General features: G+C 57.0%; 45 protein-coding genes (1 of these 45 running past the window's edge). 30 read left to right on the top strand and 15 right to left on the bottom strand.

What is annotated here, in order from left to right; translation table 11 throughout:
* Together QJ48_RS06025 and QJ48_RS06020 are read right to left on the bottom strand one after the other, a co-directional pair.
* Window positions 1–393, bottom strand: partial view of a helix-turn-helix domain-containing protein gene (locus QJ48_RS06025; RefSeq protein ID WP_054972740.1) — the 5' portion only. The gene continues 9 nt to the left of window position 1, outside the view; the window shows 393 of its 402 coding nt (coding positions 1–393); its start codon is at window positions 391–393; its stop codon lies beyond the left edge, outside the window.
* Between the two features lie 166 nt (window positions 394–559).
* Window positions 560–1,162 carry a TetR/AcrR family transcriptional regulator gene (locus tag QJ48_RS06020; protein ID WP_054972739.1) on the bottom strand — a complete coding sequence of 201 codons (603 nt, stop codon included), beginning with the start codon at window positions 1,160–1,162 and terminating at the stop codon, window positions 560–562.
* 162 nt (window positions 1,163–1,324) lie between these two features.
* Here QJ48_RS06020 and QJ48_RS06015 point away from each other — a divergent pair, with 162 nt between their 5' ends.
* A complete protein-coding gene (locus QJ48_RS06015; protein WP_054972738.1) occupies window positions 1,325–2,011 on the top strand; it encodes a DUF2306 domain-containing protein in 687 nt (228 codons plus the stop codon).
* 251 nt (window positions 2,012–2,262) lie between these two features.
* Here QJ48_RS06015 and QJ48_RS06010 read toward each other — a convergent pair whose 3' ends face one another.
* The gene (locus tag QJ48_RS06010) at window positions 2,263–4,869 is read right to left on the bottom strand and encodes a LuxR C-terminal-related transcriptional regulator (protein ID WP_054972737.1); all 2,607 of its coding nucleotides are present in this window, start codon (window positions 4,867–4,869) and stop codon (window positions 2,263–2,265) included.
* A gap of 78 nt (window positions 4,870–4,947) precedes the next feature.
* Complete coding sequence (locus QJ48_RS06005; protein WP_054972736.1) at window positions 4,948–7,209, bottom strand: helix-turn-helix domain-containing protein; 2,262 nt, start codon at window positions 7,207–7,209, stop codon at window positions 4,948–4,950.
* Window positions 7,210–7,458: 249 nt separating this feature from the next.
* Here QJ48_RS06005 and QJ48_RS05995 point away from each other — a divergent pair, with 249 nt between their 5' ends.
* The gene (locus QJ48_RS05995; RefSeq protein WP_054972734.1) at window positions 7,459–12,894 is read left to right on the top strand and encodes an S-layer homology domain-containing protein; all 5,436 of its coding nucleotides are present in this window, start codon (window positions 7,459–7,461) and stop codon (window positions 12,892–12,894) included.
* 132 nt (window positions 12,895–13,026) lie between these two features.
* Here QJ48_RS05995 and QJ48_RS05990 read toward each other — a convergent pair whose 3' ends face one another.
* Entirely contained in the window at window positions 13,027–13,515 is a 489-nt protein-coding gene (locus QJ48_RS05990) for a DUF6022 family protein (RefSeq protein ID WP_054972781.1), read from the bottom strand.
* A gap of 157 nt (window positions 13,516–13,672) precedes the next feature.
* Here QJ48_RS05990 and QJ48_RS05985 point away from each other — a divergent pair, with 157 nt between their 5' ends.
* On the top strand, window positions 13,673–14,374 hold the full coding sequence (locus QJ48_RS05985) for a MerR family DNA-binding transcriptional regulator (RefSeq protein ID WP_054972780.1): 702 nt from the start codon (window positions 13,673–13,675) through the stop codon (window positions 14,372–14,374).
* A gap of 73 nt (window positions 14,375–14,447) precedes the next feature.
* On the opposite strand, the gene QJ48_RS05980 is transcribed toward QJ48_RS05985, so the two are convergent.
* A complete protein-coding gene (locus tag QJ48_RS05980) occupies window positions 14,448–14,885 on the bottom strand; it encodes a DUF6843 domain-containing protein (protein ID WP_054972733.1) in 438 nt (145 codons plus the stop codon).
* A complete protein-coding gene (locus QJ48_RS05975; RefSeq protein ID WP_054972732.1) occupies window positions 14,879–15,784 on the bottom strand; it encodes a LysR family transcriptional regulator in 906 nt (301 codons plus the stop codon). The genes QJ48_RS05980 and QJ48_RS05975 overlap by 7 nt, the downstream gene beginning before the upstream one ends.
* Before the next feature lie 234 nt (window positions 15,785–16,018).
* Here QJ48_RS05975 and QJ48_RS05970 point away from each other — a divergent pair, with 234 nt between their 5' ends.
* Genes QJ48_RS05970 through QJ48_RS05950 form a run of 5 tightly spaced genes read left to right on the top strand, consistent with a single transcriptional unit; the run spans window position 16,019 to window position 20,851 of the window.
* A complete protein-coding gene (locus QJ48_RS05970; protein WP_054972731.1) occupies window positions 16,019–17,398 on the top strand; it encodes a GntP family permease in 1,380 nt (459 codons plus the stop codon).
* Window positions 17,399–17,424: 26 nt separating this feature from the next.
* Window positions 17,425–18,210: a 3-hydroxybutyrate dehydrogenase gene (locus QJ48_RS05965; protein ID WP_054972730.1), complete on the top strand. Its 786-nt coding sequence runs from the start codon at window positions 17,425–17,427 to the stop codon at window positions 18,208–18,210.
* A 35-nt stretch (window positions 18,211–18,245) separates the two neighbouring features.
* Window positions 18,246–18,947, top strand: a complete 702-nt coding sequence (locus tag QJ48_RS05960) for a CoA transferase subunit A (RefSeq protein ID WP_054972729.1) — start codon at window positions 18,246–18,248, stop codon at window positions 18,945–18,947.
* A gap of 16 nt (window positions 18,948–18,963) precedes the next feature.
* Window positions 18,964–19,623, top strand: coding sequence for a 3-oxoacid CoA-transferase subunit B (locus QJ48_RS05955; RefSeq protein WP_054972728.1), 660 nt, complete (start codon window positions 18,964–18,966; stop codon window positions 19,621–19,623).
* A 40-nt stretch (window positions 19,624–19,663) separates the two neighbouring features.
* The gene (locus QJ48_RS05950) at window positions 19,664–20,851 is read left to right on the top strand and encodes an acetyl-CoA C-acetyltransferase (RefSeq protein ID WP_054972727.1); all 1,188 of its coding nucleotides are present in this window, start codon (window positions 19,664–19,666) and stop codon (window positions 20,849–20,851) included.
* Window positions 20,852–20,942: 91 nt separating this feature from the next.
* Here QJ48_RS05950 and QJ48_RS05945 read toward each other — a convergent pair whose 3' ends face one another.
* From QJ48_RS05945 to QJ48_RS05930, 4 genes are all read right to left on the bottom strand, one after another.
* Window positions 20,943–22,367 (bottom strand): sugar porter family MFS transporter, encoded by a 1,425-nt coding sequence (locus tag QJ48_RS05945; RefSeq protein ID WP_157261534.1) that lies wholly within the window; start codon window positions 22,365–22,367, stop codon window positions 20,943–20,945.
* Between the two features lie 220 nt (window positions 22,368–22,587).
* On the bottom strand, window positions 22,588–23,934 hold the full coding sequence (locus tag QJ48_RS05940) for a response regulator (protein ID WP_054972725.1): 1,347 nt from the start codon (window positions 23,932–23,934) through the stop codon (window positions 22,588–22,590).
* Window positions 23,909–25,363 carry a sensor histidine kinase gene (locus tag QJ48_RS05935; protein WP_054972724.1) on the bottom strand — a complete coding sequence of 485 codons (1,455 nt, stop codon included), beginning with the start codon at window positions 25,361–25,363 and terminating at the stop codon, window positions 23,909–23,911. Before QJ48_RS05935 ends, QJ48_RS05940 begins: the two co-directional genes overlap by 26 nt.
* Window positions 25,360–26,346 carry a substrate-binding domain-containing protein gene (locus tag QJ48_RS05930; RefSeq protein ID WP_054972723.1) on the bottom strand — a complete coding sequence of 329 codons (987 nt, stop codon included), beginning with the start codon at window positions 26,344–26,346 and terminating at the stop codon, window positions 25,360–25,362. Before QJ48_RS05930 ends, QJ48_RS05935 begins: the two co-directional genes overlap by 4 nt.
* A gap of 286 nt (window positions 26,347–26,632) precedes the next feature.
* Here QJ48_RS05930 and QJ48_RS38550 point away from each other — a divergent pair, with 286 nt between their 5' ends.
* The 14 genes from QJ48_RS38550 to QJ48_RS05865 all read left to right on the top strand — a co-directional run bounded on the left by QJ48_RS38550 (window position 26,633) and on the right by QJ48_RS05865 (window position 43,578).
* On the top strand, window positions 26,633–26,719 hold the full coding sequence (locus QJ48_RS38550) for a putative holin-like toxin (protein WP_220388992.1): 87 nt from the start codon (window positions 26,633–26,635) through the stop codon (window positions 26,717–26,719).
* 221 nt (window positions 26,720–26,940) lie between these two features.
* Window positions 26,941–28,173, top strand: a complete 1,233-nt coding sequence (locus tag QJ48_RS05925) for a serine hydrolase domain-containing protein (RefSeq protein ID WP_054972722.1) — start codon at window positions 26,941–26,943, stop codon at window positions 28,171–28,173.
* A 1-nt stretch (window position 28,174) separates the two neighbouring features.
* Window positions 28,175–28,795 carry a TetR/AcrR family transcriptional regulator gene (locus QJ48_RS05920; protein ID WP_054972721.1) on the top strand — a complete coding sequence of 207 codons (621 nt, stop codon included), beginning with the start codon at window positions 28,175–28,177 and terminating at the stop codon, window positions 28,793–28,795.
* The gene (locus tag QJ48_RS05915; protein WP_054972720.1) at window positions 28,792–29,655 is read left to right on the top strand and encodes an alpha/beta fold hydrolase; all 864 of its coding nucleotides are present in this window, start codon (window positions 28,792–28,794) and stop codon (window positions 29,653–29,655) included. Before QJ48_RS05920 ends, QJ48_RS05915 begins: the two co-directional genes overlap by 4 nt.
* A 70-nt stretch (window positions 29,656–29,725) precedes the next feature.
* Window positions 29,726–31,246, top strand: coding sequence for a hypothetical protein (locus QJ48_RS05910; protein WP_054972719.1), 1,521 nt, complete (start codon window positions 29,726–29,728; stop codon window positions 31,244–31,246).
* 262 nt (window positions 31,247–31,508) lie between these two features.
* Window positions 31,509–33,554, top strand: coding sequence for a methyl-accepting chemotaxis protein (locus tag QJ48_RS05905; protein WP_054972718.1), 2,046 nt, complete (start codon window positions 31,509–31,511; stop codon window positions 33,552–33,554).
* A 345-nt stretch (window positions 33,555–33,899) separates the two neighbouring features.
* Window positions 33,900–35,303, top strand: coding sequence for a sugar ABC transporter substrate-binding protein (locus QJ48_RS05900; RefSeq protein WP_054972717.1), 1,404 nt, complete (start codon window positions 33,900–33,902; stop codon window positions 35,301–35,303).
* Window positions 35,304–35,402: 99 nt separating this feature from the next.
* On the top strand, window positions 35,403–36,311 hold the full coding sequence (locus QJ48_RS05895) for a carbohydrate ABC transporter permease (protein WP_162238442.1): 909 nt from the start codon (window positions 35,403–35,405) through the stop codon (window positions 36,309–36,311).
* A complete protein-coding gene (locus QJ48_RS05890; RefSeq protein WP_054972715.1) occupies window positions 36,308–37,123 on the top strand; it encodes a carbohydrate ABC transporter permease in 816 nt (271 codons plus the stop codon). The genes QJ48_RS05895 and QJ48_RS05890 overlap by 4 nt, the downstream gene beginning before the upstream one ends.
* A 54-nt stretch (window positions 37,124–37,177) precedes the next feature.
* On the top strand, window positions 37,178–38,230 hold the full coding sequence (locus QJ48_RS05885) for an NAD(P)-dependent alcohol dehydrogenase (RefSeq protein ID WP_054972714.1): 1,053 nt from the start codon (window positions 37,178–37,180) through the stop codon (window positions 38,228–38,230).
* Window positions 38,231–38,260: 30 nt separating this feature from the next.
* Window positions 38,261–39,268 carry a zinc-dependent alcohol dehydrogenase family protein gene (locus QJ48_RS05880; RefSeq protein WP_054972713.1) on the top strand — a complete coding sequence of 336 codons (1,008 nt, stop codon included), beginning with the start codon at window positions 38,261–38,263 and terminating at the stop codon, window positions 39,266–39,268.
* A 41-nt stretch (window positions 39,269–39,309) separates the two neighbouring features.
* A complete protein-coding gene (locus tag QJ48_RS05875) occupies window positions 39,310–41,436 on the top strand; it encodes a BglG family transcription antiterminator (protein ID WP_054972712.1) in 2,127 nt (708 codons plus the stop codon).
* On the top strand, window positions 41,433–43,307 hold the full coding sequence (locus QJ48_RS05870; RefSeq protein WP_054972711.1) for a PTS sugar transporter subunit IIA: 1,875 nt from the start codon (window positions 41,433–41,435) through the stop codon (window positions 43,305–43,307). The genes QJ48_RS05875 and QJ48_RS05870 overlap by 4 nt, the downstream gene beginning before the upstream one ends.
* Window positions 43,308–43,320: 13 nt before the next feature.
* Window positions 43,321–43,578 (top strand): HPr family phosphocarrier protein, encoded by a 258-nt coding sequence (locus tag QJ48_RS05865; protein ID WP_054972710.1) that lies wholly within the window; start codon window positions 43,321–43,323, stop codon window positions 43,576–43,578.
* A gap of 677 nt (window positions 43,579–44,255) precedes the next feature.
* Here QJ48_RS05865 and QJ48_RS05860 read toward each other — a convergent pair.
* Entirely contained in the window at window positions 44,256–44,705 is a 450-nt protein-coding gene (locus QJ48_RS05860; RefSeq protein WP_054972709.1) for a DUF441 domain-containing protein, read from the bottom strand.
* A gap of 145 nt (window positions 44,706–44,850) precedes the next feature.
* Here QJ48_RS05860 and QJ48_RS05855 point away from each other — a divergent pair, with 145 nt between their 5' ends.
* The 6 genes from QJ48_RS05855 (at window position 44,851) to QJ48_RS05830 (ending at window position 51,813) form a co-directional block, all read left to right on the top strand.
* Window positions 44,851–45,765, top strand: a complete 915-nt coding sequence (locus QJ48_RS05855; RefSeq protein WP_054972708.1) for a helix-turn-helix transcriptional regulator — start codon at window positions 44,851–44,853, stop codon at window positions 45,763–45,765.
* Between the two features lie 370 nt (window positions 45,766–46,135).
* Window positions 46,136–47,899: an ABC transporter substrate-binding protein gene (locus QJ48_RS05850; RefSeq protein ID WP_054972707.1), complete on the top strand. Its 1,764-nt coding sequence runs from the start codon at window positions 46,136–46,138 to the stop codon at window positions 47,897–47,899.
* 57 nt (window positions 47,900–47,956) lie between these two features.
* Window positions 47,957–48,913 (top strand): ABC transporter permease, encoded by a 957-nt coding sequence (locus QJ48_RS05845; RefSeq protein WP_054972706.1) that lies wholly within the window; start codon window positions 47,957–47,959, stop codon window positions 48,911–48,913.
* A 12-nt stretch (window positions 48,914–48,925) separates the two neighbouring features.
* The gene (gene opp4C, locus QJ48_RS05840) at window positions 48,926–49,867 is read left to right on the top strand and encodes an oligopeptide ABC transporter permease (RefSeq protein ID WP_237762824.1); all 942 of its coding nucleotides are present in this window, start codon (window positions 48,926–48,928) and stop codon (window positions 49,865–49,867) included.
* Between the two features lie 6 nt (window positions 49,868–49,873).
* Window positions 49,874–50,851 (top strand): ABC transporter ATP-binding protein, encoded by a 978-nt coding sequence (locus QJ48_RS05835; protein WP_054972705.1) that lies wholly within the window; start codon window positions 49,874–49,876, stop codon window positions 50,849–50,851.
* Window positions 50,848–51,813, top strand: coding sequence for an ABC transporter ATP-binding protein (locus tag QJ48_RS05830; RefSeq protein WP_054972704.1), 966 nt, complete (start codon window positions 50,848–50,850; stop codon window positions 51,811–51,813). Before QJ48_RS05835 ends, QJ48_RS05830 begins: the two co-directional genes overlap by 4 nt.
* 586 nt (window positions 51,814–52,399) lie before the next feature.
* Here QJ48_RS05830 and QJ48_RS05825 read toward each other — a convergent pair.
* The gene (locus QJ48_RS05825; protein WP_054972703.1) at window positions 52,400–53,332 is read right to left on the bottom strand and encodes a DMT family transporter; all 933 of its coding nucleotides are present in this window, start codon (window positions 53,330–53,332) and stop codon (window positions 52,400–52,402) included.
* A 249-nt stretch (window positions 53,333–53,581) separates the two neighbouring features.
* Here QJ48_RS05825 and QJ48_RS05820 point away from each other — a divergent pair, with 249 nt between their 5' ends.
* Complete coding sequence (locus tag QJ48_RS05820; protein WP_054972702.1) at window positions 53,582–54,949, top strand: MATE family efflux transporter; 1,368 nt, start codon at window positions 53,582–53,584, stop codon at window positions 54,947–54,949.
* A gap of 41 nt (window positions 54,950–54,990) precedes the next feature.
* Entirely contained in the window at window positions 54,991–56,334 is a 1,344-nt protein-coding gene (locus tag QJ48_RS05815) for an APC family permease (RefSeq protein WP_054972701.1), read from the top strand.
* 1 nt (window position 56,335) lies between these two features.
* On the opposite strand, the gene QJ48_RS05810 is transcribed toward QJ48_RS05815, so the two are convergent.
* Both QJ48_RS05810 and lhgO read right to left on the bottom strand, forming a co-directional pair.
* Window positions 56,336–57,034 carry a FadR/GntR family transcriptional regulator gene (locus QJ48_RS05810; protein WP_054972700.1) on the bottom strand — a complete coding sequence of 233 codons (699 nt, stop codon included), beginning with the start codon at window positions 57,032–57,034 and terminating at the stop codon, window positions 56,336–56,338.
* An 18-nt stretch (window positions 57,035–57,052) separates the two neighbouring features.
* The coding region (gene lhgO, locus QJ48_RS05805) for an L-2-hydroxyglutarate oxidase (protein WP_157261533.1) at window positions 57,053–57,671 on the bottom strand (619 nt) is incomplete at its 5' end.

Genomic DNA, 57,671 nt, shown 5'->3' with positions numbered 1-57,671 from the left:
GGGAACGATCCCTCCCTTATTTTTTGTAGCTGCTTGCGCTGCGGCCGACTGTTGCTCGCTTTGTGTCCAACTGCTGTGCATGTAGCCCCAATCGCACATGCTTTTGAGCACGGCTTGCAGCGTTTTTCCGTGCTCCGATAACGAATATTCAACCCGGGGCGGAATTTCGTTGTAGACGACTCTCGTGATTAGTCCGTCCCGTTCCAGCTCCCGCAGTTGATTGGTCAGCATGCCTTGCGTGACATGGGGGAGATGGCGCCGTAATTCCCCGAACCGTTTCGTCCCTTCTTCCAACAGGATGAACAAAATCAGCGGCTTCCACTTTCCCCCGATCGCCTGCAGCGTGGTGACAACTCCGTGCGTCGACACGGAATGTTGCGGCGGCTCCTGCATTGTCCTCACTCCTTTGATAACGTACGTGTTAAGCTCCTTTAATTATGGCGAGATACAACGATTTTATGAAGTACTATTTTTGTTCGTACTTAGTACGAAAAATGTACTAAAGGTAGCGCCGAATGCAACGATGAGGATAACCGCCCGAGCCGTTTGATGATGCGCCTTATTTTTCCGAAGCGTGCTTATAGGTGTCCAGCATTTGCTCAATATGTTTCATCGCATATCCGACATGCTTGTTGTCCCGGGTCAACCGGCTTGCCATAATGGCGCCTTCGATCGAGGAGAAGACGAAGGAAGCTACCGATTCGGTATCCATATCGGCTCGGAATTCCCCGTCGGCTATACCCTGCTGCAAAATGCTTTGCAGAAACGAAAGCATTTCGTTGTAAGCCGTCAACGCGTGTTCGCGCATGCTGGGGTACGAATGATCGCTTTCTATGGCGGTATTTAAAAAGGGGCAGCCCCCTTGAATCGGAGGATGATGAACCGCGTCGCGGTATACGCCGCACATCGCCAATATTTTCTCCGTAGCGGTCTCGGAGCCTTGGATCGCTGCCGAGAAATGCTCCCACAGCACCTTCCCCGCATATTCGAACGCGGCAAAAGCAATTTCGTCTTTATTGGAGAAGTTGCGGTAAATGCCTCCTTTGGTCAAGCCGGTCGCTTCCATAATATCCTGTATCGTTGATCCGGAGTATCCCTTTAGATTAAACAGCTCCGCGGATTTTTTAATGATGTGGGCCTTCGTTTGTTCGCCTTTACGCATGGACAGATTCCTTTCTCGCCTTATCGTTGTGCGGAATGTAAGGACTCTTTTGCTTGTACATATATTGTAACATTTTACGGGTGAGCTATAGTACTTGGTAATATATAATAAAAAAAGAAACCGGACGGTCCGGTCTCTAGTGATGGAAAGGGGACAGTTCGCATGAGAAGGCTGCAAAGCAGAAGCAAATTGCTGTACCTGCTGATGATCGTCGTTGCCGTCGTCTATATGCTTTACGTGACGTACGTTAATTTCATTCATGACCCGCAGGCGGCTGAATTTCTGAGTCATAAAACCGGCTTGAAACGCCCCGTCGTTCTCCCGGTCTGGTTAAATGTGATGTATGTTCATATTGTTTTTGCCTGCATGGCCATGATCGCGGGGGCCATTAACTTTTCGACGAAAATATTGAGCAAGCATCGGAAGCTGCACCGGGTAAACGGCTACTTGTACCTGCTGTCCGTTGCGGTTGTGGTCCTCACTTCCGGTTATATGGCCCCTTACTCCACGGGAGGAAAAATCAACAGCATCGCGTTTAATGTGATGAATCTTATTTTTATGGGATTGACCGTCGCAGCGCTTGTGCAAATCAAACGAAAGCAGGTCGACAGCCACCGGAAATGGATGGTTCGCAGCTACGCTTTTTGCTTCACGAATCTATTCATCCATATGTTCACGTTTGTTCTTCATAACGGGCTCGGCGTCGAATATGCGCTCAGCTATACGCTGGGAGTTTACGGCGCGCTGGTGCTGAACTTCGTACTGGCCGAGTTCGTCATCCGCTGTATTTATACCAAAGCTGCGGCCATCGTGCCGCCGGGAAACAAGAAAGATAAGGTTATTGCTTGACGTTTGGCTATTTTGCCGGAAAACAAGACAAAGCACCATCCGACGGACGGTGCCTTGAGCTTGTAGAGAAAGTGGATTTTTACAAAAATAGAGATATAAACGGAGGTGGGGTATCTACTGGAGGAGCGATAGCGTTCGCCTTTGTCTGCGGGAAATACCCGCTGTTAAGCAAAGTTTCCCGCTGACAACAGCGACCGGAAGTAGATACCCCACCCATTCGTACACCTCTATTGGCCCATTTGACCACTTTCTCAACACTCTGAATCCTGCCGATCGAAAAGCCCCAGCTCCTGCGCCCGCAGCAGCGCTTGGGTGCGGGAGGAGACGCCCAGCTTCCCGTATATGCGGGACAGGTATACCTTCACCGTGCCTTCGCTTAATGCATGCTCCAGGGCAATCTGCTTGTTCGAGGCTCCTTGCCGAATGCCGTTCAGCATCCTCCATTCGCTTGGTGTCAGCGCCTCTACGAGCCCGGCGAAAGAGGGAACGGCAGGCGGATCGTCCGGCTGCGGAAACCATCCGAGCAGCTTGCCCGCATAGTCGGTCAAGCGCGTTTCCGGCTCTGACGCGCTTCGCTGCGCGACGTACTGCTGAAGCAGCCGCGCCATCGTCGGGCCTTCGTCGACAAAGCTGCGGATGTACGTGTAAGGCTCGGCGACGCTGAGCGCTTCGTGCAGAAAATCAAGCGCCTGACCCGACTGGCCGCGCTTCTGCTCCATCAACGCCTGCTGGATCGGAATCTCGATCATGCTGATCAAGCAGCCTTCCCTGCGGCCTTGCGGTTTCAGCTGTTCCAACAGACGAAGAGCTTCGTCTTCCTTGCTCATGGCTCCCAGCAGGCGGGTGGCGCTCAAAACCTCCATTTCCCGATTGTAGGTCGGCTTGCGGTCTAGCGGCAGCTGCAGCAGGGCGATCTGCCGGGCAGCCTCATCGATTTGGCCCTGCAATAAATGAATTCGCGCCCGGAACGCCCGGAGCGGGCGAACCCAATGGTATGCGGCATGTCGGGATGCGAAGTCGATCGCTTCATCCATCGTTTCTCCGGCGAGCGACAGACGGCCCTCGGCGATATCGATGCGGGCCTGCGTAATGCGGTTCGGCACGAACAAGCCGGGAATCTTTTTCGCCCGGGACACTTTCTCTACCTGCTCCGACAACTGACGGCTTTCCTCCAGGCAGTTCCACTCATACATCGACTCGGCCACCGTCTGCACGACATATTGATTGATCAGCGAATCTTTCCAGCCGCGGGCTTCGAGCATTTGCGTGAAACGTCTGCCGATCTTCCCCGCTTCGTCGGATAGGGCGCCTTTCAAACCGAAGGCGGTGCGGCGGACAAGAGGCTCCGATTCGTTGTAATTGAAATTGTAGAAGACCGGGTCTTCCGGCAGCAGCTCGTTCATCCGTTCGGCGAACGCATGCCACTGCTCGTATCTGCCGCTGGAAAACGACAGATTCGCTTTGACGAAAAACAATCCGCTGCGCACGTGGTCCCGGATTTCGGGAGCATATTCCCCGTTGGCGAGCCGAATCTCGACGTTTCGCATCTCGTCCTCGGCGCGTTCGAATTGTCCGGTCACGACCAGCAGAAAAGCATACAGCAAGTGCAGCTGAGGGGGCCAAGCCATACCGGCAGGGAAGCAGGCGAACCAGCTCAGCAAGGTGGCGAACTCTCCCCGCAGCAGCACCGTCAAAATGTGCTTGTCGAGGAGGGCCGAGGCGAGTGCGTAATCTTCAGCGGCAATCGCATGGTCGATCGCATCGTCGAGCATACCCCGCTCGGCAAAGCCAAGGCTCGCCAACCGGTTTAACCGGGTCCATTGCTCCGGGTGCTCGTGCCTCAGACGAGCGCGCAGAAATTCCGAGAAGACATGGTGATACCGGAACCATGTAAGACGGTCGTCCAGCGCAACGATGAACAGATTGCGGCTGCGGAGCTGCCCGAGAAGAAGACGGCTGTCGCCGCGAAGCGTCACCGTATCGCAGATGGAAGCGTCCATACGCTGCAGAACGGACGTTTGCAGCACGAACTCATACAGCTCTTCCGGCAGCCGGGAGAGCACCTCGTGAAACAAATAATCGGCAATGTTAAGATCGGTGCCAGAGAAGGCATGCACCAGCCGCTCGTAATCCGGGCGTTCCTGGAGCGAGAGGGAGACGAGCTGCAGGCCGGCGGCCCAGCCTTCCGTCACCCCGAGCACCTTGGTGATGTGGTCGGCAGACAAAGGAAGGTTCACGACTTCCCGGTAAAAAATCTCCGCCTCCTCGCTGGTAAACAGCATATGGGGCGCCGGAATATCCGTTCGCTCATCCCTGACCAGCCACTTGGCCGTCGAAAAGGGAAGCTCCGTCCGGCTCGCGATCAGCAAATGCACGTTATCCGGCAAAATATCGATCATATAGCTGACGCTTTCATGAATGCTTTTGTCGTACAGGCAGTGGTAGTCGTCCAGAATCAAGGCCGCAGGCCTGCCCAGCGAATGCAGTTCGTTCATCATGACATCGATCATGGTATCGATGGAGCCCTGCGGAAGCGTGTGCAGCACAGGCGCCATCAGCTCGGCGAAACCGGGGGCAACGGCGGCATCCACAGCGTGAACGACATAACGCCAGAAGCGGGCCAGATCGTTGTCCCTCTCGTCCAGCGATACCCAAGCGGCCGCTTGTTCGTTATGACGAACCCATTGGCAGAGAAGGGTCGTCTTGCCAAACCCCGGAGGGGCGCAGACGGTCGTAAGTCTTCCCTTCATGCCTTTGGAAATTTTGTGCAGAAGACGATCCCGCGCTACAAGCGTTTCGCGGGTAAGGGGCGGTGAAATTTTGCTTTTTAGCACGACGGGCTCTGAGTAGCGAATCATAATTCCTCCGCAGAACGGTTAAGTTGGTCTCTTATCCCATTATACTTGATTCGCTATGTTTAGTTCTATCTCCCTATCTCACGAAGTGCGCGCCATCGTTTGCGTTCTCCGGTATTCGCCGGGCGATTGTCCGGTGCGGTTTTTGAACATCCGGTTAAACGAGGAAATATTGCGGTAGCCGACCTGCTCGGCGATTTCCTGAATGTTCATGCCGGTTTCGAGCAGCAGCTCCCGCGCCTTCCGGACGCGGATGTCATGCAGATGGTCGGTAAAATTGACCCCGGTTTTCTCCTTAATATATGTGGAAACGTAGGCCGGCGTCAGGTTCAGCGATCCCGCCAGCGCCTCCAGCGAGAGGTCCTCCGCATAATGCCCTTGAAGCACGCCGAGCACGTGCTCGACGATCGGATCGGAAGCTTCCTTTTTCTCCTTGATGAATACGGTAACGGCGTTCAGGAACGCTTGCAGCGTGTCGCGATATTCCTTCAGCGTACAGCATTCCCCGAGCTGCTGGATCATCGGCTTCAGCCGCCAGGAGGTGCTTGCCTCCACTTTGTAATGCTCCACGATTTTTTGCGCCTGCGCCGAGACAGAGGAGGCGAATAACCGGAAACGCCGGACGCTCGCCTCGTCCCGGTCCAGCTCGTCCAGCCATTGTCCGACGAGCCGGACGGCTTCGGCTGCATTGGCCGCCTGCAGTGCGGCATTCAGCTCCTGCTCCTGCGTCAGCGTCAGCGCATAGACGGACGGATCGGTGCGGCACTCCAGCACGATCTGCATTTCCTCAAGCAGTCTCGCTTGCCGGGCCATCTCCTGCACCTGCTTGTAGGCGTGCCCGAGCTGGGCGGAATGCCCGAACCACGAGCTGACGGCCGCCGTGACAAGGCAATGGCGCCGGTCGCGGTCGAGCATCGGCTTCAGCTCCTCCAGCATCGCCACCAAGCGGTCCCGTTCGTTGCCCGGCACGACGGACAGGAATTGATGCGCCTCCATCCGGAACGTGTAGGAACCGGGGAAACGCTCGTCCGTCACCAGCTTGAGATGCTCGCCGATCGATTGGGCCGCGAGCTCCCGGTTGACCGGCATATCGACGAAAGCGGCGGAGCGGAAGCGAAGCTCGTAGAGCACGATGGTGAACGTCTCCGCATGATGCGGAATGCTGTGCCAGTCGCTCAGCTCGTGATTGATATTTTTCAATTTGGCGATATAGTCGTAGCCATTCAACACGGATTGCTGCTGCCGCAGCTCACCGAGGATCTCGTCTTTCTCCTTGAGCAGCGTCTGGATTTTATGGCCGATCAGATCGAATTCGTGGATTTGGCTATCTAGCGCCGTTTCGCCGGGATTCGAGATGGACGAGAGCAGCTCCCGGACCGGCTTATGGATTCGTTTGCTGAACAGGACCGACAGCACGAGACTGACGATGACCGCCGCCGCCATCACAAGCAGCATAAGCTTGTTCAGCCGGTTCGCCTCTTCCGCGAAGCTTAGGCCCGGAACGCTCAGGATGTACTGCAAGCCGTCCGCATCTTGTTGGCTGAAGTAGTAGTTCCCGTCCAGCACCGTATAATCCGGCCCGCCGCCGGCAGCCGGCAGCGCGGACAGCAGCCCGTCCGGCAGTACCGGTCCGCCGGTATCCGCCCGGTACAGGACGCGCCCGTCCGGTTCCAGAATGGTCAGGTTGAGGTTGGTCCGCTCTCCGGCAATCGCTTGCCGCAGCCGCTCAGCGTCGATCATGGCCACGACCAGGTAGCTCGCTGTCGGCGGTTTGATGGAATACGGAATGAGCGTTTTTTTCTCCGGATGCTCCGCCGGGTTAAAGAACGAAGCTGCCGGATGAATGACATAGTTCGGCTCGCGTTCGAACTGCGCTTTCCAATATGTGGAAGAATACGTTTCGCTCGTGAAGATGTCGGGGAACAGCCTTTCCTCTTCGGTGGCGCCCTTCTTGTCCACCAGCAGCGGAACCGGCTTGAACAGCAGCATCATATTGTCCAAATACAGCTCCGGCTCCCGTACCGTCACTTGAATGTCTTCCACAATCGCGCCGGTCTTGAACGAATCCTTCTGCGTCTTCGAGATGATGAGGCGGTTCAGCCGGGTCACGTCCTTGTCCGTATACTGCTTGTACAGGGCGTTCTTCACCCGTTCGAATTGGGAGTGGTACCGGTCCGCCGCATGGCGCAGCGTCAAACGGTTCTGCTCGATCCGTTCGCCGTGAAGGCGGTTTTTGACGAGCGAGAAGATGGCGACATCGACCAGTGCGAAAATGACGATCAGGATCATAAAGCTCGTTAATATTTTGCGGAATAAAGATTGGCGAACAAGCAAAGCAATCATGCGAACAGGCTCCTTTATCGTCTGGATGCTTCCTTATATTGTAGCGCAATACCGGCTTCCAAAGGTATGGGCACTTTTTTGGATCCTGCGCTTTTTTAATGATTTGGCGCTTCACAAAAGCTTAACGGGCGGATGCCAAGCGGTGCAAAGGATCGAAGAAGATGTGTATAGGCAGCTCGGACGCTCCCGGGTATAGTTCGATTTGGAAGATCGGAATCACCTACAAGACCAGACGGGAGTGTGCAAAGCGTGTTTAACAGGAAGTGGAAATCATGGGTTTCGGCGCTGACGGTGGGCGGTCTGCTGCTTGGACTGATGCCTCCGGGCGGATGGGGAACGCCGGCAGCGGAGGCGGCCGGTACGCCGGATTATGGCAAAGTGCCGAAGCTGCTTATTACGGAGCTTGTCCCCGACAGCTCGAATGTGGCGGGAAAAGCCGTCGATGCGTACGAGTTTATCGAGGTATACAACAATTCGAAGCAAACGGTGAACTTCAAGGACTACACGCTGGCCTACCTGGCCGGATCGAGCGAGACGGTATGGTCGGCGGTCTATAACAACGATATGCCGATTGCGCCTCAGCAGACGATCGTGCTGTGGGTCATGAACGCCGACAATACGAATGAACCGACGGCGGCATTCAATGCGAATTACGGCACGTCGCTGCAGGAAAACGTCAATGTGTTCCGCATCAATGGCGGCGGGGGCATGTCGAACAGTGCGCCCCGGAGCCTGCTCGTGAAGGATAAGAGCGGTAGCGTCCTCTCTTCGGCTTCGTACGAGAACGACGCCCAGACCGTCAAAGATATGGGCATCGTGTATCAATATCCGACGGACGGCAGCGTCAACATGACAATGAGCAGCGCGGGAACGACGGCGGCGTCGCCGGGCCGGGTAGAGGCTTTCCAGGTACCGGCGCTGACGCCGGACGACGTGCCGTCAGGCTCCGACCTGCAAATTAGCCATACGCCTCCTGCGGAAGCGTCGAATGCGGACGATTTGCCGATTTCGGCCGTATTTACAGGGAATCAGCAGACGGTAACCGCTGCGGTCTATTATAAAACCGGGTCGCAGTCGGCGTTCACTTCGCTGCCGATGGCTCCGGCTCCGGGCGGCGGCTATACGGCGAAAATTCCGCGGGAATCGCTGGCCGAATCCGTGCTGCAGTATTTTATTCAGGCGAAGGACGGGAGCCGGACGGTTACTTCGGAGACGTATACGGTAACGGTGAAGCTGCCCGACTTCGATGATTCGAAGCTGCCGCCGATCCTCGTGACCGAATTGCTGCCGAACAGCACGAACGTCGGAGGAGCGGACGGCTATGAATTTATCGAGATTTACAACAATACGGACCAGCCGATTAACTTTAAGGACTACAAGCTGTTCTACCGGTATACCGACTCGGGGCCGGACAGCGACGTGATCTGGCCGACGGACCGTGAGGACCTGATTCTTCAGCCGAAGAAGCCGTTCGTGTTCTGGGTCATCAACAGCCAAAATACGGCCAAAACCGTAGCGGATTTTAACGCGGCCTTCCAGACGAACCTCGTGGAAAATACGGACATCGTCAAAGTATACAGCGACGGGATGGCCAATGGCTCCAAGCGGGGCGCAGCCATCGGAACCAATACGCACGTCGACGTATCCGTCGCATATTATGACGGCTCGCTGCCGAACGAAACGAAAGAAAATTACGGCATCGTCTACAAGTACCCGATGGACGGTACGGGCACGATGATCAAGGCGAGCGCAGGATTGAAGCCGGCCAGTCCGGGAAGCTTGGAGCCGGGACAAGCGCCCGCGCAGTCGCTGATCGTAACCCCGGATACGTCGGTACCGACGGTGGCGAACCTGACCCAAGCGTCGCAAGTGGAGCAGTGGAGCAACCTGCCGCTTGTCGCCGATGCCAAGGACGACCGTCAGGTGCTGACGACGACGCTGTATTTCCGCTCCGACAAGCAGGCGGAGTATACGAAACGGTACCTGTATCAGGACTACAACGATAAAAAGTATCATTATACGGTGTATTCGCCCGACCTGATCGGCAAAACGTACATCGAATATTATTTCAAGGTGTCCGACGGGACGAACGAGACAACCTCTCCCGTATACCGGACGAACGTAACCGGCGGCATGAATCAGGCCGGGCTCCGGCTGAACGTGAAGGACGGGGAGCTCGTGTCCGGCAATCGGATCGTCAAGGCGGCAGCGGGGCAGTCCGGCCCGGATGCGGTGAAGCTGGCCATTGACGGTCAGGACCTGTCTTCCCAGACGTATGCTGCGATGGAGAGCGATGCTTATTTTGCTTTCGATGCGGCTTCGGTCGATTATTATTTCAAAAATGCCGTGACCGTCGGCCAAGAAATCATCTATACGTTCCAAGACCCGATCCCGACGTACCAGACCCTTTCGGTGCCGATCGGCGCAGACCGCTTGCGGGTAGGCAGCAACGTATTTTCGATCCGGGCGGGCTCGAAGTCTTCTCCGTTCGACGAGCGTCCGGAGGAGAACAAGGACGATTTCAACGTGAAAAACGTGCGGCTCGTGCTCGCAGACGGCACAGCGCTGTATGACCCGCAATATGCGAACAAGGAAAAAGAAATCAAGATGGGCGACAGCGACGGCCGTTTCGAGGCGCTCGATTTCCAATTCAATCTGGACGCCAATCAATTGAAGGCCAAAGCGTACGCTTGGGATACGAAGCAGCTGAGCGACGGCGTCCATCAAGTGACGGCCACCAGCGCGGTGTACGGTACGGTGACGGCCAACGTGACGGTTGACAACACCGCTCCGGTCATCGAGCCTTCGGTCGAAAGCGGCAAGGTGTACCGGGGAGCGATTACGCTCGATGCGAAGGTGACGGATGCGTTGACGGGCCTGAAAGCCGTCGAGGCGGTTTTGAACGGAAAGCCGGTTACGCTGCCGTATGCGACGACCTCTTCGCAGCTTGGCAAGGGGACGCATACGCTCGTGATCCGGGCGGCGGACAACGTGGGCAACAAGGCGGAGAGCACGGTCAGCTTCGAGGTACCGGAGGAGGATCCGCATAAGCCGACGGTTGTGGCGCCTGTCGACGGGCAGACCGGTGTCGATCCGAACGCCGTGCTGAAGGTGAAGGTCGCGGACCCGAACAACGACGCGATGAACGTGGCGTTCTATCGCGGGTTCCACTATGGCGGCAGCCATCGGGCCGGTTTGACCGCCAAGCGGGGCGCGGCGGATATCGAGCCGCCGAAGCAGCTGGAGCTGGCGGGGGAGAAGGCGTTCACCGAGGAAGACTACCGGAAGATCGGCGCTGTGGACGGCGACTATCTGATCGACGACTCGGTCGGTCAATTCCCGTACCATCGTTTCGAAGCGAAGCTGGACCCGTCCGTTCAAGTGACGGACCGCGTGAAGGTGGAGTGGCAGGGTAAATCGCTCGAAGGCCGCAAGGTCAGCTTGTACGGCTGGAGCCCGAAAGCGCAGCAGTGGACGATGCTCGACAGCAAGGTGGCGGGGGCGGAAGATTTTACATTGACCGCTACCGTAACCGCCGGGGAGTACAATACGAACGGCACGCTCCAATTGATCGTGCAGGACGAGCTTCCGGTATCGCAGCAGCCGTACGATTTTTCGTTCTTGTGGATGTCCGACACGCAGTATTACTCGGAAAGCTATCCGGAAATTTACCGGCGCAACGTGAAGTGGATTGCCGATAATCAGGACGCGATGAAAATCAAATACGTCGTCCATACCGGCGATATTGTGGATGAAGCGGACAAAGAGTACCAGTGGATCGAAGCGGACCAGAATATGAAGGTGTTGGAGGATGCGAAAGTTCCTTACGGCGTGCTTGCGGGCAATCATGACGTGTCCCATCAGCTGTCGGACTATACGCAGTACTGGAAATATTTTGGCGAGGACCGGTTCAAGAAGCAGCCGACCTTCGGCGGGTCTTATCAGAACAACCGCGGTCATTACGATCTGGTTTCCGCGGGCGGCAACGACTTTATTTTCGTCTACATGGGCTGGAACATCGGCGATGCCGAAATTCAGTGGATGGACGAGGTGCTGAAGCAGTACCCGGACCGCAGAGCGATTTTGAACTTCCATGAATTTTTGCTCGTCTCTGGCAACCGGGCCCCGATTGCGGATAAAATTTACGAGAAGGTCGTCGTCCCGAACAAAAACGTCATTGCCGTCTTGAGCGGCCACTATCACGATGCGGAAACGAAAATCGATCCGATCGACGACGACGGCGACGGCAAACCGGACCGCACCGTCTACCAGATGCTTGCGGATTATCAAGGAGCCGAAAAAGGCGGGCTCGGCTACATTCGCCTGCTGCAATTCGATGTAAACAAGAACAAAATTTACGTTAAAACGTATTCGCCGTATTTGGACGACTACAACTACTACGATCCGAAGGAGTATCCAGGCAAGGACGAGCTTGAGCTGGACGTAAACCTGACGCCGATGCAGAAGCGCGTGGCGACGGACTACATGAGCATCAGCGTGTATACGGACCAAGCCATCGGTCAGGCGGCTCAGGTGGCCGGAGGCCAGGAGGCATCCGTCGTTTGGAGCGGTCTGCAGCCGCAAAGCTACTACCAATGGTACGTGCAGGCAGCGGACAACAATAGCGGACAATCGCTGTCGGACATCTGGGGCTTCACGACGGGCGCTGCGCCGACGGACGGCACCACGGATAAAGCGGCTCCGGTATGGCCGGAGGGAAGCGCGCTGAAGGCGGCGGATGTGACGGATACGGCGGTAACGTTAAGCTGGAACGCCGCGGCGGACAATGTGGCGGTTACCGGCTACCGGATCAAGCACGGGGATCAAGAGCTGGTCAAGCTGCCCGGCGACAAGCTGTCGTACCGCATGACAGGTCTGAGCAGCGATACCCGCTATACGTTCCAAGTCGAGGCGGTAGACGCTGCGGGGAATTGGACGGCTGGTCCGAGCGTTACCGTGCGGACCGAAAGCTCGTCTTCGAGCGACGATGACAACAGTGGAGGCAGCAGCAACGGAAGTGGCAGCGGGGCCAGTCCGGGAACCCCGGCTAAACCGGAGCAGCCGAAGCCGGAGCAGCCGGCATCTCCGCAGCCGGGCAAGGAAACGCCAACGGCTCCGACGCCTGTACCGGCGGCAAATCCGTTCCGCGATGTGACGGAGAGCTACTCGTGGGCCAGCGAAGCGATTGCCGTGCTGGCTTCCAAAGGAATTATTCAAGGCACCTCCGACACGACGTTTGAGCCGGGCCAAAACATAACGAGAGCGGATTTTATCACCCTGTTGGTGCGTGCTCTTGGTTTGAAAGGCGACTTCGATTCCAACTTCAGCGATGTCAATCCGAGCGACTATTATTATCAAGCTCTCGGCATTGCGAAGAAGCTGGGCATTACCGACGGGGTGGGAGACAATAAATTCAACCCGAAAGAAAAAATATCGAGACAAGATTTGATGGTGCTTACGGCAAGAGCGCTGGACGTTTCCAAAAAGCTTGAAATTCGCGGAGCTGCGGCAGATCTGGCTTCCTATAGCGACAAAGCCGCCGTTTCTTCGTACGCAACGAACGGCGTAGCCGCTATGGTCAAAGCCGGTATCGTGGAAGGCAACGGCAGCGGACTGAATCCGCAGGGACAGGCGACAAGAGCCGAGACGGCCGTCATCCTGTACCGGATCTTCAAGAAGCTGTAATTCATCCTGTTAAAAATCTATATTAAATAAGGGGTTTCGCATACTAGACATATCTAATATGTGAAACCCCTTATTGTTAAACTATCGTTCTCTGTTTAATATTTCGTTGATCTTCAAACTTCTTTCCCCCCACTACTCCTTGAGTTGCCGAATCCCTTGAACGATCTGCTCCTTGACGCTCTCCCGTATCGTGTAAAACACCGGTGCTGAAGGGATATCAAACTTCAAATGAGAGTGGGGAATATCTGTCAGCAAAGTTCCAATCGGTTGACCTTGCTTATTTCGGACAACGTTCCAGAATACACGCGATCTGTTGTCTTCCGATCCCCATTTTTCAAGTGAGTTTCGAAAAATCAAGTTTTTGCCGATGACAAAATCGTCCTCCTCAAGGGTATCCGATACTTCGAATCCAGCCTCTTCCATCCTCTCAAATACAACTGGCATCAGTTGATCCAAGAAAAGACCATACGCTGCATCCTCGATTTCAAGAAAAGCAGCAGTCAATTGTACATACATCGACTCGTACAAGGCCCTCCATTCAGATGCAATGTATCGGTTGCCTTCCACACCGATTTCTTCGATCGTCATGTCATAATGGTAGGTTGGAAATTGTTTACTCATCATCATACACCTCTTTCTCAAATCTACTTTTATTCTATAACATACAAGCCAATTGAAAGGTTTACCGCAAAATGAGAAGGGAAAACAAATGTAATTCCAGAAAACCTTACAAGTAACTTTATTCTGATCTTTTTAGGGGAGAGATCGCGAGTTGACAATGCGTCCAAAAAAAATGGCGGCCACATTCAAGATTAGCGCCAGCACCTTACGGAATTACGAGGCCAAAGGCCTCATTCCTCCAGCAGAACGATCCGTCAATGGCTATCGTATTTATACGGACCTGCATGCAACATACTTGGCATGTATTCAAGCCATGGCTCCGGCTTTTGGGATGGAAGTGACAACCGAAGTGCTTCATTATCTTCGGCAGGACAAGACGCATGATGCTTTGTGGGTCATTAGGGAAAAGGAAGTCGCTTTATACGAGGACAAAGAGAAATTAGAGAAGTTGATCGAGGATATTCGACGACAAGTGAACGAAAATGCATCTCCATATGCAAAGGAACGCTTCACCATCCACGAAGTATCCGAGCTGACTCATGTACCTAAATCGACGATTCGCTACTGGGACCAAGCAGGTTATGTAACGGTGTACCGAGACCCTGAAAACCGTTATCGTTGTTACGATGGAGCTCATCTGCTAAAAGTCAGGTTGATCCAAGTGCTTCAAAACTCTGTTTATTCGGAGGAAACCGTAAAATTCAAACAATCAATCGCCACTACCGAACATACGGATCTGCAGATGCTCATGAAGATAGCTGAGAAAATCCGAACTTTCCAAGATAAGAGGATCGAGTCCCAAATGTGCGGGATATCTTGTTTATACAAGTTAATTCAATTGACAAAAGCACCGATCTAACTCGGACGGAATCAAGCGTTAATGGGGCCACCCGATTGATCCGCGGCGGCCCCGTGATTTGTTTTAGCCCGCTTCAATTGCGGCTTCTCTCCTCATTCCATTGCTGTTCCGTACCGACGAAAAAAACATTGACTGAGAGTTCTTCCGTGGTTCCCTTTGAGGTAAGAACGAATTTCGTTTTCATCGCCTGGGTGCGGATCATGTCAAGCTCAATTCTTTTACGGTTACCCTGCTCGTCGAGATAATAAAATTTCATTTCTCCCGATGTTGGCGAATCCGACGTATTCAAAATCCCCGTGCGAGGAATGAGATGGACATACTCCTTCCCCTCGCGAATTAGCGGTGGACTGCTTTCCTGCTCATATCTGATTTCGACCCATCCCGTATAACCGTCCGGCAATACATAAATGTGGCTTTTCTGATCGTTAATTCCGTAATTCCCGATAACAATTGCACCGATGGAGATTGCAAAAAAGACTACAAGATAGACCACATATAATTTTTTCAACAAACGGGCTCACCGCCAGCCGTGCCGGAGGTTTGCTCGACGAACCGGAGAAATTCGCGCATCGCGTAGGAAACATAGCGCTCTTTGTTCCAAATGACGACGAGATTCCACGGAATGGCCGGATTCGTCATCGGCAGCACCCGGACGTCCGGGTTCACGACTTTGGAACAGATCGCTTCGGGCAGCAGGGCGATGCCCAGTTCGGCAGCGACCATTTCCACAAGCAAATCCCATTGCGAGCTTTCGTGCGCGATGAGCGGATGAAAGCCGGCCTGGTGGCACGCTTCGAGCACGTGATGGCGGACGCCGAAGCCTTTGGCGAACATGAGGAACGGCTCCCGGCTCAGGTCGGCCAGCTTCACAGGGGGATTCTCCGCCAGCGGGTGCGAACGGTGGAGCACCAGCGCCAAGTGCTGCCGGATAAAGGGCATCGTCCCGAAGCCGGCTTCCTCGTCGGGAGAAATGACGACGCCCAAATCGATCGACCCGTTCAGGACCCGCTGCTCGACGCTTTTGGCGCCTTCTTCGACCATCTCGAATTGGAGACGGGGGTACAGCTTCTGAAACGGCGCGACGACGCGCGGGAAAAAAACGGAGCTGATCACGGGAGGCAGTCCGATCGTGAGCGTTCCGGTCTTGAGCTGGGAAACGTCGTCCAGCGTAATATACAGATCGTTCACCGCTTGAAGGATATGATGGATTTGCTGGATCGCCGCGCTGCCCGCATCGGTTAATTTGACCTGCTTGCCCGACCGATCGAACAACGTAACGCCCAGCTCTTCTTCCATGCTCCGGACCAGCTTGCTTAACGTCGGCTGCGTCATATGAAGCGCTTCCGCAGCTTTGGTGAAATTTTGCAGCTTGGCGACCTCAAGAAGATAAGTCAAATTTCGCAAATCCAAAAAACTCATCCCCACCTATAATTTTTTGGCATCGTTGTTATTCGATGTATGAATTTTACCTCGTGACGTTCCTCATTGTAAACTGGAATAGCCGCGAGAACTTCCAATTTCGGGATGCAAAATTTCCAGAACAACACAGCTTCGGCAAACCGGTGCTTTGAGGTTTTGTAATCGCTATCTTTGGAAGGGTTTGCAATGTATTCATCTTAGAGAAGAAAAGAGGACAAGCGCGAGATGATCATCGAAGTTCTGGCCATTGTGTTCGCTTTGGGATTGCTCATGTTTTTTGCTTACCGGGGCTATCCGGTCATTGTATTTGCTCCGATTTTCACCTTGCTGGCCGTCGTCATCTCGGGCAATGCGCTCATGCCCAGCTATACGGAAACGTATATGACGAACGCGGCCAACTATGTAAAAAACTTTTTCCCCATATTTCTGCTGGGGGCTATTTTCGGTAAAGTGATGGAAATGAACGGGGCGGCGGCTTCCATTGCGCAGTCCATCGTGCGGGCGCTCGGCTCGAAGCGGGCGATTCTGTCCGTTATCCTGGCCTGTGCGGTGCTAACGTACGGCGGCGTATCGTTGTTCGTGGTCGCGTTTGCGGTGTATCCGTTTGCCGTGGCGATTTTCCGTGAAGCGAACGTGCCGAAACGGTTAATTCCGGGGACAATCGCGCTTGGCGCGTTTACGTTTACGATGGATGCGCTGCCGGGCACGCCGCAAATTCAAAATATTATTCCGACCAGCTATTTCGGGACGGACGCTTATGCCGCGCCGGTTGTCGGGATCGTCGGTAGTCTGATGGTGTTTTTCGGAGGGCTCTGGTGGCTGGAACGCCGGCGCAAGCAGGCCGAAGCTGCCGGGGAAGGGTACGGAACGGATCATAAGAACGAGCCGGAGCTGCTGGAAAATCAGACGTATCCGAGCCTGTGGATCTCCGTGCTGCCGCTGCTGCTCGTGCTCGTCTTCAACTATTTGCTCAGCCGCGGCTTTTTGGACGTAACGACCTGGTACAACGCGGAGCTGCTGAAATCGTTTAATATCGCCAATGTGAAAACGGTTGCATCATCTTGGGCGCTCATTATCGCGCTGTGTATCGGTATCGTCAGCGCCCTGTGCATTAATATTCGCCATGTGCAGAGCAAGCTGGCGGCCGGACTGACGGCGGCGGCGATGGGGTCGCTGCTGGCGATTTTCAATACCGCCTCGGAGGTCGGCTTCGGGAACGTGGTCAAAACGCTGCCCGGCTTTAAGTTGATTCAGAACTGGATTATGGGGATAAGCTCGCAGCCGCTCATCTCCGAAGCGATATCGGTAAACATCCTCGCGGGCGTAACCGGCTCGGCCTCCGGCGGATTGTCCATCGCGCTCGAAGTGATGGGCAAAACGTACCTGGCCGCGGCTCAAGCGGCGGGCATCAGCCCGGAGCTGCTGCACCGGATCGCGTCCATGGCCTCCGGGGGCATGGATACGCTGCCTCATAACGGCGCGGTGATCACGCTGCTGGCGATTACCGGCTTGACGCATCGCCAATCGTACAAGGACATTTTTGCGGTTACCGTGCTGAAAACGTTGACCGTGCTCATTTTGGCCGTGATCTTCTCGTACATTTAATTACATACCCAGCGGAGGGATGGACTATGGGAAATTTCTTAACGAATAAAGTCGCGTTAATTACGGGGGCCGCCAGCGGCATCGGCCTGGAAATGGCCCGCACCTTTGCGAAGGAAGGGGCCCGCGTGATCGTCTCCGACATGCACGGGGACAAAGCGGAGAGCGCGGCGGAAGAGCTGCGCAGCTCAGGCCATGAAGCGATGGGCGTGAGCCTCGACGTGACGCGGGAGAGCGATTTTGCCGCTGCGGTCGAAGCGGCCCGCGGCGCTTACGGGAGACTGGACATTCTAGTCAACAATGCGGGCCTGCAGCATGTCGCGCCGATCGAGGATTTTCCGGTGGAGAAATTCGACTTCATGCTGAGGGTGATGCTGACCGGCGCTTTTATCGGGATCAAGCACGCGTTTCCGATCATGAAAGAGCAGGGCTGGGGCCGCATTATCAATATGGCCTCCATCAACGGAGTGATCGGCTTCGCGGGCAAAGCCGCCTATAACAGCGCCAAGCACGGGCTGATCGGCCTCACGAAGGTCGCGGCCCTGGAAGGGGCGGCGCACGGCATTACCGTCAATGCGCTGTGCCCGGGCTACGTCGATACGCCGCTCGTTCGCGGTCAGCTGAACGACTTGGCGAAGACCCGTCAGGTGCCGCTGGAGCGGGTGCTGGAAGAGGTCATTTACCCGCTCGTCCCGCAAAAGCGGCTGCTATCGGTCGAAGAAATCGCCGAATTCGCCGCGCTGATCGCCAGCGACAAAATGAAGGGCGTCACCGGAGCATCGCTGCTGATCGACGGAGGCTACACCGCGCAATAAACCATAATTCACCGGATTTTAGAGGAGGAGAGGACATGGGCACAAGTAAAGTAATGGGCTCCATGGCGGAAGCCGTACGGGATATTCAAGACGGAGCCGTGCTGATCGTCGGCGGCTTCGGGCTGTGCGGCATTCCGGAGCATCTGATCGCGGCATTGAAGGAGCAGGGGACGAAGGATTTGACCGTCGTCAGTAACAACTGCGGCGTCGACGACTGGGGGCTGGGGCTGCTGCTGGCCAACCGGCAAATCAAGAAAATGGTGTCCTCCTACGTGGGGGAGAACAAAACGTTCGAGAAGCAGTTCTTGAGCGGAGAGCTGGAGGTCGAGCTGGTGCCGCAGGGCTCGCTCGCGGAACGGATTCGGGCAGGCGGCGCGGGGATTCCCGGCTTTTACACGGCGACCGGCGTTGGGACTCCGGTTGCGGAAGGCAAGGAGCACAAGACGTTCGACGGGCGGACATACCTGCTGGAGCGGGCGATTGTCGGGGATTTTGCGCTGGTCAAAGCTTGGAAGGCCGATCCGATGGGGAATCTCGTCTTCCGCAAGACGTCCCGCAATTTCAATCCGATGGCCGCCGCGGCAGGCAAAATTACGATTGCGGAAGCGGAAGAGATCGTAGGCGTCGGGGAGCTGGACCCGGACGAGATTCATACGCCGGGCATTTATGTGCAGCGCGTTGTACGGGGCGGAAGCTACGAGAAACGGATCGAGCGGTTAACGGTCCGCAGCGTGTAAAAGAGGAGGGTTCCACATGAGCGATAGCCGAACCAGAATTGTGAAACGGGCCGTTCAGGAAATTCAGGACGGCATGTATGTGAATTTGGGCATCGGGATGCCGACGCTGGTCGCCGACGAAATTCCGGCCGAGCTGAGCGTCATGCTGCACTCGGAGAACGGGCTGCTGGGGATCGGACCGTACCCGAAGCAGGGCGAGGAAGATCCGGACTTGATCAATGCCGGGAAAGAAACGGTCACGGCGATCCCGGGCGCTTCGTATTTCGATAGCGCGGAATCGTTCGCGATGATTCGCGGCGGCCATATCGATCTGGCGATTTTGGGCGGGATGGAAGTATCCGAAGCGGGCGATCTGGCCAACTGGATGATTCCCGGCAAGATGGTCAAAGGCATGGGCGGCGCGATGGATCTCGTAAACGGAGCCAAGCGGATCGTCGTCATTATGGAGCATGTCAACAAGCACGGGGAAGCCAAAGTGAAAAAGGAATGCACGCTCCCGCTGACCGGCCAAGGCGTCGTGCACCGGCTCATTACGGACCTCGCCGTCTTCGACTTTACGGCTCAAGGAATGGTGCTGGTCGAATTGCTGGGCGGCGCAGGGCTGGACGAGGTGCGGGCGAAAACAGAAGCTTCGTTTACGGTCGATCCCCGGCTGGCGGAGGAATTGGGCGCTTAAATTATAAATGTCAGTTTAACAAAGCTTTGAGGAGGTTCACATGAATAACGATGCGGTGATCGTAAGCGCCGTCCGTACGGCGATCGGCGGGTTTCAAGGAGCGCTGTCGGGCATTCCCGCCACGGAGCTCGGCAGCCTCGTGATCAAGAATGCGCTGGAGCGGGCGGGCGTCAGCGAGGAGCAGGTCGATGAGGTGATCATGGGCAACGTGCTGCAGGCGGGACTCGGACAAAATCCGGCGCGCCAGGCGTGGCTGAAAGGCGGCTTTTCCCATACGGTGCCTGCGGTAACGGTGAACAAGGTGTGCGGTTCCGGCCTCAAGGCCGTCATGCTGGCGGCGCAAAGCGTGCGGCTGGGCGATGCGGATATCGTCGTGGCGGGCGGAATGGAAAATATGAGCCAAGCGCCGTACTTGCTGGAAGGCGCCCGCTCGGGCCTTCGCATGGGCGACGGGAAGCTGGTCGATTCGATGGTCCGGGACGGACTGTGGTGCGCCATGTGCGATATCCATATGGGGATCACGGCGGAAAATATCGCGGACCGGTATGAACTTACCCGTGCAGAGCAGGACGAATTTGCCGCTTGGAGCCAGCAGAAAGCGGAGCAGGCGATCCAGTCGGGACGTTTTCGGGACGAAATCGTCCCCGTATCGATTCCACAGCGAAAAGGCGATCCGGTCGTCTTCGATACCGACGAGCATCCTCGCTACGGTACGACGGCGGAGACGCTCGGCAAGCTTCGCCCTTCGTTCCGCAAGGACGGAACCGTGACCGCGGGGAACGCGTCGGGCATCAACGACGGAGCGGCCGCGCTGGTCGTCATGTCGGCGGCCAGGGCAGCGCAGCTCGGACTGAAGCCGCTGGCAAGGATTAAAGGCTATGCGCACGCGGCGTTGGACCCTTCGGTCATGGGACTGGGGCCTGTGGATGCGGTCCGCAAGCTGCTTGGCAAAACCGGCGTGTCGATGGACGACATCGACCTGCTGGAGCTGAACGAAGCGTTCGCCGCCCAATCGCTTGCGGTCGGACGGGACCTCGGCGTGCCGCGGGAGAAGCTGAACGTGAACGGCGGCGCCATCGCGCTCGGCCATCCGATCGGCGCCAGCGGTGCCCGCGTGCTCGTCACGCTGCTCCATGAGCTGAGCAAACGCGACGGGAAGCTTGGCCTCGCGGCGCTATGTATCGGCGGAGGGCAAGGGGTTGCGATGTTGGTGGAGCGGGAGGCGTAACGGCTAACGCGATATTTGTACGTAAAAAGAGGAGCGCGCAGGGGAGCGGCTCCTCTTTTTCGTAGGATGTGATTTTTTTGGCAAAACCTGTTCAATCGACCGCTGCAGCCAGAGCCGGTTGGTCGCTTGGCTCGGATTTTGCTTTGGCAGACCAGACGGCTTCGATTTCCTCCAGCGATTTTCCTTTCGTCTCGGGTACGACGCGCCAAGTGAACAGGAACGTAACGAGCGACAGCACGCCGAAAATCCAGAAGGTCATCGCAGGTCCCGCGGTATTCAGCATCGGCGGGAACGACTGGGACACGATATAATCGGCTGCCCAGAGCGACATGGAAGCGATCGCCGTCGCCCGGCCGCGGATGCGGTTCGGGAAAATTTCGGACAGCAGCACCCAGACGACCGGACCGAGCGAGATCGCGAAGGCGGCGACATAGACCAAAATAAAGACCAGCACCAGCGGACCCGATGTCTGCCCGCTATGGAATGCAATGCCGATGACCAGCAGAGAGACGGTCATCAAGGCCGAGCCGACCAGCAGCAGCGCTTTGCGCCCCGCTTTATCGATCAGCCACAGAGCCAGAATCGTGAACAGGAAGTTAATCAGTCCGACCAAAATGGTCTGGACCAGCGAAGCGTTCGTCCCGGCACCGGCTTCTTTGAAAATTTCCGGGGCATAATACATGATGGCGTTAATTCCCGTCACCTGCTGCAGCACGGCCAGCACCACGCCGACGAGTAATGCTGTGCGCAGCCCGGGGCTGAACAACTGGCGAAGCGAGGCGTTTTCCTGCTTGAACGATTCCTTGATGTCGAGCACTTCCTGCCGGGCCAGATCGTCGCCGTGAATTTTCAGCAGGATCGGCAGCGCTTCGACCGGTCTTCCCTGCTTGATCAGCCAGCGGGGGCTCTCCGGGACGAAAAACAGCAGCACGAGGAACAGTGCTCCGGGAAGTACTCCGACGCCGAACATCCAGCGCCAGCCGGTGGCGATATTCCAGGCATCGTCGCTGTAACCGGCAATGCCCGAGTTGACAAAGTAAACGAGGAAAATACCGGTCACAGTGGCAAACTGGTTCAGCGCCACCAGACGGCCGCGGTACCGGGCGGGAGCAATTTCCGCGTTATACAGCGGGCATAGGGTAGAGGTGATGCCGATCCCGATGCCTCCGATCATCCGGGCAATAATGTAGCCCGTGAACGTATCCGGGACGGCGGAGCCGGCCGAGCCGATAATGAACAGCGCCGCTGCGGCAATCAGCACTTTTTTTCGGCCGAACCTGTCGCTCAGCATGCCGGAAACGGCGGCCCCGGCAATGCACCCAATAATCAGACTGGAGACGGCCCAACCGACCTCCAGTTCGTTTAAATCGAAGCGCTGCTTCATAAAACCGATTGCGCCCGATACGACAGCCGTATCAAAGCCGAACAATAAGCCGCCTAAAGCGGCAACGATAGAAACAAGCGTGACGAACTTCATGCTGACTTGTCCATTTTGCGTGGTGGGAATGGTGCTCATGATTCATTCTCCTTTCCGTGAATCCGGAAGTGGGTTCATTATATCACGCGAGCCGGCGCGGCTAGCCGGCAATCACCCGCACTTATTTGTGCTCTTTCCGCATTTAATTCGGAAATCCCTTGCTTCCTAAGCTGCCTGGCGCAGGCTAGCATTTTCTTGTTCTCCGAACGCAAAAAAGTCCATGTCTTCTTAAGAGAGCATGGACATCCGCATGATTCGTTTATTTCGTTTGGCCCCGGTAGTCGGTCGGCGTCACGCCGGTTACTTTTTTGAATACGCGGCTGAAGTAGTTCGGGTCTTTATAACCTACCTCGAAGCAAACTTCCTTCAGGCTTAAATCCGTTGAGGCCATCAGTTCCTTGGCTCTGCCGATCCGCAGGTTCGTGACAAAGTCGATAAACGTTTCGCCCACCTGCTGCTTGAAAATTTTGCTGAAGTAGTGGGGATTCAGGTGGACGTAATCCGCCACTTCCTCCAGAGATAGCTCTTCGGCAAACCGCTCTTGAATATAGCTTTTGGCTTTGTCGAGGACGGTGACCGTCTGCCGCTCGCGCTCTTCCCGAATGCGCTGCAGCGCCGAGATTACGTACGACTGCCGCGCCGTTTCTCTGTGGGCGGACCTTGCTTCGGGCTCTTGGAGCACACCCGCCTTGTCTTCTTTCAGCTCGTCGAAAAGGCATACTTTGCCGCTCTGCTCGAAATAGGTGGAGGCAAAAACAGCCTCGAAATACGAGGTGCGCAGCCCTGTTGCTTCCTTACGGACCGACCCGATGCCGATCGATACCGCCAATTCAAGCTGCCGCTGGGTTAATTCGCACAGCTTTTCTCCGCACCGCCTGATTTTGTCCTTCCATGCGGCATCCGAAGCTTCTTCCGGCTTCTTGCGCACGAAAATCGCCATATGGCGGTCGATCAGCGAACTTACGATGCAAGGCTCCCCCTGCGCCTTGACAAAGCTGCGGATGAGGTCGTAGATTTTCTTCTTCTCTGGTATGAAAGCCAGCTCCGGAAAAGCAACGACCATCGCGCAGCCCTGATCGAGGGGGAAGCCAAGCCATTCGGATAGTTGCCCGGCGCCGGCGTCCAGCACTTGGTCGACCATGAACATTAGGGCCAGCTCGTTTTCCATCAAAGGGAGCTGCTGAGACATTTTGTCCCGGAGCTCCAATTCTTCCGCCCGCTTGCGCTTCTCCCTTTCCAGTTCATCCACGAGCTGCTGCAGCATACGGACGACTTGTTCCCGCTTCGCCGGCTTGACAATATACTCCTTTACGCCAAGCGACAAGGCTTCCTTGGCATAGGCAAAATAGTCGTAGGCCGTAACCACGACCAGCTTCGCATCGGGCAGCCGCTCCTTGATTTCACGCAAAGCGGCCAAGCCTTGAATCCCGGGCATATTGACATCCATCAAAATAATGTGCGGACGATGCTCCTCCGCCAGCTCAATGGCTCTCCGTCCGTTCTCGGCATGAACGACCCGGAACGTATCCGGCATCGCGCGCCGGATGATCCATTCCAGCCCTTCGCGCTCCAACGCTTCGTCATCTGCGATCATCAACCGGTACATGCGCCGCCTCGCCCTCCTTTCCGCGGGGAATCCGGATCGTCACCGTCGTTCCTTCCCCCGGTTCACTGTCGATGTCCACCAGATCGCTGCGCCCGAAAAACAGCTGCAGCCGCTTGAACACGTTGCGCGTTCCGAGCCCGGTGGATTCCTTTTTTGCTGTATCTTGCCCGGGGCTTGCGCCTATGTTGTCCTCAAGCCTCAGCAGGGCTTGCCGGACGTCCTCGCTCATGCCGCGGCCGTTGTCCGAGACCGTCAGACGCACGTGCTCCGGCTCGCTGCGGACCGTCAGGCGGATCACAGCGCCATGCTCCATCCGTTCGATGCCGTGCACGAACGCATTCTCCACGATCGGCTGAAGCGTCAGCGCCGGGACGGGCTCCTGCAGCGCGGTCTCGTCGATGTCCGTCTCGAACCGGAAACGGTCGCGGAAGCGGGCCTGCTGGATCGTCACGTACTCCCGGACGTGCTCCAGCTCTTCACGCAGCGTCACCGGCCGGTCCAGCTTGCGCAGATTGTAGCGCAGCAGGTTCGACATCGACACGATCAGGTCGCTAGTCCGCTCCGCGCCTTCCAGCAGCGCCAGCTTGGAAAGCGCATTGAGCGTATTGAAAAGAAAGTGTGGATGAATCTGGCTTTGCAGCGCCTGAAGCTCCAGCTCTTTCACCAGCCGGCCCATTTCCAGCCGTTCCTTGTCCTTCTCGATCAGCAGCTTGAGGTCGGCCAGCATCCGTTTGAAGGCATCGGATAAAATGCCCAGCTCGTCCTCCGAACGCAGCGGCGGAGGCTCCGGATTCAGGTTCCCCCGGGAAATTTGCCCGGCCATCTCGACCAGCCTGTTGACTGGTCCGGTAACGCTGCGGGAGATCCAGACCGCGACCACGACGCTGAGCAGCGTATTGACGACGAATACGGCTGCGGCTAGCCGGTTCATGCGGTCGTTTTCCGCCTGGATTTGCTTGTAAACCGGCTGGTACGAGCTCAGCTCCAGATCGACGAGATGCTGTTCTTCCTCGCGGATAAAGCGGGTCGTCGTCTCCGCTTCCTCGTAACGGGCCGGGGCGGCGCCGGGCAGAGTGGCGAGCGCCTGCTCCATCTGCGTATCGAGCAGATGGAGGTAGCCGGTCAGCTCCGACGTATGGGGAGACGCGCCGTTTTGCCCGCCAAGAGCAGCCCGCAGCTCCAGCAGCTTGGCCCGCTCCCGGTCGAGCTCCGCTTTCCGGTCTTCGCCCGGATTCAGCAGATACGCATAGAGCGTCTTGAGGTGATCCTCCGCCGCCTGGGCGGACTGCTTGTACAGCAGAATCCGGTTCATCATCAGATCGTAGCTCTGCTGCACGACTTTTCCGCTCTGAAATAAAAAGAACGTGACCGAGTTGACGAGCAGCACGAGCAGAGGAATAAACAGCAGCAGCTTTGTGCGGATCGTCATGGGCAGCTTCCCCCGATCCCCAAGGCGCTGCGGTCGAGCACGGACGTATCGGTATAGTGCTGCGGCTGCGGCGTTTTTCCTTGGAAATAATCGTGCAGCAGCGCAACGGCATCGTAGCCCATTTGCCGCGGCTGCTGGACGATCGTAGCGGCAAGCCTACATCGCCGGATGCCTTCTGTCGTTTCCGGCAGGTCGTCGAACGCAAAAATGCGCAGCCCCTGCGGCCGGACGCGCCCCGCGGCTTCCAGCATGCCCGGGCCGTCCAAGGCGCTGAATCCGGCAAGATAGCCGATCTGCGGGTACCCGCTCAGCATGGCAGCCGCTTGTTCGGCCGCTTGCAGGCGCGAAATGTTCGACGAGCGGACCTCGGCGATCTCCAGCTTCGGATACCGGCCGATTACCGACCGGAAGCCTTCGAGCCGCAGTCGTTGGTTGGGCGCTTCGCTGCCGATCAGGACGCCGATGGTTCCCGAGCCTCCCGATGCCTGCGCCACAAGCTCGCCCATCCGTTTTCCGGCTTCGGTATTGTCCGTGCCGACATAAGCCAAACGCCGGCTTTCCGGCTCGTCCGTATCGACGGCGATCACGGGAATGCCGCGCTCGGCCGCTTTGTCGATCAGTCCCCGGTACTGCGGGTCGCCGATGCCCTGAAGCAGAATCGCATCGGCTTTGGCTGCGATCGCTTTTTCCAGCAGCCTGGACTGTTCGGCCGGGTTGATGCGGAACGGGCCGGTATAGTCCAGCTCCATGCCGTATTGCCGGGCCGCCTCGCGCGCCCCCTGCTCGATAGACCGCCAATACGGATTATCCAGCTCCTGAGGGATGAGGACGATATGGCGGGGGCGGTCTCCATCCTGAGAACCGGACTCAAGCGGCCGGACCAGCTCCCTTATGCGCAGCGTAGAGAATACAAATTGCAGCAGCAAGCAGGCAAAGACGGTAAAGAGGAGAAGAAGTCCCAGGTTCCATTTTCGGTTTGACATGCGGACGCTCCTTTATTCCGCGATAAAATATAGGCTCATTATACGTGACGGCTTCCCGGGAGTAAACGTAGGACTACCCGGAATTTGCAAGCTCGTTCATTCCCGAAGGTTCGTCAAGCTTGCGCCTAGTATTCCCTGACAAGCCAACATTCGCTAGCGAAAAATGTTGAAACAAAAAGTTCAAAAATAGTTCTTAATGTTCTACCAATTTTAACCATTTTGGGCTAAATTTAAATTACAACTTGTAAGATGGTGGAGCAGCTCTTCGAAAGGAGGAGGCTGTTAAATGGATTTATTTCAGGCTCTTTCTGTTCTCTTCGCGTTCGGAATGTTTATAATTACATTGTTGGGTTATATTGAAAAGAGGAAATAATCCGCTTGGTTCTTGTTTTGGTGTGAAACCATACTGACTGAGAAACATCCGCCAATTACAAGTTGATTAATGAGTTGGATCATTCGATCTGACTCATCTTTTTTGATAAAAGATATAAATTCTTGGTCGAATAGGCTTCGGTTAGAAGCTTTTTTTATTGCAATTTATATGACTATAAATTATTATTTAGTCATATAAATTAGATAAGAGGCGAAGTCACCATGATACAATCAAAAGAGAAAGCCGCCCTCGTCGGCGGAACGGTTAAGCGGGGCTTCGAGGGCGTAAAAGAGGCGTTTGTCCGCATTTTCGAGCGGCTTGGGGAAACCGGCGCCGCGTGCGCCGTCTATTGGCGAGGCGAGAAGGTGGTTGACCTGTGGGGAGGATACGCGGACCCGGCACGGCGGATTCCGTGGGAGGAGCATACGCTGGTTCCCGTGTTTTCCAGCACGAAAGGATTCGCGGCGCTGTGTGCCGCCGTGGCTCATTCGCGGGGTTGGTTCGGTTACGACGACCCGGTAGCGCAATATTGGCCGGAATTCGGGAAACACGGGAAGGAGCGGATCACGATCCGGCAGCTGCTGTCCCACCAGGCCGGCTTGTGCGCGTTGGACGGGCTGGAGCTTCGCCGGTACGCCGATTTGGATACGGCGAACGTCGCAGGCCGGCTGGCGGAGATGAAGCCGGAATGGGAGCCGGGCTCGGCGCACGGCTATCATACATGGACGATCGGCTGGTTTATCGGCGAGCTGCTGAGGCGGGCCGATCCGCGGGGGCGAAGCCTCGGGCAGCTGCTGCAGGAGGAAATCTGCGCGCCGCTGCAAGCGGAATTTTACATTGGATTGCCGGACGAGGTGCCGGATTCGAGACTCGCCAAGGTGCGGGGAATTGATAGTCCCCTAGACTTATTGTTTCATCTTCATGAAATCCCGATGGCGCTGTTTGCCGGATTTTTGAATCCGAGATCGCTCACCTCCCGCAGCATGGTAGACCGCAAAAGGCTGGTGGCCAACGCGAACTTCAACGACCGGGACATGCTGTCAATCGAGTTCCCATCAGGCAACGGAATCGGGGAGGCCCGGGCTATGGCGCGGATTTACGGCGAATTCGCCACGGGCGGCAAGAAGCTCGGGCTGGCTCCGACTACGATGCAGGAGCTGTGCCGGCCTGCGGAGCCGCCTGCCTCCGGCTGGTTCGACCGGGTGAACCGGGTCGACCTCGGTTACTCGCTCGGGCTGTGGAAGCCGATCCCTAAACGCATGTTTGGCAGCAGCCTGCATGCGTTCGGGCACCCCGGGGCCGGAGGCTCGTTTTGCTTCGCGGATCCCGATCTTGGGATTGGATACGCCTATGTTTTGAACCGGATCGGCGGCTACATGGACCGCAATCCGCGGGAGAATGCCGTGCGCCGCGCGGTATACGACTGTCTGAAATCAATGGGGGAGGAAGACTAAGATGCCGAAATTTCGCAAAGAGGAAAAAGAAGCGATCCGCGAATGCTTGTTGTCCAAAGGAAAGGAGCTGTTCGTCCAGTACGGCTTGAAGAAGACGAGCCTGGACGATATCGTGGCCGCTTGCGGCATCGCGAAGGGCTCGTTCTACAGCTTTTTTGATACCAAAGAGGAGCTGTACTTCGAAATCGCCAAGCGGGAGGAAAGCTTCAAAGACCGGCTGCTGGCGGATATGATGTCCTCGGAGCTTCCGCCTAAAGTCCTGCTCCACGAGCTGTTCCGGACAAGCTTCGAGACGATTGATGCGAATCCGTTCCTGCAACGGGTATTCCGGCAGGACGAATGGGAGCAGCTTGTCCGGAAGCTGCCGCAGGAAACGCTGCAGCAGCATGCGGAGGAGGATACCCGCGCCGCGCAGCGGCTCTTCGAGAAATGGCAGGGCCAAGGGGCTATGCTTCCTCTGGAGCACGAGGTTGTGGCCGGGCTGCTTCGGGCGGTCGTCTTCGTCTCGCTGCACAAAGCCGAGCTCGGGGATGTCTACGAGCGGGTGGTGGAGCTGCTGATCCGCTTCGTCGTCAACGGACTGACGTCTTCGGATGGCGATGGAACGAGAGAAGGCCAATGAATCGGCGTGTGGACATTTGCCGTTTTGAAGACCAGCTACTGGAATACTCGGTTATAGGAGAGGGCGAGCCGATTCTTGTGATGCACGGCGGGCATTCCAACTGTTACGAGGAATTCGGCTACGAGGCCTTGATCCGTCAGGGGCACTGCTTGATTACCCCGTCCCGTGCGGGGTACGGCGGCACCTCCAAGGAGCTCGGATCGAGCTTGACCCGAGCCTGCCGGGCGTACAATGCGTTGCTGGACCGGCTGCAGCTTGGCAAGGTGCATCTGCTGGCCGTTTCGGCCGGCGGCCCGAGCGGCATCCGCTTTGCTTCGCTGTACCCGGACCGTGTCCGCACATTCACGCTGCAATGCGCGGTCACGAAGGTTTGGCTGACTCCGCAGGACAAGGAATACCGCGTAGCACGACTGCTGTTCCGCCCTCCTGCGGAAAAGGCGGTCTGGAAGCTGCTTGGCCGCATGAATAACCGGTTTCCGCGTTTCCTTCTCAGGCAGATGGCGCCTTCGTTCAGCACCCTGACCCGGAGCGAAATCGTCGCCAAGACCGGCGATGGGGATTGGGAAGCGTTCCGTCGGATGAACAACCGGCAGCGTTCGGGTCACGGTTTTTTCATCGATTTGTCCCAGACCGGGGACATCGTCCCGTCGGAGCTTGAACAGGTGCGACGTCCGGCCCTTGTACTGCACAGCAAAAACGACCGTCTCGTCCCGTTGGAGCACGCATTTCACGCGCATCGCCATCTTCCACAATCGGAGCTTCGCCTGTTGGATACGTGGGGCCATTTGATTTGGCTCGGGAAGGGAGCGGAGGAGACGGATGAGGCGATGCTGGCTTTTTTGCGCGGTAATCGGATATAGGCGGGGGCCGTGCTTGCTTAAGCAACCATTTGCGCGACTTTGCGTCTAATGGTTAAAAGGAGGGGGCTCCATGAACTGGAAAAAGTCTTTGGCTTGGTTGGCGCTTTGCTCGTTACTGCTTCTTTGTTTCCCCGCGGCGACCCAAGCGGCTGCCGGAGGCAAGAAAGTGCGGCTTCCCGATTTTCCCGTGCTCATCAACGGACAAACGCTAGATAATTCGAAGCTGAAATACCCTTTTTTCGTGTACAAGGACATTACTTATTTGCCGCTCACCTGGGAATATACCCGGGCGCTCGCCGTCGCTCTGTCCTTCGATCAGGAGAAAGGGCTGCAGCTCGGCATGGGGGGAGGGCAAGTAAGCGGACGCTTTATCGGATGGAAAAAGGAAGCGTTCCGCCCCGACTTGTCCGGGTCCAATCCGCGGAATCGCGCATATACGGCGACCATGCCCGATTTCCCAGTGACGATTGGCAACAGCTATATCGATAACGGGAGCGAGCCGTATCCTTTGCTCGAATGGAACGACGTCACTTATTTGCCGTTGACTTGGAAATACGCTCACGATGCGCTGGGGCTGGAGCTCATTTGGGACGATACCAAGGGACTGAACGTCATCGGCGGACAGCAGCAGGTGCTCGGGGAGATTTACTATGACGATACGGATTACTTGTATGTGTACCCCGAGCTTATTACGGAACCGGGCCGAGTCGGCCTGAAAGTAAAAAAGTCGTTGGAAGAGACGCCGGTATGGATGACCGAAAAGGAAACGGAGGAGCTGCGAAAGCGCGTCGAAGAGCTGGAGGGGAAGACCGCGGGCGAACCAGCTTCTTTGGAGACGAAGGATGATGGTCTGTATTATCAAGGGCTGCGGCTCATGACCAAGGAGCAGATGACGGTAAGTCCGGGAGAAGCGGGTATGGCGTATATCAGGGAACTGAAGGGGGCGCGTTTTGAGCTGCCTTCCGGCATAACGCTGGTGTCCGTTGAAAAAATCACGGCTTACAACATTGGACGTTCATTATATGAATATCGTACGTTCCTCATTCTTGGAAAAGAGATATCGGAAATCATGGAGCTGCAGCAACCTCTGGATCGGATCATTGCAAATGACGACGGGAGCTTCTGGCTAGTATCAAATGGAATGCCTACGCATGGTCGGATTATGACCGGCACCCAACGGCTCGCGCTGCTGGACGCCAAGGGTAACGTCCGTCTGGCGAACGAAGTGCTGAGCGAATCGGAAATTGTGGTGCCCGGCGTATCGACTCCGGGACTGAAAGATCTGTTGACGGAAGATGGAGAGCTGCTGATTTACCGCAGCGGCATAAGCAATGACGGGAAATTTACACCGAAAGATACGCAAGGGTATTATTGGTTGGACACCGGCTTCAACGTTTCTAAAGCGGACACCCTGGATGCGCTGGCCAAGGAAGAGAATTCCCAGGACCGCCCGAACCTGAATAGAGGGGGCTTCTACATGGGGAGCGACCGCAAATTTTACCTCCTGCGCACGAAGAACAACACGATATTCAACTTTTCGGATAACAAAACGGGCAGATGGTATGATTATGAGTTCCTTGCCACGCAGTAAATAGCATGACGTTGGAGTTGATGCATATCGATGCGGTTCGAAGAAAGTATTTTATGGCGGATTAGGAAGATGCATAAGAATTTAAGCGCTCATGACCATTCTAGCCCCAGTCTCACAATCCGGACTGGGGCTTTTTGCATTCATCGCCCGGAAAAGATTAATGGCGTGTAAACTTACGGGATTCAGAGGATTTTGGCGAAAAATGTCGAATTATATTTTAGTATAGTCCTCTAAATTTTGCGTCCAAAAGGGAGCTGCCTTCATGAGACTTCGAAGCGTCAAAGCCAAAACGTTCCTCTTGTTTATGCCCGCTGTGCTTGTTTTGTTTGCTGCCGTCCTAGTCGCCGCTTATGTTTATGCCAAAGGGATCATTCTCGACCAGAGCCGGTATGGCATGAACGAGCAATTGAAGAGCATCTCGAACGATATCGATACCCGGCTCGTTGCGCATACGAGGCTGCCGGAGATGATCGCCCATTCGGTCGAGGATACCTATACGAAGCTCACGCTTCAGGATTACCAGTCCGTGACAAAGGGCGGGCTGCAAGTGAACGCGGAAACGTTCGGTCTCGGGATTTATTTCGAAGCCGGCGCTTATAACGCGAAAACAAAATATTTCTCCACGTATGCCTTTCGGGATAAAGATGGCATCAAATCGACGGAAGACTACAACGATCCCAATTACGATTATTTGAGCCAAAACTGGTACAAAGCCGCCGTCAATCAAAAGGCTGCCGTTTATACCGACCCGTACTTTGACGAAGTTACAAAGGTGTCTATGGTGACCGCGTCGGCTCCCATCTATAATGCCGGGAAACAGTTTATCGGCGTGGCGACGGGCGATATCGACCTGTCCACGCTGCAGAAGACCGTGGCGGACATGAAGGTCGGAGCTACGGGCTGGGCGTTACTTATACATAAGGACGGCACTTATTTAGCCGGCCCGGATCAGGATAAAGTCATGAAATCCAAGCTCCAGCAGGACTCCGATTCCGTATTAGCCGGTTTAGGTCAAGAGCTGCTGCAAAACAAAAACGGGAACACGACGTACGCAGGCGCAAAAGGCGTGAACCACGTGTTCTACAAAGAAATTCCGAGGACGCAGTGGATTCTTGCGGTCGTGATGCCGGACAAGGAATTGACGGAGCCGCTTACGCAGCTGCTGTTCAAGCTCTGTCTGATCGGAGTAGCCGGGATTCTGCTGATCGCGGTGGTCATTCTGGTCTACAGCCGCGGGATTACCGTCCAAATCGCCAAGCTGAACAAGCTGTCCGAGAAGCTGGCGGCCGGGGATTTCACGCATCACATTGCAGTCACGAGCCGGGATGAATTCGGACAAATGTCGGAGCACTTCAACCGGACAACCGGCGAGCTTAGACAAATGCTGAATAAGGTGTCCGAACATACGCTGCATGCCGCTTCCACCTCCGAGCAGCTGTCCGCCAGCGCCGAGCAGACCAGCAAAGTGGCGGAGAACATTTCTGTGACGATTCAGGAGGTCGCGATGGGCGCCGATGTGCAGCTTCGGGGAGCGGAGGAAACCGTCCGGGCGATGGATGAGCTGACGCTTGGGATTCAGCGCATTGCCGAGTCGTCTTCCTTAGTCCGCGATTCCTCGGAGGAAACGACGGCGAAAGCTTCCGAGGGCAACGAGAAAATTCAGGAAGCAGTAGCCGGGATGAATCAGGTGAACGAGAACGCCAAGCAGACGGCCGACATCATCCGGCAGCTCAACGCGCGTTCCCGGGAAATCGGCAAAATTATGGAAGTGATCACCGGGATCAGCAACCAGACCAATCTTCTTTCACTGAACGCGGGGATTGAAGCGGCCAGGGCCGGGGAGCACGGCAAAGGGTTTGCCGTGGTGGCCCACGAGATCCGCAAGCTGTCCGAGCAAACGAAGCAATCCGCCGAGCAGGTCGGACAACTGATCGACCAAATCCGGAGCTTCGCTGCGGAGGCCTCCGCCTCGGTGGAAACGGGCGCCGTAGAGATGGAGCGGGGGACCCGCTTGGTCGGTCAAGCGGGCGAGGCGTTCCAGGCCATTCTGCACCACATTCATGCGATGGACGATCAAATCCAGGAGGTTTCCGCCGCTTCCCAGCAAATGTCCGCCAGCTCCGAGCAGGTGAACGCAACGACGCAGGAGCTGTCCCGGATCGCGCGGGAGGCTGCGGCCAATGCGCAGCATGTGGCCGCTTCCAGCGAGGAGCAGCTCGCGGCGATGGAGGAAATCGCCGCCTCTTCCGAATCGCTGACGCTCATGGTCGAGGAGCTTCGGGAGCTGATGTCACGGTTTAAGGTGTGATCCTGCGGTTGGGCTTGCCGGGAAATTGCTCAATTGGGGGAACAGATGGTACGAGGGAGCAGGGTATCCACTTCGAGTCCCTGCTCTTCCCCGCAAAGTGAAGTGAATCAAGGAAGCGAAGCCCTAAGCCTGCGCCGATAACCTAGCGGTGCAGGCTTTTTTTTGTCCTTAAATCCCGCATTATTTAATCCTGGCATCAATGAAATGGCGTCAAACTTCCGTATGATGTTATATACATCACGTTTTTGCCCCCCTTATAATAGCTTCAAGGGATCGAAAAATTAAAATTTGTCATGATTGCCCTAGGCAGTCTCCGTGAGAGGTCCCTAACCAGAACAGGGGGTAATGATCTTGAAGAAATGGACAACATCGCTCGGACTGCTTTCTTTGTCCGCGTTGGTAACGCTTACGGCATGCGGGACGCCGTCGTCCCCGGGAAAAGATGGCAAGGATGCCGCGACCGGCGAAGCGGCTGCGGACGGCGGCAAGAAGACGCTGACGATCGCGACGGTGAACAACCCTGATATGGCCATCATGCAAAAGCTGGCCAAAGACTACGAGAAAGAAACCGGGACCACGGTGAAATTTTCGGTGCTGCCGGAAAACGATCTCCGCAAGCAGGTGACGGTCGACGTCTCCATGGGCGGGGGCAAATACGATATTGTGACAATCGGCAACTACGACGCGGCGATCTGGGCCAAAAACAAATGGATCGAGCCGCTCACATCCTACTTCGACAGCATGCCTGCCGATGCGAAAGCGAAATACGACTTGGATGATATTTTTCCGGCAGTCCGCGACGGCTTGACTTACGACAAACAATTGTATGCGCTTCCTTTTTACGGCGAAAGCAGCATGCTCTATTACAACAAGGACATGCTGGCCAAAGCCGGCGTGACGATGCCGGAGCATCCGACCTGGGAGCAGGTGGCGGAGATTGCCAAAAAGGTAAAGGCAGCGAACAACGTGCCGGGCATCGTGCTGCGGGGGCTTCCGGGCTGGGGCGAGGTGCTTGCGCCGCTCAACTCGATCATCCATGCGTTCGGCGGCTCATGGTACGACATGAACTGGAACGCGAAGCTGAACAGCCCGGAAACGGTCAAAGCGGTGAAGTTTTACGCGGATCTGTTGAAGGAAGCGGGACAGCCCGGAGCGACGACGACCGGATTTACGGAAGCGCTCACGCTGATGTCCACGGGAAAAGCAGCCATGTGGTATGACGCGACGGTCGCGGCCGGATTTTTGAACAATCCGAAAAACTCCCAGGTCGTGGGCAAAATCGGCTATGTGAAAGCGCCTTCGGCAGCCAAGGACAACACCGGCTGGCTGTGGTCCTGGAACCTGGCGATCGAAGCGGCGAGCAAAAACAAAGCGGAAGCGTTCAAGTTCATGACCTGGGCGACAAGCAAGGAATACATCGCCAAAGTCGGGGAAAGCGAAGGCTGGGTCGTCGCGCCTCCGGGCACGCGCAAGTCGACGTACGAGAATCCGAAGTACAAGGAAGCGGCGCCGTTTGCCGACATCGTGATGCAGTCGATGCTGTCCGCGGACTACAAGAAGCCGGCCAAAGATCCGGTCCCGTACCAAGGCATTCAATTCGTGTCCATTCCGGAGTTCCAGCAGCTCGGCACGGAGGTCAGCCAAGACATTGCCTCCGCGCTGACCGGCAGCATCAGCGTCGAGGACGCAATGAAGAAGGCGCAGGAAAAAGCGGAAAAAGTCGCCGTCAGCGGCGGATACAAGAAATAAACCCATCCGGCGAAAGGGAGCGGCCGATCCGTTCCCTTTTGCCGCACTACTTCACGCGAGGAGAGGCGAATGAACACGGTAGAATGGAGTAAAACCGATATGAAACCTTATACCGCGAAGGCCAAACGGACGGACGATACGTCCGCCGCGGCAAAAGGGCTATTGTGGCCGGGCATCGCTTTTGTCGCTTTAATTACGCAAATTCCTTTTCTCGTCACCCTGTATTTGAGCGTCCATCAGTGGAACCTGATGCGGCCGGATCAAGGCATTACGTTTGCGGGGCTTTCCAATTTCGTTGCGATTTTGGGCGAAGCGGCCTTCTGGGAAGTGTTGAAAAATACGTTTTTGCTGACGATTCTTTGCTTGGCGTTATGTCTGGTCGGCGGCATGGGGCTGGCGCTGCTGCTGAACCGCGATTTTTTTGGCAAGGGGATTATCCGTACGCTGTTTGTTTCGCCCTTCTTCATCATGCCCGCCGTGTCCGGCATCGTATGGAAGACGGTCATTTTAAATCCGAATTTCGGCTTTAGCGCATATTTGGCTGCGAAGCTGGGCCTGCCTCCGGTCGATTGGCTCGGACAGTATCCGCTGGAAACGATTATTTTCGTCGTCGCCTGGCAGTGGATTCCGTTCTTCATGCTGGTGCTGCTTGCCGGATTGCAGTCGGTTTCCCCCGATTTGATGGAAGCCTCCGTCCTGGACGGCGCCAACCGGATTCAGCAATTTTTCCATGTGACCATTCCTCATCTGATGAGATATATAGAGGTGGCTTTGCTGCTCGGCTTGATCTTTATTATGGGAACGTTCGGCGAAATTTACGTGACGACGGCGGGTGGCCCCGGTTACGCGTCGACGAACCTGCCTTTCTATCTGTACCGGATCGGGTTCCAGGGCTGGGATATCGGCGGCGCTTCGGCGGTCGGCGTCATGATCGTGATCCTGATGACGGTGTTTATGACCGTGCTGTTTAAGTTCATGCGCAGAACGTTTGGAGGGGAATTGTCATGAGACGACCGCTGTCTATGCTGCTGACGGCCGGAACGTATGTGCTTGCGCTGATCTATTTTTCCCCCGTGCTGTGGCTGCTGATCACCGGCTTCAAGCAGGAGGGGGACGCGGTGGCGATGCCGCCGTCGCTCGTGTTCCAGCCGACCTTGGACAATTACCGCTTGATCTGGGATTCGGGGGCAGGCTCGTTCATGGGGCATTCCGCCACCGTCTCGATCGTCTCTACGATCTTTGCGCTTGCGTTCGGCGTGCCGGCTGCGTATGCGCTCGCCATGTTCAAGATCAAGAAGGCGGACGACATTTTGTTCTGGTTCATCTCGACCAAAATGCTTCCGGCGGTCGGCGTCATCATTCCGCTTTATCTCGTATTCAAGCAGCTGCATTTGCTGGATTCGTTAACGGCGCTGATCGTGCTGTACACGGCGATGAACGTGCCGCTGGTCGTCTGGATGATGCGCTCGTTCTTCAAGGATATCCCTTACGAGACGATTGAGGCGTACCAGGTGGACGGGGCGACCGGCCTGCAGGGCTTTTTCAAGATTACGCTGCCGCTGGTCCGGCCGGGGATCATCTCGACGTCGCTGCTGTGTCTCGTCTTCGTCTGGAACGAGTTTTTCTTCGGCGTCAGCTTGACCTCCACGGATGCAGCCACCATGCCGGTCTATATGTCGTCGTTCATGACGCAGGAAGGGCTGTTTTGGGCCAAAATGTCGTCCGTCGCCACGCTGGCCGTTCTTCCTGCGCTGGTGCTGGGCTGGTTTACCCAGCGGCAGCTTGTCCGCGGCTTGACGATGGGCGCGGTGAAAGGCTAGGAGCCAGACTGGAAGAGATATAAAAATTTCCAAATTCGGAAGAGGGAGAACCCTATGCAAAAGCAAATGATGAAAGCGGCGGTGCTGGACCGCCCGTTATCGATTGAAGTCAGGGACGTGCCGGTGCCCGAGCCGCGTCCGGACGAAGCGCTGGTGAAGGTCCATTGCATCGGAATTTGCGGCTCGGACGTGCATTATTACGAGCATGGCCGGATCGGCCGGTACGAGGTCAAGCAGCCGATCATCCTCGGGCACGAGGTGGCCGGCACGGTGGTGAAGGTCGGCAGCGCGGTGACGAATGTCGCGGTCGGCGACCGGGTCGCCGTGGAGCCGGGCGTGACGTGCGGCCGGTGCGATTACTGCAAGTCGGGCCGGTATAACCTGTGCCCGGACGTCGTCTTCATGGCGACGCCGCCCGTGGACGGGGCTTGGGCGGACTACGTCGCGGTGCGCAGCGATTTCCTGTTCAAGCTGCCGGAGGCGATGAGCTTCGAGGAAGGAGCGCTGCTGGAGCCGCTATCGGTTGGCATCCACGCGATGACCCGGGGCCGCGTCAAGCCGTCCGACCGCGTGCTCGTGACCGGACTCGGGCCGATCGGCCTGCTGGCGCTGGAAGCGGCCAAGCTGTTCGGCGTGACCGAAATTTACGGCAGCGACGTGATGGAAAGCCGCCGGGCGCTGGCGCTGGAGATGGGCGCAGCCGGGGTGCTGGACCCGTCGGGAGCGCCGGTGAAGGAGCAGCTCGACCGCTTAACAGGAGGCGAGGGCGTCGATGTCATCGTCGAAACGTCCGGCAGCGCCCGAGCGATCGCCGATACGATCGGGTTGGCGAAGCGGGGCGGGCGGATTGTCCTGGTCGGACTGCCGACGAGCGATGCCATTCCGCTGGATATCCCGGCTCTGGTCGATGCGGAGCTGGACGTGTACGGCGTGTTCCGCTATGCGAATACGTACCCGGCGGCGATTCAATTGCTCAGCCGCCGCGAGCACGGCATCGCCAAGACGATTACGCACCGGTTTCCGCTTAGCCGGATCCGGGAAGCGGTGGAAACCGCGCGGACGCAGAAGGACACGAGCATCAAAATCATGATCTACCCGAATGAATGAAGAAATGGAACCGAATGGGGGAAGCTTAACATGAAAGCTCTGGTCATCGAAGGGCCGCGCCGGGCCGTGGTCAAGGAAGTGCCTTATCCGGCGCCGAAGCGCGGCGAAGTAACGATTCAAGTGAAGAACGTCGGGATTTGCGGAACCGATTTTCATATTTTCGAGGGTGAATTTATTTCCCCGTACCCGATTATTCCGGGGCATGAGTTTTCCGGTATCGTGCACGAGGTGGGCGAAGGCGTTACCGGCCTGCAGCCGGGAGACCGGGTCAGTGCCGATCCGTCGCTGTTTTGCGGGGCTTGCGAATTTTGCCTGACCCACCGGAGCAACCAATGCGAAAATTGGCAGGCGCTCGGCAATACGGTGAACGGCAGCATGGCCGAATACGTGGCTGTTCGGGCAGGCAACGTGTTGAAGCTGCCGGACACGATGTCGTTCGAGGAAGGCGCGTTTATCGAGCCGCTGGCCTGCGTCGTGCACGGCATGAACCGGCTGCAATTGCAGGTCGGCAGCCGCGTGCTGCTGTTCGGCGCGGGCGCGATGGGCCAGCAGCTCATCCAAGCGATGGCCCGGGCGGGAGCGTCGGAGCTGGTCGTCGTCGATGTGGCGCAGGAAAAGCTCGATATGGCTTTGCGCTACGGCGCGACGAAGGGCGTGCTGAGCCGCAACCTGGAAGCCGAGCTCGGCAAGGACACGTATCCTTACGGGTTTGACGCGGTGGTGGACGTGACCGGCATTCCCGCGGTGATCGAGCAAGCGTTGAATTATTTGGGGCCAACCGGCAAGTATCTGCAATTCGGCGTGACCGCGGAAAGCGCGAGCATCCGGATCAATCCGTTCAAGCTGTATAACAAGGATTGGACGCTGCTCGGCTCGATGGCGATCAACCAAACGTTTATCCCGGCGTTTCACTGGCTCAAGGAAGGCCGGATCGACGTCCGCCCGCTCATTTCCCGGACGATCACGTTGGAAGAGACGGTCGAATTTCTGGAAAAGCCCAAAGCGCCCGATCTGATGAAGGTGCAAATTGTGATATAATCGATTTCAAGACAACGAAGGAACGGAGGAGGTACGCTGCAATGGAGCCGCGCTTAACGTTAAATTCCAGACAGAAGCAAATGTTGGCGCTGCTTCTGCAGGCTTCGGCTCCCGTTACGCTGAAAGAGATGGCGGGAGAACTGGGGCTCAGCGTACGTACCATGCAAAGGGAACTGGAGGGGATAAGCCGGAGGCTTGTCCCTTTCGGCGTCACATTGATCAAAAAAACGGGCGTCGGCCTGAGCGTCGAAGGAAGCGATGCGGCCAGGAAGCAGCTGCTCCAGCAGCTGTCCGCCAGCCCTTCGGTCAAAATCTTTTCCCCGGAAGAGCGCAGGCATCTGCTGATCCGGCTGCTGCTGACGAAGCGGGAAGCGGTCAAGCTTTTTTACTTCAGCAGCAAGCTGGACGTGACGGAAGCGACGGTCAGCAACGATCTGGACAAGCTGGAGCCGTGGTTTGCGAAGCATCGGATCGCGCTGGTGCGGAAGCCGGGTCTTGGCGTCTACATTGAAGCCGACGAGAAAAGCATCCGCGCCGCGATGATTGATCACTTGTACGAGCATTTGTCGCAGGAGCAACTGATGGACATGCTGTCGTCGTATTCGCTGTCGTTTACGAATCAGCGCAAGCTGGAGCTATCCATCCGCAATCACCTGCTGCATTTTATCGATCCCGGCATCATCGGCCAAATCGAGGAAATCGTCCGCAGCAGCGAAATGCGGCGGGGCTACGAGATGACGGACAGCGCCTACGTCGGCTTTGTCGTGCACATTGCGCTGGCCGTGCAGCGGCTTAAGAGCGGGGAAAACATCTCGATCGACGCCGAAGCGCTGGGCAAATTAAAGGCGGCGGGCGAGTTCAAATGGGCACAGCAGATGGCGGAAGAGCTGAGCGCCCGTCTGGACATCGACATTCCGGAAAGCGAAGTCGGCTATATTACGATGCATTTGCTTGGAGCGAAGGGAAAGCGCATACTTGCGCCGGTCGGGGAGCCGCAGGAGAGGGGAGCGGAGGCTTACGCCGCCCGGATGATCCGGATCGTGGAGAACGAGCTCAAGCTCACGCTGGAAAACGATCCCTCCCTGTACGAGGCGCTGCTGGTACATTTGGAGGCGGCGATCAACCGGATTCGCCTGCACATGGAAATCCGCAACCCGCTGCTCGCCCATATCCGCGAGACGTACCCGGATATTTTTGAGGCCGCGGCGAAGGCGTCCCGGTACCTGCAAGAGGAGCTTCAAGCCGAGGTGCCGGAGGAGGAAATCGGCTATCTGGCGATGCACTTCGGAGCGGCCGTCGTTCGGACGAAAACGACCTCGCCGCAGCGCTTCCGCGTGCTTCTCGCCTGCAGCAGCGGCATGGGCACCTCCCGGCTGCTGGCCGCCCAGATCGGCAAAAGCTTTCCGCATGTTCATATCGTCGATACGGTGTCTTTGCTGCATTTGGAGGCAGCCATCCGCAAGCATTCGCCGATCGATCTGATCGTCTCGACCGTGCCGTTCGAGCATGATAAGCATCGTGTCGTAGTGGTCCATTCGTTTTTGGAGCAGGACGATATCGAGCTGATCGAAACGCATTTGCACGGGCTGCCGCTCATCGGGACCGCGGCCCGTGAAGCTTATACAGAAATCGAGGATACCGTAATGACCGTGAATCGTTATGGCGAAGGCGTCGTTCAATTGACGAACCATCTGTTTTTTGCCGACGGACTCGAAGCGGCGTCGAAGAGGGAGGCCATCGCGGTTGCTGCCGCTTTTGCCGGTTCGGTCGTGCCCGGCATTCCCGTGCCGCAGTTGGAAGGCGACTTGCTCCAGCGGGAAGAGCTCGGAGGCATCGTCGTGGAGGAAAGCAAGCTGGCGATGCTGCACTGCCGCAGCACGGCCGTCCCGGTGCTGATGGCTTGCGTGCTGCGATTCGCGCAGCCTCTCTCCTGGCAGGCGCCAGGACAGGACGCCGCCGTCCGGACCGTGCTGCTGCTGCTCGCTCCGCGATCCGCGCCGAAGGAGCATATCGAGATGATCGGCGAGATCAGCGCGATGCTGATTGAGGAAGACTTTTGCGAGACGGTGGCCGGCGCTCCCTTCGACTTGGTGCAGAAGGAGCTGAAATCGGTGATCGGGCAAGGATATATGAATCGAACCGGCGTCTTCTTTCGGGGGGCGCGATGAACCGCATCAATCGCATCGGCCGCTTTTTAAGCTATTTGGTGTTCCAAAATATCGCCGGTCTCATCGGCTTGGGTCTGATCCGCGTTCTGTTCGGGGAGCGTGGGTGGTTCCCGGTCCCTGAGGTGCAGGACATTTTAAATCCGATTTTAAAATATTTTCTGCCGCTGCTGTTCGCTTATACCGGGGGGCGGATGATCGGCTCGCACCGTGGCGGCGTGATCGCCTCCTTTGTCATGATCGGCATGATCGCCGGAAACCCATCGGATTACAGCATGCTGATGCCCGCCATGCTTGTCGGACCGCTGACCGGATGGATCATTGCCCGTACGGACCGGTGGCTGGTGGACCGCATTCCGGTAGGGCTTGAGCTGCTGTGCTATAATGTAGCTGCGGGTTTGATCGGCGTCGTGCTGTGCCTGTTCTGCTATGCGGAGGTGGCCCATTGGTTCGTTCTGGGCATGCAGGGCATTCATGGCGCGGCAAAGCTCATGCTGGAATCCAACTATTTGCCTTGGGTCGCGCTCGCGGTGGAGCCGGGCAAGGTGATGTTTTTGAACAATGTGATGAATCATGGCATTTTTGAGCCGCTGGGCATCCAGCAGACGAAGGAATTCGGCCAATCCGTGTTCTTTTTGCTGGAAACGAACCCCGGTCCCGGGGCCGGCCTGCTGCTGGCCTATTATATGCTGCTGAAAAATAAACCGCGGGACAACGCCCGCTCGTCGCTGCTCATTCAATTTGTCGGCGGCATTCACGAGGTTTATTTTCCGTATGCGCTTATGCGTCCGCTTGTCATTGTGCCGTTAATCGCGGCGGGACTGGCCGGCAATTGGGTATTCGTGCTGCTGCAGGCCGGATTGGTCGCAACCCCTTCTCCGGGAAGCCTCATCGCGCTTATGCTGATGGCTCCGAAGGGGATGCACCTCCCGGTGCTGGGCGGGGTGCTGGCTTCCGCCGCGGTCAGCTTTGCGGGCTGTTACCTGGTCCTTTTGTGGAAGGGCGGGCCGGCTTTCGACGATCCGGCGGCATTGGCTGTTCATCACCTATCCGAGAAATCCGAGGACGAGATTCCCTTGAAAGAAGAGTCACAGCGGAAGACGATCCGCAAAATTTATTTTGCCTGCGACGCCGGCATGGGCTCCAGTGCGATGGGAGCTGCGCTGCTGCGCAAAAAAATAAAGCAAGCCGGCCTGCCCGTCGAGGTAGGCAACTGCTCCGTGGACGGCATTCCCGCGGATGCGGATCTGGTCATCTCGCAAGCCATGCTGACGGCGAGGGCGCAGGAGGCCGCGCCCCGCCCGGAACATCTGTCGATGGTCTCCTTCGTCGACGCCGCTTTTTACGACGGTCTGATCGACCGCCTTCGCAGTGAGGTGCTGCAGGGCTCCGCGAACGAACCGGAAAGCGAGGAAAACGGGGCGATGTTTACACCGGATCATGTGCTGATCAGGGCGCAAGCCGACGACAAGTGGCAGGCGATCCGGCAGGTCGGCGGCTTGCTGGTTCGGCTGGGGCTTGTCCGCGACGATTATATCGGTCGGATGATCGAGCGGGAGCGGGTGCTGTCCACCTTCATCGGCAACGGCGTTGCCCTGCCTCATGGCGTCGGGGCTGCCGATACCGGCATCCTGAAGCCGGGCATCGTAATCGCCCAATACCCGGACGGGGTGACGTTCGACGAAGGGAACAAAGCTTATTTGCTCATTGCGGTGGTCGGCGGGGAGCAGCAGATGGGGCTGGTCTCGCGGATCGCTTTTATGATCGAGAAGCCGGAAACCGTCCAAGCTCTCGTGCATGCCGGAAGTCCTCTGGAAATGCACCGTCGGGTCTCCGCCTTTTTGCAGGAGCCGGCAAGCGAAACGAACGAATGAAAGGGGAAGGGGCATGGTTACAGAAGGAGTCACCGTGAGATGCCAGGCAGGCCTTCATACCCGCCCCGCCAAGCTGTTTGCTCTTGCCGCCCAACGGTTCCGCGCGGACATTACGGTGGAATTCGAAGGACGGCAGGCGAAGGGAAAAAGCATCATCAGCCTGCTGCAGCTGGGAGCGCCGAAAGGGAGCCTCCTGTGGGTCAGCGCGGAGGGCGAGGATGAACGGGAAGCGGTCCGGGCGCTGTGCGAGCTGCTCCGCGGCTGCGACTAGCGGGCCGGTGGCGGTCGGAAGAGGAGCTGGAACAGAGCCGCCACGCGCGCTCGAAATGAAGTGCTCAAGGGTGGCACGCTTGAACTAGCTTGATCGAGCCTGACTTACGCCGGGTTGGCAGCCAGCCCGCTAAATTATGGGAAACCAGGTGCGCTATTCGGCTCGATTTGCCGCTTTTCAAAAATTAGAGGAACTGGGATGTGCTAACAAGCCGATTTCGAGGAACATGAACATTTTTCGACACACTTAAAGCATCCGAGTTCCTCTAGGAATCGTGGAACAATTGGATCGCTTAGTTAGCGCATCCTGTTTCCTTTATTTACAAAATGCAGCTGCAATCGATTGCGGTTCTTGTTTCTATCACCCGCAGCACAGCAGAAGGCCGGCCATGCGCTCGGCCTTTTTTGCACTGCGGGGATTCGAAGCGGGATATCGGCAGGATGTCGTACTGCGTCCCTCCGCATAGGCGTTAGGGTGAGTGACGTCATCAGATACTACATTAGGGACGTTAGGGAGAATGATGTCATCGGGCGCTATAGCGGTGATGTTAAGGGGATGACGTCATCAGGCGGACCATCGGGGCCTGCAGGGAATATGTCGTCACCGTACGCTCCGGCGAGTCTTCTGCCAGAGGGCATGCCGCCATCGTGCGCCCCGCATAGGCCGTCGGTGGCATGTCATTTCGCGACAAGCAGCGACAAAATCCCCGCCGCAATCAGCGGTCCGACCGGGACGCCCCGGAAAAAGGTCACGCCGAGAATCGTCCCGAGCAGCAGCCCCGTGACGACGGTCGGCTGACTCGCCATCAGCGCGGCGCCGCGTCCGCCCAAATAAGCGACCAGAACGCCGACGCCCACGGCCAGCAGCGACTTCCAATGCAGGAACGAGTGCAGCAGGTCCTGCAGGCTTGTCTTGCCGGAAGCGATCGGCGTCAGGATGCCGATGGTCAGAATGACGATTCCCCAGGTCAACCCGTACTTTTCCAGCCAGGGAAACGTTTGATGCAGGTTCGTCACCCGCAATAAAAGCAGCACGAGCACGGCAATCGTGATGGACGTATTGCCGCTCAGAATGCCGAGGGCAGCAAACAGCAGCAGCACCAGGGAAGAGGCGTCGAAGGGAGTCATCGGCGGTCACGCTCCTTTGTCGAGGGATTTTCTTTGTTCCGATGAAGTGTTAAAATCAAAATTGCTTAAAAATCGAAATACCGTTTTCCGGATCGCCAAAGTCTGAAAAACGATACCCGAAAATGGCTTGAAGGAGTGTTCCGGAATGACGTACGAACTGGAAGTGGCGTTCGGCCCGGCTAACGAGCTTTTGAACAGCCTCCATACGTATCTTTGCAAAAAGTTCTATAAAAAAACCGACCTCGGCTCCGAATGGGCCAGGCAAACGGAGCAGAAGCTCAGCAAGCCATTCGCCTCGACGCTGGAAAAAACTGAGATTTCGGCGGAGTGGAAGCTGATGTATTTATTTTTGTACCTGTGTCCGCATAAGGAAAACGCGGAACGCTTCTTGGCCTGGTTCGAACGGATGACGGCGGGCGAAATGTACGAGCTGCTGGCCCCGTATATGAGCTCGTTCCCCGGCGAGCTGGGAGCGGTCCGGGACCGGTGGCTGCACCTGCTGTCCGAATGGAACCGGCAGTACTTCGCCGGCGCCGACCCTAAGCTGCTGGAGTGGCTGAGCGAGGACGCCGCAGGCAGACGCGCGCGGATCGGAGCGCTGCCGCCTGACGTGCTGGCCGAGCAGATTACGAACGGGCTGTATTTCGAGCCGGGGACCGAGTGCGAAAAGCTGGTATTGTCGCCGCAGTATCATTTTCAACCGGCCAACATTATTTATACGTTCGGCAGTGTGACCGTTTGCCAGTATGCTGTCGACGGCTCCTACGACGACCCGGCCGACGAGCCGTCCCGCCGCTTATACCGGCAGCTTCGAAGCCTCAGCGAAAAAAGCCGCCTGCGCATCCTGCGTTATTTGAACGCCGGACCCCGCAGCTTTACCGAAATCGTGCGCTATATCGGCATTTCCAAAGGGATCACGCACGACCATATTTTCAACCTCCGTTCCGCCGGTTTGCTGCGCGTTCACATGTCCGGAGAATCGGCCGTGGCTTACAGTCTGCGGAAGGAAGCGATCGGCGGGGTGCAGGACGCTCTGTTAGGCTATCTGCTCGCCGATTGACGGCGGGTGCCTTTGGCGCGAACCTTGCGATGAACCATCGGAAGGTTCTTTGGCGTTCCCGAATGCGGTGCCAGCTCCCTCAAAATGACCTCTTTTGCGCAAAGCCCTCCCCAAGAATCAGCCATTTCAATTTCCGGAAGCTTGTCTTTCTCATGAACTTTTTCATAGGCCGAGGCCTTCTTTTTATTCGTTTTCCGTCATAAATTCTTCACGTGGAGAAAATTTTTGTTGTTCTCTATTTACAGAACAAAGTAAAATATCTATAATGATGCTTATCCACAGCAAAACATATTATACATATCGGAATTATAAATTTAAAGGGAAACTGGAACTATTTCCTTCTTCCCGATCATGCCGGAGGGGATCATTCATGAAGAGAAGAAAAGCCTTGACGTTATCCGTATCGGCGATTGTCGCCTGCTCGCTGCTTCTGTCCGCCTGCAGCGGACAAGACGCGGCGGCGCCAAGCGGAGGCGGCGATGCCAAAGGCACGGAAGCCGTAGGAACGCCTGGCGCGGGCCAGAACGGGGTGGCCGGCATTAAGGACGGCTTGATACCGGCCTCCGACAAATCGAAGATTCCGGAGGCTGCGAAGAAGCGCACCGATACGCTCGTCGTCTCGCTCACCGAGCCGGGCGGCATTTTCAACCCGTACTTTTATCAGAACGGCTACGACGGCAACGTCAACTCCGTCCTGTTCGCCCAACTCGTGGACATCGATAAGAACGGCAAGCCGATTCCCGGGATGGCGGAGAAGTGGGAGCTGTCGGACGACCAGCTGACGTATACGTTCAAGCTGCGCGCCGGGCTTAAATTCAGCGACGGCTCGCCGCTTACGGCCGACGATGTCGCCTTCACGCTGACGCTGCTGCACGACCCAGCGTACGACGGGCAAACCGACATTGCCCAAGCCGCCGTCAAAGGGGGCAAGGACTACAAAGAGGGCAAAGCTGCGACGGTCGAAGGCATCCAGGTCGTCGATCCGCAGACGATCAAGATTACGACGGACAAGGTCAACGCGCAAGCCTTGTATCTGCTCGGCGGACAGGTGCTGTCCAAAGCGTACTACGGCAAAGATTACAAGCCCGGCAAGCTCGACTCGATCAAGCAGTTGCACAGCAAGCCGCTCGAATCGGGCCCGTACAAGCTGGAGAAGTTCATTCCGGGGCAGGAAGTCCGGTTCGTGGCCAACCCGAATTTTTATAAAGGCAAACCTGCCGTCGAGCACTTCATCTACAAAACGACGGAGGGCGACGCCACCCAGTTTTTCCAAACCGGCGAGACGGATTACTCCGGCTTTACGGGCAACCAGGATAACATGGAGCTGCTTCAGACACTTGGTTTTGCCAATATCGACGTCTATACGGCCAGCTCGTACTCGTACATCAAGTTCAACCACTCGAAGCCGTTCTTCAAAGACAAGCGGGTAAGGCAGGCGTTCATCTACGGGCTGGACCGTCAAAAAATCGTCGACACCATTTACCAAGGCTACGGACAGGTGGCGAACGTGCCGGTGGCCCCGATCTCTTGGGCGTACACGGAAGAGGGCGTCAATCCATATCCGTTCGACTCGGAGAAGGCGAAGAAGCTGCTGGACGAAGCCGGCTGGAAGCCGGGCAAGGACGGCATCCGCGAGAAAGACGGACAGCGTCTGTCGGTGCGTTACTTCGGCTCCAAAGGGAAAGTGACCGACATTCTGATCCCGATTGCCAAAGAAAACTACAAAGCGATCGGCATCGATTTCCAAACCGAATTGATGGACTACAACGCCCTGCTGGCCAAATCGAAAAAGGGCGAGCACGATCTGGTTTCGTTCTCGACCGCGATTCTGATCGATCCGGACGACGGCGTGCAGTCGTTCAACTCGAAATATAAAGGCAGCTTCACGGACACGAACGGCTACAATAATCCGAAGGTCGACGAGCTGGTGGCCAAAGCGGTCGGCACGCTCGATCTCGAGAAGCGGAAGCAGGCCTACAAGGAGCTGTACAAAGAGCTCAGCGACGACCCGCCGTACATTCTGCTGAACTACCGCAAAATTCTCGGCGCCTCGAACAGCCGGATTAAAGGGCTGGAGCTGAATGGCTTCAACAGCGTGAACTCCAGCCTGCCGACGGTCCAAATCGAGCCGTAACCGTGATTTTTACGCCCAGCCGGTCAAGGCTGGGCTCACTTTCTTGGGGGGACGATCATGAAATCGTATATCGTTCGCAGGCTGCTTTTGATGATCCCGATGCTGGTGGGGGCGTCGCTGCTTATTTTTTCCGTCTTCGCGATGACGCCCGGGGATTTCGTGGATACGAATCCGAAGCTGACGCCCGAGCGGGCGCAGGAGCTTCGGACCCTTTACGGGTTGGATAAGCCGGTGCTGGAGCGCTATTTTATTTGGCTTGGCAACTTGCTAACGGGCAACCTTGGCTACTCGATGCAGTATCAGGAGCCGGTTTCGGACCTTCTAAGCAAGTTCATCTGGAACTCGTTCCTGATCGCGCTGGTGTCGATGATTTTGACGTGGACGATCGCGCTGGTCGTCGGCGTGTTCTCGGCCGTGAAGCAGTACTCCTGGTTCGACGGGCTGGTGACGCTCGGCGTGTTCGCGGCGATGTCGTTCCCGTCCTTTTTCCTCGGGCTCCTGATGATTAAAGTGTTCGCGGTGGATCTCGCCTGGTTTCCAGTTGGGGGCATCACGAATACGGGCAGCCAAACCGTAGGCTGGGCACGCGTCTGGGAAGTGGCGCATCATATGATCTTGCCCGTGACGGTGCTGACGCTGCTCAGTGTCGGGTCGCTTACGCGGTATTTCCGCACGAACATGCTGGAGGTGATCCGCCGGGATTTCATCCGGACCGCCCGGGCCAAAGGCTTGAAAGAACGGGTCGTGCTGTTCAAGCACGCGCTGCGCAATGCGCTGCTTCCGGCGATTACGCTGCTCGGCTTCGAGCTGCCGGGACTGTTCGCAGGCGCGATCATTACGGAAAAAATCTTTCATTGGCCGGGCGCCGGGTACATATATTTCGGGGCGCTCAGCGTGCGGGATTATCCCGTGCTGATGGGCTTCACCATGTTTCTCGCGCTGCTGACGGTAATCGGCAATTTGCTCGCGGATCTGCTCTACGGGGTGGCCGACCCCCGGATTCGGTTAAAGTAGGGGGACGTCATGATGATCGATGCAAAAAGAACGGCCGGCCCCGGATTGCCCGGCGCTGCGGCACCCGCCCGGAAGACCGCGGCAGATTCGCCGTGGAGGCAAGCGGCGCGCCGGCTGCGAAAAAACAAGCTGGCTTTGTTCGGCCTGGCGTTTTTGGTATTTATGATTTTGTTTTGCTTCCTTGGGCCGTATTTGTCGCCTTACGCGAACGGCAAGGTCGACGTCACCCGGATCAACAAGTCGCCCAGCGCGCTGCACTGGCTCGGGACGGATAATCTGGGCCGGGACGTGCTGACCCGGCTGATGCAGGCCGGACGCATCTCGCTGACCGTAGGCGTGGCCTCGGTCGTGTTGTCGGTGGCAATCGGTTCGGTGCTTGGCGCGCTCGCCGGTTTTTACCGCGGGATCGTCGATCAAGTCATTATGCGGTTTGCCGACGTGCTGCTGACCATTCCGAGCCTTCCGCTGCTCATTATTATGGGCGCGGTCATGTCGGAGTGGAAGGTGCCGTCGGATTACCGGATTTATATCGTCATGCTGATGCTGAGCTTCCTGGGCTGGCCGGGCTTGGCGCGGCTCGTCCGCAGCGAGCTGCTAGTGCTGCGGGAGCAGGCGTATATGCAGGCGGCGGAAGCGCTCGGGCTGCGGGACCGGCGCAAAATGTTCCGGCATCTGCTGCCGAACACCGTGCCGACCTTGATCGTGGTCGCTACCCTGCATGTCGCAGGCGCGATTATCAGCGAATCGACGCTCAGCTTCCTCGGACTGGGCGTCGTTCCGCCGACGCCATCCTGGGGGAATATGCTCGATGCGGCGAACTCGCTCATCGATTTCCAGAAGCGGCCGTGGGTGTGGATTCCGCCGGGCGTGGCGATTCTGACCACCGTTATCGCCATCAACCTGCTTGGCGATGCGCTTCGGGACGCGCTCGATCCCCGAATGAAAGGAAGGTAAGCGGCGTTGAACAAAACACTCGTCGAATTCAAACACGTACATACGTATTTTCATACGGAGTCCGGCGTCGTCAAGGCGGTTAACGATGTCAGCTTCCGCATTCGGGAAGGGGAGACGGTCGGCATCGTCGGCGAATCGGGCAGCGGCAAGAGCGTCACGGCGCTGTCGCTCATGCGGCTGGTTGCCGATAACGGGAAGATCGAAAGCGGAGCCGTCGAGATGGACGACCGCGACCTGCTCTCGCTGAAGCCCGAGGAGATGCGGAGACTTCGCGGCAGCGAGATCGCGATGGTGTTTCAGGAGCCGATGTCGTCCCTCAATCCGGTGCTGACGATCGGAGAGCAGATGATGGAGCCGCTGATGGAGCACCGGCTGCTCAGCCGCAAGGAAGCGAAGGCGGAAGTCATCTCGCTGATCGGAAAAGTGGGCATTCCCGACGCAGCGCGTGTATTCGCTGCCTATCCCCACGAGCTGAGCGGCGGCATGCTGCAGCGGGTCATGATCGCTTCGGCGCTCGCCTGCAGCCCGAAGCTGCTCATCGCCGACGAGCCGACGACGGCGCTCGACGTGACGATCCAGGCGCAAATTCTCGATTTGCTCCGGCAGGTCAAGGAGCAGTACAACACGGCCATTCTGCTGATCACGCACGATCTGGGCGTCGTCGCCGAGACGGCGGATTACGTCGTCGTGATGTACGCGGGCAAAGTGATCGAGGAAGCGCCGGTGGTCGAGCTGTTCCGCCATGCGAAGCATCCGTATACGCAGGGCTTGCTGAAATCGAAGCCCGTCATCGGCGAACGGAAGGATCGGCTGTATTCGATCCCCGGTCAGGTACCGAACCTAATCGGCTTGAGGGACTCGTGCTATTTCAGCGACCGGTGCGAGCACTGCATGGACATCTGCCGCACGAAGCAGCCGCCGATGCGGGCGCAAGGCGCGGAGCACCGGGTCGCCTGCTGGCTTTATGAGGAGGAATCGCGATGACGGACGCCCTGCTGAAGGTTCAACAACTTAAAACATACTATCCGATCAAAGGCGGCGTCTTCGGCGGCCGCGTCGGGGACGTTAAAGCGGTGGACGGGGTCAGCTTTGCCATCCGGCGAGGCGAGACGTTCGGGCTCGTCGGCGAGTCCGGCAGCGGGAAAAGCACGATCGGCCGCACCGTGCTCCGGCTGACGGAGAAAACGGCGGGCGACGTCTATTTCAAAGGGACAGACTTGTACGGCCTGTCCCGCGACGAGCTGCGCAAGCTGCGGCCCTTGATGCAGCTCGTGTTCCAAGATCCGTTCAGCTCGCTAAATCCGCGGATGCGCGTCGGCGAGGCGATCGGCGAAGCGCTGATCGATCACGGGCTGGCGTCGAAGGCGGAGGCGCGGGAGCGGGTGCGGGAAGTGCTGGCCGTCTGCGGCCTGCTTCCCGACCACTACGACCGGTACCCGCACGAATTTTCCGGCGGCCAGCGGCAGCGGATCGGGATCGCCCGGGCGATCATCCTGAATCCGGACTTCGTCGTAGCCGACGAGCCGGTGTCGGCGCTGGACGTGTCGATTCAGGCGCAAATCGTCAACCTGTTCAGCGACCTGCAGGAGCGCAGCGGCGTGACGTATCTGTTCATCTCGCACGACCTTAGCGTCGTCGAGCATCTGTGCACGCAGATCGGCGTGCTGTATCTCGGCACGATGGTGGAGCAGGCGCCGCGGGATGAGCTGTTCGCCCGCCCGCTGCATCCTTACACGCAGGCGCTGCTGTCGGCGGTGCCGGTGCCCGACCCGACCGTACGGCGCGACCGGATTGTGCTGAAGGGCGACATTCCAAGCCCGGCGAATCCGCCTTCGGGCTGCAAGTTCCACACGCGCTGCCCGTTGGCGCAGCCGGTCTGCCGCGAGCAGGTGCCGGATTACCGCGATGTCGGTGGCGGGCATTACGTGGCCTGCCATCTCGTGTGAGTGAGAGAGCGGAGCAGGGGAATAGAGCACTGCGGATGCGTTATTGCGGCAGGTAAGCCACCGCAATTCGAAATAGAGGAACGCCAGTTCGCTATAGCCGCATTATCCGTGGATTATTATTTTTTTCGACACGCATAGGGAATCGTAGGTGCTCTATTTTCAGGTCTGCCGGACTAGGCGAGGTTTAACGCATCTCTGTTCCTCTATGCTGCTCAAACGGTCTATAATACGACTATTTCGGCTATTGTTCAGGATCGTCTCCCAGGGAGGCGATTCTTTTCGTTTGACGAAAAGGTTGAGGTGATTCCGGATGCGCTCTCACCAGTCAGGCGGCGCCGCGAGAGCCCATCCGCCCGGTTCGGGTATGACGGCTCGGCAAGGCCGTTTGCCCGGTTCGAGTATGACGACACCACAAAGGCCCATCCGCCTGGGACGAGTATACCCAGCACCGCAGAGCCCATTCTTCCGGTTAGCGTCCCCCGTTGCCGCGCATAGCCTGAATAGCTGGATCGAGTGCCGCAACCTGCTTTTGCAAGATATTCCCGCTGTGTTACTTCCGTTAGGTCCGGCCTCCGAAAGCCCGTCTTCACGAGCTTTTGGTCTGCGCCGCCACGGGGGCTTTCCGCTTCGTCCGGGAGGGAGGCAGGGTCGCAAACGCAATCCCGGCAAAGACGAAGGCGATCCCCAGGAAATGGTACCAGTAAAACGACTCATGCAAAAACAACGCCGACATGACGATGGTGCTGAGGGGCATCAATGCGGTAAAAGCCGCCGACGAGCCTGTCGAAATTTTCGCCATCCCCTGGTTTAGCAAAATCGTGGCAATGACCGTAATGACGACTCCCGTGTACAGCACAAGCAGCCATTCCGTCGCGCTCACCGCGGCAAAATCGAAGCTTGCCGCATTGTATGCCGCAAACGGCAAAAAAAACGCCGTGCCGAGCAAGCTCGTCATCGTCGCGATGGCGATCGGACTGACCTGCTTGGAGACAAGCTTGCCGAACGTCAAAAACACGCCTTCCCCGGCAACGGCCAGCAGCACGAGCAGGTTTCCCCACAACGTATGCAAGCTCCATGATGCATTGAACATGCCGCCGAAAATATTGATGGCGAACGCTCCGAGGACGGCGCATACGATGCCTGCCGTTTGGTTCCACCGCAGCCGTTCCCGGAAAAACAACAGCGAAATCAGCCCGACCATCACCGGGGTCATGCTTGTGATGATGCCGCTCTCCAGCGCCGTCGTATAGGTTAGGCCGTACAGCATAAAGAAGCTGAACAGAAACACGCCGATAAACGATTGGAAAAATAAAACGACCCAATCCTTCTTCGTCAGGGCCGGAAAACGTCCTTCGCGGGCGAGCAGAAGCAGCGTCATAATGATGGCGCCGGTTAACAGCCGAAGCTCGGAGGCCAAAAACACGGGAAACGTGCGGACAATCATTTTATTGACGATGACGAAGCTTCCGACGATCAGCATCGCCGCTGCGACTTGCAAATAAGGAATTGCCGATTTCATGATTTCTCGATACTCCTCCATAATTTGGTACTCATTGTATTATGGATCTTGAAGAGGACGTTGTAAAGAAGCAGCGTCGTTCTTCACAGCGATCCATGCCCGGCTGTCTTTTTGCCTGCTTGCCTTGTTTCCCTGTACGGTCCTCCCACACCCACCCTCGCAAAAAAATCTTGCCTGTAATCCCTTTCATCGCATAAACTGGAACGATGCGGCTGCAAGAAAGGTAAAAGGAGGTTCGGAATTTTAATCATGAAATCGACAGACAAGCTATCTCAAAAAATAAAACAACTGTTCGTCATTCTGCTTCCCATCCTGGTGACGCAGCTTGCGATGTTTGCGATGAACTTCTTCGATACGTTCATGTCGGGACATGTGAGCGCCAAGGATTTGGCGGGGGTGGCGATAGGCACCAGCATCTGGATTCCGATACAGACCGGACTCAGCGGCATCTTGTTTTCCGTTACCCCGATGGTCGCCCAACTGGTAGGGGCGGGCCGCAAGGAGGAAATTCCTTTTAAGGTCGTGCAGGCGCTCTATTTGGCCGTCGCAGTATCGGCTGCGGTGCTGTTGGCCGGAGCGTTCGCGCTGAATCCGATTTTGGAGAATATGAACTTGGAGGAGCCGGTGCGCCGGATTGCCCGCTTGTTCCTGATTTCGATTGCGTTCGGCATTTTGCCGCTGTTCTTATATACGGTACTGCGCTGCTTTATCGATGCCCTGGGCCATACGAAGGTGACGATGTTCATCACGCTGCTGTCGCTGCCGGTCAACGGGGGACTAAACTATGTGCTGATCTACGGCAAAATGGGGCTGCCCGCGTTGGGCGGAGCGGGAACCGGCGTCGCTTCGGCGATTACGTACTGGGTCATTTTTCTCGTGGCTTTGGCCGTGGCCGCCCGCATGCAGCCGTTCGCCGCGTTCGGCATTTTCCGCAAGCTGTACCGCGTCTCGCTGTCCGTCTGGAAGGAACTGCTGAAGATGGGCGTGCCGATCGGGTTCGCCATTTTGTTCGAAACGAGTATTTTCGCCGCGGTAACGCTGCTGATGAGCAATTTCAACACGGTAACGATCGCGGCGCATCAAGCGGCGATCAACTTTGCCTCGTTCCTGTATATGATTCCGCTCAGCATCTCCTTGTCGCTGACCATTCTGGTCGGCTTCGAAGCCGGGGCGGGACGGTACAAGGACGCCAGACAATACGGCTATCTGGGCATCGGCCTCGCGGTCGGGATGTCGCTGCTCTGTGCGGTCGTGTTATGGGCGTTTAACGAGCAGGTGGCCGGGATTTATACAAGGGAGCCGGACGTGCTCGCTTTGACGCAGCATTTTCTGATCTACGCGATTTTCTTCCAGCTGTCGGATGCCATCGCCGCCCCGATTCAGGGAGCGCTGCGCGGCTACAAGGACGTGAATGTGACCTTCATCGTCGCCCTCGTTTCGTATTGGGTCGTCGGTTTGCCGCTCGGTTACGGGTTGGCGAACTATACCGATCTCGGCGCCTACGGCTATTGGATCGGTCTGATATCCGGCTTGGCTCTGGGGGCGTTCGGCTTGTTCGCCCGATTGGCGAGCGTCCAACGGAAGGCTCGGCTCGGCCTTGCGGCTTTCGCCAAGTAACATGAATAGCAACGTGTATCTTAGAATAGGTGGATGATCGCATGGAACGGAAACCGGAATTGCAGCGGCGGTTGAAGCTTTGGCATATTGTGGCGATGGGGGTCGGCTATATGGCCCCGATGGCCGTATTCGATACGTTCGGCATTGTATCCGAAGTGACGGCGGGGCATGTTCCGGCCGCATATCTGCTTACGATCGCGGCGGTGCTGTTTACGGCGATGAGCTACGGCCACATGGTGAAGGTGTACCCGTCCGCGGGAAGCGCCTATACGTATACCCGGCAGACGATCGGGCCGCACGCGGGCTTTCTGGTCGGCTGGGTCTCGCTGCTCGACTATTTGTTTCTGCCGATGATGAACGCGCTGCTCACAGGGATTTATTTGTCGTCGGCGTTCCCCGAGGTGCCGCAGTGGGTATGGGTCGCCGGATTTGTGGCGCTGATTACGACGCTGTGCTTGTTTAACGTCAACGTCTCCGTCTCGGTGAATGCGCTGTTCGTGGCGTTTCAATTTCTTGTCGTGGCGCTGTTCGTCGTGCTTGCCGCATATCGGCTGAGTGCGGGCGGAGAGGCGATCGTATCGGCGCAGCCGCTGCTGTCCGCGGATGCGAGCTGGGGAGCGCTGCTCACCGGAGCGTCGATCTTGTGCTTTGCCTTCCTCGGCTTCGATGCGGTGACGACCTTGTCCGAAGAAACGGTAGAGCCCCGCACGACGATTCCGAGAGGCATTCTATGGATCACGATGCTCGGAGGCGGACTGTTTTTCACCGCCTCGTATTTCGCGCAAAGGCTGTTCCCGGACGTGTCCGTGTTGAACAACCCGGAAGGCGCGTCCGCCGAAATCGCGCTGGCGCTCGGCGGCGTCTTGTTTCAGGCCGTGTTCCTGGCCGCTGCGCTAACCTCCACCCTGGCCTCGGGACTCGTATCGCAGCTCAGCGGCTCGCGTCTCCTGTTCGCGATGGGGCGGGACCGGACGCTGCCGAGTCCGGTGTTCGGCTACATCCACCGCTCGCTCGGCACGCCGGTGTTCAACATTGTGCTGATTGGCCTCATTTCGCTGACGGCGCTCGTGCTGGATCTGCTTGTCGCTACGTCGTTCGTCAACTTCGGTGCGCTGACGGCATTTACTTTTGTAAATTTATCCGTCATCGTACACTATATATTCCGGGAAAAGCAGCGGTCCTGGCTAGCGCTCCTGCGCTACTTGCTGATTCCGCTGGCCGGCATCGGCTTCGTCTTGTTTTTCTGGACGCATCTGGAGCGCAATTCCCTTATGCTCGGCGGCGCTTGGACGCTGCTCGGCCTGCTGTACCTGCTCTGGATAACGCGCGGCTTCCGCCGGGAGCCGGGAACGATTCGTTACGAAGCGGCCGAGGGCAGCGGCTGACTCACGATTCAAGAAACAAAAAGAGCTTCTTCTCCACATTCCGGACGTGAATTGCGGACTGCACCTTGGCGAGCTCGGGCTCTCCGGCTTCGATCGCCAGCAAAATATTTTCGTGTTCGTGGTAGACGACTTGCTTTTTCCGTTTCAGGCCGATGTTTTGCTTGAGCGTAATTTCAAGCGATTTGCGGTACAGCGAAGACAGGCTTTCCATCATGTGGATCAGGATCGGATTGTTCGTCGCCGCAATAATCGCGCGGTGAAATTCAAAATCCGCTTCCTGCGCCGTTCCGCCCTCCGTGTTCAAATCGTCCTCCATTCGCTTCAACGCCTCGCGGATGCTTGCAAGCTGCTCCGGAGTCCGTCTGGCCGCGGCGAGAGCGGCGGCTTCCGGCTCCAACATTTTGCGCATTTCAAACAAGTGCCGGATGCTTTCGGCATCGGCATATTGAATTTGAAAGTGCTGGAGCAGGGAAGAGGGGATGGCGTCTTCCACGTAGCTTCCGCCGCCCTGCTGCGAGGAGACGATCCCCATCGCCTGAAGCACGCTAAGGGCTTCCCTGACCGGCAGCCGGCTGACGCCGAAATGCGCGGCCAGCTCGGTTTCCGTGGGCAGCTTGGAGCCCGCCGGAAACCGTCCTTCCTCGATCATCGCGAGCACGTCGCGCACAATTTTTTGCGAAATCTTCTCTTTTTTGGCCATATCGTTTCCTCATCCTTCTTACCCTACGGCATAGGGAATGGAATGCTTCGGCTCCGGAATGCGCTCGCTGATCGACTCTCCGATGGCAATCGATGCGGTAGCGGCCGGGGAGGGCGCGTTGAGAATGTGGATGGAGCGCTCGTTCTGCACGATCAGAAAATCGTCGGCGAGCTTTCCGTCCTTCGTTAACGCCTGCGCGCGCACGCCGTTGGCGGACGGGATCAAGTCGTCCTCCCGGATTTCCGGGATCAGCCGTTGCAGGCTGCGCACGAACACGGCCTTGCTGAACGAGCGGACGATTTCCTTCAAGCCTTCTCCCATGTTCTGCTTTGCGACCTTCCAGAATGCCGGGTACGTCATCACTTCCATAAAATCGCGGAGGTCGAAATCCGTCTTTCGATAGCCTTCCCGTTTGAGGCTCAGCACGGCGTTCGGCCCGGCGTGAACGTGACCGTCAATCATCCGCGTAAAATGCACCCCCAGAAAAGGGAAGTTCGGATTCGGCACGGGATAAATCAAGTGCTTGACCAGCCCGTGCTTCTCAGGCTTCAATTCGTAATATTCTCCGCGAAAAGGTACGATCTTCATGCCGGTCGTCAAGCCCTGCATGGCCGCGATCCGGTCGCAGTGCAGACCG

The sequence above is a fragment of the Paenibacillus sp. A3 genome (assembly GCF_001399685.1).
GTDB lineage: Bacteria > Bacillota > Bacilli > Paenibacillales > NBRC-103111 > Paenibacillus_G.
Note: the sequence above shows the minus strand (reverse complement) of the source record. Positions and strands in the feature narration are given on the sequence as shown.

Bases quoted from the DNA above. Each gene is read 5' to 3' on its own strand.
- QJ48_RS06010 (WP_054972737.1), bottom strand. From the start codon at position 4,869: ATGATTCGCTACTCAGAGCCCGTCGTGCTAAAAAGCAAAATTTCACCG.
- QJ48_RS05825 (WP_054972703.1), bottom strand. From the start codon at position 53,332: ATGAAATCGGCAATTCCTTATTTGCAAGTCGCAGCGGCGATGCTGATC.
- QJ48_RS05850 (WP_054972707.1), top strand. From the start codon at position 46,136: ATGAAGAGAAGAAAAGCCTTGACGTTATCCGTATCGGCGATTGTCGCC.
- QJ48_RS05875 (WP_054972712.1), top strand. From the start codon at position 39,310: ATGGAGCCGCGCTTAACGTTAAATTCCAGACAGAAGCAAATGTTGGCG.
- QJ48_RS05810 (WP_054972700.1), bottom strand. From the start codon at position 57,034: ATGGCCAAAAAAGAGAAGATTTCGCAAAAAATTGTGCGCGACGTGCTC.
- opp4C (WP_237762824.1), top strand. From the start codon at position 48,926: ATGATCGATGCAAAAAGAACGGCCGGCCCCGGATTGCCCGGCGCTGCG.
- QJ48_RS05905 (WP_054972718.1), top strand. From the start codon at position 31,509: ATGAGACTTCGAAGCGTCAAAGCCAAAACGTTCCTCTTGTTTATGCCC.
- QJ48_RS05830 (WP_054972704.1), top strand. From the start codon at position 50,848: ATGACGGACGCCCTGCTGAAGGTTCAACAACTTAAAACATACTATCCG.
- QJ48_RS05925 (WP_054972722.1), top strand. From the start codon at position 26,941: ATGATACAATCAAAAGAGAAAGCCGCCCTCGTCGGCGGAACGGTTAAG.
- QJ48_RS05895 (WP_162238442.1), top strand. From the start codon at position 35,403: ATGAAACCTTATACCGCGAAGGCCAAACGGACGGACGATACGTCCGCC.
- QJ48_RS06015 (WP_054972738.1), top strand. From the start codon at position 1,325: ATGAGAAGGCTGCAAAGCAGAAGCAAATTGCTGTACCTGCTGATGATC.
- QJ48_RS05990 (WP_054972781.1), bottom strand. From the start codon at position 13,515: ATGAGTAAACAATTTCCAACCTACCATTATGACATGACGATCGAAGAA.
- QJ48_RS05930 (WP_054972723.1), bottom strand. From the start codon at position 26,346: ATGTCAAACCGAAAATGGAACCTGGGACTTCTTCTCCTCTTTACCGTC.
- QJ48_RS05970 (WP_054972731.1), top strand. From the start codon at position 16,019: ATGATCATCGAAGTTCTGGCCATTGTGTTCGCTTTGGGATTGCTCATG.
- QJ48_RS05910 (WP_054972719.1), top strand. From the start codon at position 29,726: ATGAACTGGAAAAAGTCTTTGGCTTGGTTGGCGCTTTGCTCGTTACTG.
- QJ48_RS05940 (WP_054972725.1), bottom strand. From the start codon at position 23,934: ATGTACCGGTTGATGATCGCAGATGACGAAGCGTTGGAGCGCGAAGGG.
- QJ48_RS05955 (WP_054972728.1), top strand. From the start codon at position 18,964: ATGAGCGATAGCCGAACCAGAATTGTGAAACGGGCCGTTCAGGAAATT.
- QJ48_RS05860 (WP_054972709.1), bottom strand. From the start codon at position 44,705: ATGACTCCCTTCGACGCCTCTTCCCTGGTGCTGCTGCTGTTTGCTGCC.
- QJ48_RS05865 (WP_054972710.1), top strand. From the start codon at position 43,321: ATGGTTACAGAAGGAGTCACCGTGAGATGCCAGGCAGGCCTTCATACC.
- QJ48_RS05820 (WP_054972702.1), top strand. From the start codon at position 53,582: ATGAAATCGACAGACAAGCTATCTCAAAAAATAAAACAACTGTTCGTC.
- QJ48_RS06020 (WP_054972739.1), bottom strand. From the start codon at position 1,162: ATGCGTAAAGGCGAACAAACGAAGGCCCACATCATTAAAAAATCCGCG.
- QJ48_RS05985 (WP_054972780.1), top strand. From the start codon at position 13,673: ATGCGTCCAAAAAAAATGGCGGCCACATTCAAGATTAGCGCCAGCACC.
- QJ48_RS05900 (WP_054972717.1), top strand. From the start codon at position 33,900: ATGATCTTGAAGAAATGGACAACATCGCTCGGACTGCTTTCTTTGTCC.
- QJ48_RS05885 (WP_054972714.1), top strand. From the start codon at position 37,178: ATGCAAAAGCAAATGATGAAAGCGGCGGTGCTGGACCGCCCGTTATCG.
- QJ48_RS05845 (WP_054972706.1), top strand. From the start codon at position 47,957: ATGAAATCGTATATCGTTCGCAGGCTGCTTTTGATGATCCCGATGCTG.
- QJ48_RS05960 (WP_054972729.1), top strand. From the start codon at position 18,246: ATGGGCACAAGTAAAGTAATGGGCTCCATGGCGGAAGCCGTACGGGAT.
- QJ48_RS05855 (WP_054972708.1), top strand. From the start codon at position 44,851: ATGACGTACGAACTGGAAGTGGCGTTCGGCCCGGCTAACGAGCTTTTG.
- QJ48_RS05935 (WP_054972724.1), bottom strand. From the start codon at position 25,363: ATGACGATCCGCACAAAGCTGCTGCTGTTTATTCCTCTGCTCGTGCTG.
- QJ48_RS05965 (WP_054972730.1), top strand. From the start codon at position 17,425: ATGGGAAATTTCTTAACGAATAAAGTCGCGTTAATTACGGGGGCCGCC.
- QJ48_RS05870 (WP_054972711.1), top strand. From the start codon at position 41,433: ATGAACCGCATCAATCGCATCGGCCGCTTTTTAAGCTATTTGGTGTTC.
- QJ48_RS05920 (WP_054972721.1), top strand. From the start codon at position 28,175: ATGCCGAAATTTCGCAAAGAGGAAAAAGAAGCGATCCGCGAATGCTTG.
- QJ48_RS05880 (WP_054972713.1), top strand. From the start codon at position 38,261: ATGAAAGCTCTGGTCATCGAAGGGCCGCGCCGGGCCGTGGTCAAGGAA.
- QJ48_RS06005 (WP_054972736.1), bottom strand. From the start codon at position 7,209: ATGATTGCTTTGCTTGTTCGCCAATCTTTATTCCGCAAAATATTAACG.
- QJ48_RS05815 (WP_054972701.1), top strand. From the start codon at position 54,991: ATGGAACGGAAACCGGAATTGCAGCGGCGGTTGAAGCTTTGGCATATT.
- QJ48_RS05945 (WP_157261534.1), bottom strand. From the start codon at position 22,367: ATGAGCACCATTCCCACCACGCAAAATGGACAAGTCAGCATGAAGTTC.
- QJ48_RS05890 (WP_054972715.1), top strand. From the start codon at position 36,308: ATGAGACGACCGCTGTCTATGCTGCTGACGGCCGGAACGTATGTGCTT.
- QJ48_RS05950 (WP_054972727.1), top strand. From the start codon at position 19,664: ATGAATAACGATGCGGTGATCGTAAGCGCCGTCCGTACGGCGATCGGC.
- QJ48_RS05915 (WP_054972720.1), top strand. From the start codon at position 28,792: ATGAATCGGCGTGTGGACATTTGCCGTTTTGAAGACCAGCTACTGGAA.
- QJ48_RS38550 (WP_220388992.1), top strand. From the start codon at position 26,633: ATGGATTTATTTCAGGCTCTTTCTGTTCTCTTCGCGTTCGGAATGTTT.